Source organism: Bradyrhizobium sp. CCBAU 25360, assembly GCF_028128695.1.
Lineage (GTDB): Bacteria > Pseudomonadota > Alphaproteobacteria > Rhizobiales > Xanthobacteraceae > Bradyrhizobium > Bradyrhizobium ottawaense.
Genome location: NZ_LBJA01000030.1, coordinates 112229 through 169480, shown reverse-complemented (window position 1 = coordinate 169480; position 57252 = coordinate 112229). Strand labels below are relative to the sequence as shown.

Here is a 57252-nt window from a genome sequence, read left to right as displayed (position 1 = left end):
GCCGGCGCGCCCGCGGCGGCGGGCGGCGAGCCTGCAGGCTCACGGGTCGCAGACTTGGCGCGATCCGCAGGCCCGGCGCCGGGCGGCGTCTGTGCCACCGGCGGCTTGGGCGCCTGGCCGGGCACAGCAGTCGGGTTGGCCACAGTGGGCGCAGCGGTTGCCGGCGCGGCAGCCGTTGGCGCATTGGAATGGGCAGGCAGTGTTGTGCCAGGAGCAGCCGTTGTGCCGGGTGCAGCTGTGGTCGGCGCCCCCGGACGAGCCGGCGGTGTCGCACCGGGTGCGGTCGCCGTCGGCGGCACGGGCCTTCCGCCCGGCAAAGCCCCTGCCCCGGCCGGCGGTGGCGGCGGGCCACCATGGGCACCAGGAACCGGCAGCGTGTTGGCCTGGGGCAGCCTGGTCTGCGGAGCAAGTGTCGGCGCCGTCTGCGGCGCAGCGGATGGCGCTGCGGTCGGCGCGACTGCCGTCGTCGGCGTCACCGGAGGCGGGCCGGGCCTCGCCGTCGGCTGGATCGCCGCGCTCGGCGGCATCGGCGCCTTGCCCTGCTGGATCAGCGCGGCGCGCTGCACGACCGCCTGCGGCACGGCAGGCCCGGCCGGGTTGGCACGGCCGGCAATCGCTGGCGCCAGATTGCCCGGTCCGGCCCCTGCCCCCGTAGCCGGTGCTGGTGCCGGCAGGCGGTTGATCACGGTGTTGATCACCGTCGTATTATGGATGTTCTGGTAGATGATGTTGTTCGGCGGCGGCGCGACATAGACCGGCGGCCTGACGAACACCGGGATCGGCACGAACACCGGCTGCGGCAGCACGAACAGGCCGACCACGGGCAGCGGCGGCGGCAGCACGACGAAATCCGGCGGCGGCGGCGGCAGATAGTAGACCGGCGGCGGCGGTGGCGGCGCGAAGCCGAAATCGGGATCGCTGAAATACAGCACGGGACGGTCGACATAGACCACCTCCTCCGGCGGCGGGGGCGGCACGTCGTAGTCGATCATCGCAAAGCTCGGCGGCGGCTCGGCCGGCGCGGTGAGGATCGCGAGGCGCCGGCGCGCGTCCGCCGCATGCGGCCCGCGCGGATAGCGGCGCAGATACGACCAATAGGCTTCCGGGGTATCGTTCCGGTAGGTGCGCCTCCAGGTGATCGCTTCGCGGCGCGCCGCGACGATCGCCATCACGCGCTTCGCCAGGGGATCGCCGGGATAGGCGGCGAGAAACTCCTCATAGGCCGGCAGCGTGTCGCGCTCGAGCGCGGCGGCATAGGCATCCCGCACGCCGAGGTCGCGGATCGGCTTGCTCCGGATCGCGGCGACCTGGTCGGGCGCGGCCTCCGGGGGCGGCGCGTCGGGCCCGCGCTCGAAGAACGAGAATGGCGCCGAGATCTTCTGCTCGTTCCAGGGCACCTGCGCGCCCTTGGAGGCCTCATTGACACGCAGGCGAATGCGGTCGAACACCTCAGGCAGCGGCAGGCCGCCGGTCCGGATCATCTCGGCCAGCGACTGGGCGTAGATGCCGTAAGGCCCCGCCTCCTCCGGCGCGACCGTGCCGGGTGCCGCGTTGAACGCGATCAGCATGTTCGGCTCGGGCTCGACCAGCGCCAGACCGCTCGCGATCGGCTGGCCGCCCTCGATGAAGGGCTGCGCGCGGGCCGCGTCGAGCACGACGATGTTGGCCTTGAGCGGGATCGAGGCGAGCTGGCGCACATAATCACTGATCCGCAACGCCTCGGTCGGAACGTCGGTGTCGCGGGTGATGTTGGAATCGACCGGGATGAAATAGTTCTCGCCGGCCAGCTGCACGCCGTAGCCGGAAAGATAGATCATCGCGACGGTGCCCGGCCCCGAGGCCTGGGCCTTCTGGATGAAGTCGCGAAAGCTCTTGCGCAGCGTATCGCCGTCGAGATCGCGCGCGCCGACGACGTCGAAGCCGGCTGCCTGCAGCGTCTGCGCGATCAGGCCGGCGTCGTTCGCGGTCGTTGCCAGCGGCGACTTGGCATAGGCGCCGTTGCCGACCACGAGTGCGATGCGCTTCTCCTGCTGCTGTGCGTTTGCTGCTCCCGGCGCGCCGGCGGCAAGGGCCACGATCGGCAGGAGAAGGCAAATGACGACTCGAAACGTCCCACGCATGGCTTGCTTGCCCGCTACTGTAGTTGAGGTGCCACCACGCATGAGGCGCGCAGCCGGCTGAACGGCGGTTGAACGAAAAGCTCGGATTGAGGCGGTGGCGTGGCCACGCGGCTGCTGGCGTCAGCTTCAGGTCAGCTGCAAATCAGCTCACGCCAGCCTCAAGGCCGCGAGCCTAGAAACTTCGCAAGGCTCCTTCAAGTCCCTGCCCTGCGCGATCAGATCGACCCTTGCGCGGATCCCACAGACGGCTGTATGGCGGCCGGCCTCTTGCCCGACGGAGGCCGACCGCCTGGCTCCGGTGTTCCCGAAGCTGGGCTTTAGCCCTGCGCGATCAACTCGACGGCCCCTGTGCGCAACCGATAGATACCGCCGACCACCTTGAGCTTGCCCTGTTCGACCGCTGCGTTGAGAAGCGGGGCGGCGGATTTCAGCTTGGCAACATTGTCGATGACGTTCTGGCGAATGGCGTTGTCGAGCGCGTTACCGCTCTGCCCGGCCGCCGTCTTCACCGAAGGTGCGATCGCGGAGACCAGCGTGGGGATGTGTCCCGGCAGCGGCTTGTCGTCCTTCAGCGACTTGATGGTCGCATCGACCGCGCCGCAATTGTCATGGCCGAGCACCAGGATGAGGGGCGTGCCCAGCACGGCGACGGTATATTCCATGCTCGCGACGGTCTCGTCGCCGGCAAAGTTTCCGGCGACACGGCACACGAACAGATCGCCGCGTCCGCTGTCGAAGGCATATTCGGGCGCGATGCGCGAATCGGCGCAGCTCAAAACGGCCGCGTAGGGATTCTGACCGCCGACCAGCGCTTCGCGCTCATGCGTGAAGTCGTGGCGGCGCGACACACCCGACACGTAGCGCGCATTGCCCTCCATCAGCTTCTTGAGCGCCGCATCGGGCGACAGCACGTTCTGAGGTTTGGGCGGCGCCTTCGCCTCCTTGGCCAACGCGGTCCCGCCAAACGCTGCCACTCCGAGCGCCGAAGCGGCAAAGAGCATCATGGAGCGCCGCGAAGGAGCGGTCGATTGAAGCAGATTTTCGGAGCATTTGTCGCACATGGTTGTTGTTCTTCCTGGCTTCCCGCCCAACGCGATTCTCGTGACAACAACTGATAGCTGCGCGCGAGCGACTTCGAAACCGGGCGCGGGCCAAATAGTTAAGCTTTGGTTTGCGGCGGGGCCCGCAATGTCAGAGCTGTTGCACGTCTACCACGCCCGCGACCGCCTTGATCGCGCCGGCGATCTGCGGCGAGACCTTGAAGCGGCCGGGCAGCTTCATCTCCACCTCGGTCTCGAGGTCGAGCATCATTACCAGCGAGACCTCACCGTCGCCATTCGAGCGCGGTGCGATGCCCGGACTGCCGACTTTCGGCGCGGCGCCGTTCGAGGCGGCCATGTCGGGCCCGGCCAAACGCTTGGCGATCGATTCCAGCGGCTTGGTGTCGCGCAGGAAGATGCGCAGGCCCTTCTGCGTCTTGGCGGCGGCATCGTCCAGCGGCTCGGCATGCAACACGCGGGCGCGGACGTCCTCGCCCTGAAGCTCGGCGCCGAGTTGCAGCAGCACGGCAGCGCCCGGCTCCAGCACGTCGCGATATTGCGCGAGGCCTTCGGAGAACAGCACCGCCTCGAAGTGGCCCGTGGGATCGGAGAGCCCCATGATGCCCATCTTGTTGCCGGTCTTGGTGCGCCGCTCCATGCGCGAGACCACGGTGGCTGCGACCTTGCCGGCGGTGGCACCGGTCTTCACCGCGCGCGAAAACTCGGCCCAGCTCTGCACCCGCAACCGCTTCAGCACGGTGGCGTAATCGTCGAGCGGATGGCCCGACAGGAAGAAGCCGACGGCATCGTATTCGCGGCGGAGCTTTTCGGCCGGCAGCCACGGCTCGATCTGCGGCAGCATGATGGTCGGCGCATCCGCCGACATGCCGAACATGTCGTTCTGACCGATGGTCTCGGCCTGATGCGCGCGCTGGCAGGCGGCGAGGATCGAGTCCGCGCCGGCGAAGACGCGGGCGCGGTTCGTCTCCAGCGTGTCGAAGGCGCCGGCGGCGGCAAGACTTTCGATGATACGCTTGTTGATCGCGCGCGGATTGACCCGCGCGGCGAAGTCGGCGAGCGAGGTGAACAGTCCGCGCTTGGCCCGTTCCTCGATGATCTGCTCGATCGCCTGGATGCCGACGCCCTTCAACGCTGCGAGCGCGTAGTAAATGACCTTGTCGCCGACCTCGAAGGTCGCGCCGGAACGGTTGATGTTCGGCGGCTCGACCTTGATACCGAGGCGCTGCGCCTCGGCGCGGAATTCGGAGAGCTTGTCGGTGTTGTTGAGGTCGAGCGTCATCGACGCCGCGATGAACTCCACCGGATAATGCGCCTTCATGTAGGCGGTGTGATAGGACACCAGCGCATAGGCCGCCGCGTGGCTCTTGTTGAAGCCGTAGTCGGCGAACTTGGCGAGCAGCTCGAAGATGGTCTCGGCCTGCGCCTTCGGCACGCCGTTCTTTACCGCACCCGCGACGAAGATGTCGCGCTGCTTGTCCATCTCGGCGCGGATCTTCTTGCCCATGGCGCGGCGCAGCAGGTCGGCGTCGCCGAGCGAATAGCCCGACATCACCTGCGCGATCTGCATCACCTGTTCCTGGTAGATGATGACGCCGAACGTCTCCTTCAGGATCGGCTCCAGCACGGGATGCAGATATTCCGGCTCCTCGTCGCCGTGCTTGCGCGCGCAATAGGTCGGGATGTTCGCCATCGGGCCCGGGCGATACAGCGCCACCAGGGCGATGATGTCCTCGAAACGGTCGGGGCGCATGTCGACCAGCGCGCGCCGCATGCCCTGGCTTTCAACCTGGAACACGCCGACCACCTCACCGCGCGCCAGCATCTGGTAGCTCTCGGCATCGTCGATCGGCAACGTGGCGAGATCGACATGGATATCGCGCGGCTTGAGCAGCTTGCAGGCGACGTCGAGCACGGTCAGCGTCTTCAGGCCGAGGAAGTCGAACTTCACGAGGCCGGCGGGCTCGACCCATTTCATGTTGAACTGGGTCACCGGCATGTCGGATTTGGGATCGCGGTAGAGCGGCACGAGCTCGCTCAGGGGGCGATCACCGATCACGATGCCGGCGGCGTGGGTCGAGGCGTGGCGGGTCAGGCCTTCCAGGCGCTGGGCGATGTCAAAGGCGCGCGCCACCACCGGGTCTTCGTCGCGGAACGCCTGGAGCTTCGGCTCGCTCTCGATCGCGGCCGCGAGCGTGACGGGCGCGGCGGGATTCTGCGGCACCAGCTTGGTCAGCTTGTCGACCTGGCCATAGGGCATCTGCAGCACGCGGCCGACGTCGCGCAGCACGCCGCGCGCCTGCAGCGTTCCGAAGGTGATGATCTGCGCCACCTGATCGCGGCCGTAGCGCTGCTGCACGTAACTGATCACCTCGCCGCGGCGGTCCTGGCAGAAGTCGATGTCGAAGTCCGGCATCGAGACGCGTTCGGGATTGAGGAAGCGCTCGAACAGCAGGCCGAACTTGATCGGATCGAGGTCGGTGATGGTGAGCGCCCAGGCGACCAGCGAGCCTGCGCCGGAGCCGCGGCCCGGCCCGACCGGAATGCCCTGGCCCTTCGCCCATTTGATGAAGTCGGACACGATCAGGAAGTAGCCCGCGTATTTCATGCGCATGATGACGTCGAGCTCGAACGCCAGGCGCTTGCTGTAATCCTCGTCCGTCATGCCCTGCGACAGGCCATGGACCCGCAGGCGATTGACGAGCCCCTCCTCCGCCTGGCGCTTCAGTTCCGCCGCCTCGACCGCGGCGGCGTCCGAGCTCTGCGCGGCACCGACGGTGAAGAACGGCAGGATCGGCTTGCGCGTCATCGGGCGGAACGAGCAGCGCTCGGCGATCTCCACCGTCGAGGCCAGCGCCTCCGGAATGTCGGCGAACAGCACCGCCATCTCGGCGCGCGTCTTGAAGCGATGATCCGGCGTGAGCTGCTCGCGCTCGGTCTCGGCGATCAGCCGCCCGCCGGCGATGCACAGCAGCGCGTCATGCGCTTCGTAATCGTCGGTCGCGGCGAAATACGGCTCGTTGGTCGCAACCAGCGGCAGTCCCTTGGCGTAGGCGAGGTCGATCAGGCCGCTTTCGACGCGCCGCTCCTTCTCGGTGTTGTGGCGCTGCAATTCGATGTAGAGGCGGTCGCCGAACAGGCCGGCCAGACGCTCGCAGCGCAAGGCGGCGAGCTCGGCATGACCGCCGGCCAGCGCCAGCGAGATCGGCCCGTCAGGTCCGCCCGTCAGCGCGATCAGCCCCTCGGTCTCGCCCTCGAACCAGTCGAATTTGACGAACGGAGCATGGCTATCCGGCGATTCGAGGAAGGCGCGCGAGTTGAGCCGCATCAGGCTGCGATAGCCGCGCTCCTGCGCGGCCAGCAGCACCACGCGCGACGGCCCCATCGCGTTGCGCGCATTCGGATCCTGGTCGCCGAAATCGATCGCCAGCTCGCAGCCGACGATCGGCTGGATGCCGGAGCCCGCCATCTTGTCGGAAAACTCCAGCGCACCGAACAGATTGTCGGTGTCGGTCAGCGCCAGCGCCGGCTGATGGTCCTTCTTGGCAAGCTCGGCGAGCTTGGCGATCTTGATCGAGCCCTTGAGCAGCGAATAGGCCGAGTGAACGTGAAGGTGGACAAATCCGGCGCTCGGCATGGTCGCGTGACGGCCTCTTGCAGATGGAATGGAGCGGTCGCCGGCTCCTCAAGGCATCATGCACTCGCCGTTTGCCTTCGTTTGCCGACTCGCCTCGCAATGGTGAGGTGTCGCAGCTTCAGAGTCTACGCCGGAGCGGCCAATTGGCCGCGTCGTCCTGCTTTTCCCCAAGGGGGCACCGGTAAAGGGGAGCTGCGGTTTACAAAACCGCTGCCCCTAGAGCTGCGGTATGACCTGCGCCCAGATCGCGATCATCCCGACGAACAGCGTGATCGACGCCAGTGCGGCGGCCTCTTCCACGAAAACCCTGAACATGGCTTGCTCCCTTGTTGGAACGTATGAAGAACATTGTTCTCATTTCGTTCTCAAGAGTCAAGCGCGGCGGACGACCTCCAGGAGCAATGGTTAACTCGCTGAATTCACGCAATAAAAAAGCCCCGGCCAAGGCCGGGGCTTTCGAGGACCGCTCAACGAAGAACGATCAGTCTCAGTAACGGCCAATCATCGGGCCGCCGAACTTGTAGTTCAGGCGGACGAGACCCATGTCGACGTCCTGCTTGATGCGGTCGGTACCCGCGAGGCCGGCGAAGGTGACGTCCTTGTCCGACAGGAAGATGTGGTTGTACTCGACGCCAACCGACCAGTTCGGCGCAAAACCGTACTCGAGGCCGGCACCGACCGTACCACCCCACCGGGTCTGGTCGTTCGAGGACAGCAGCGCGCCCGAGACCGTGCTGGAAACGTCGTACTTGACGCCGACCACAGCCGCACCGCCCTTGACGTAGAGCAGGACGTTGTTCCAGGCGTAGCCGACCTGACCGGTGATCAGACCGAACGAGTCGATCTTCGAGCGGTTGCGAGTTGCGAACAGCGCGCTGACATTGTCGCCCGAGAAGTCGGCCCAGTTGCCCTGACCTTCCACGCCGAACACCCACTGGCCGGACTGAAAGCGATAGCCGATCTGACCACCGACCGTGCCGCCGGTCGCATCATGCGAACCTTCGCGGCCGCCGCCGACGAGATCCCAGGTCGAGTGCGACGAACCGCCGCCGCCGTTGATGCCGATGTAGAAGCCGCTCCAGTCATAGACCGCGGCGATCGCCGCCGGCGGCGCCTTGGTGTACGGCCGAGCTGCGAGGTCGGCAGCCAGCGCCGGCGCAGTCGCGCTCAGCGCGACAAGGCTCACAGCGGCAAGCAACAAATTCTTCTTCATTTGAGTCCCGTTCCAGTTTCGTCGTTAGGCCCCCTGGCCGCAGCGTGGTCATAACAGTGATCGACGGAATTGCTGTAACCTCGACGCAACAGTTCGCTCCAAAGGCCCGCGCTTCATTAATGAAGATTTATCAGCGCGTTCTGGAAACCCTTTGAAATAAGTGTTTTCTGTAGTTCCATTGTCGGCGACACGAGATAAATTGCATGCGCGCGTAACAACGTCGCGCGCACATTCGCGTGATGGAGAATTGAAGATGCGCAGACGAATTGTCCTCCCCATTGTCGCCACACTTTCGCTCGCTACCGCCACATTTGCACTCGTGTCGAGCACATCAACACCCGCACGCGCGTTCGGAACGCATCATCCATTCTGCCTCACCGGCGATGAATGGCCGGGCCTGAGCAATTGCAGGTTCGACACCTACGCGCAGTGTCAGGCAAGCGCATCGGGACGCGCGCTGACCTGCATCGCCAATCCGTATTTCGTCGGGCAGAGCGACGACCCCTACGCCTACCAGAATCGTCCGCGCGCGCAGACGCCGGGCTATTCACCAGGCTACTTCCTGCGCTGAGATGCGCCGGGCTCGCCTCGCACTGGTCGTGATCGGCCTGCTTCTCGCGGGCGGATCTGCACCCGCGCAGACCTACGATCCGAGCTATCCCGTGTGCATGCAGATCTACGGCCCTGTCGGCTATTTCGACTGCCGCTACGGCTCGCTCGAGCAGTGCCGATATCTCGCCGTCGGACGCTCGGCGAGTTGCGTGGTGAACCCGTATTTTCCGCTGAAGAAACCAACGCGCCCTCGCCGCTCGAGCGCGCCGCCTCGCCCCGGATCCTAACCGTTCAGTTTCCGCCGGAGATAGGGCGGCGTAGGCGTGCGGCGAATGCCGTCATCGGCTCAGCTCTGCCAGGGCGTGCTGCGGATGCGCGTGCACGCATTCGGCTTGCGGAAGCTGGGATCGTGATCCTCGATGTAGTCGAAATTGACCGTCCCGAACGTCGTCTGCGGCTTCTTCAGCGCCGAGCAGGTCTGCACCTTCAGGAACTCGTTCTTGAAGTCGCCGCGCGGAAACGCCGAGATCACCTGGTCGCGCTGCTCCGGCGTGTAGTCGTCATACCCAATGCCCACGACGTCCACCAGGACACCCGCGTTGGTGAGCGCGATTTCCGGCCGCATGAATTGCGGAATGCCGGGCGTGGTGTGCAGCGCGATTGCCTCCCACACCAGATCGGCTTGCGGCTCGGCGATGCCGCGCGCCCGCAGGAACTCACGCGCAGCGTCGGCTCCGTCAACCTCAAATCGCTTTGTCTGCGTGTGGTAATGGTCGACGAGGCCGAGATCGTGAAACAACGCCGCGACGTAAAGAAGTTCGGGATCGAATTTCAGCTGCTGACGCAGCCCCTTCATGGCACCGAAGACGTAGACTCGGACGGAATGGTTGAAAAGCATGTCGTCTTCGTGGCTGCGCACCAGTTCAGCCGCCTCGCGCGCCAGCTTGCTGTCGGGGATTTTGACGCTGGAAATCACGCTCATCATCTTCAAGCTCCTACTTTGCATTTCGACTGATGCCGCGCGATCCGTCAGGCCGCCTTCTCGAGCGCGGCCTGCGGAGTATTTCGGAAGCTGATCGACATGCGATTGTACGCATTCATCAGGCTGATTGCGATCGTGAGATCGACAAGCTCGCGCTCGCTGAAGACCTTGCGGGCGGCTTGATAGGCTTCATCGGGCACGTTGGTCTCGGCGACGCGGGTGACAGTCTCGGCCCAGGCGAGGGCCGCGCGCTCGCGGTCGTCGAAGAGATCGCCGGCCTCGGCCCAAGCCTGCAGCAGCGCGAGCTTTTCGACCTTCACACCGCTCTTCAGCAGATCCCGCGTGTGCATGTCGAGGCAGTAGGCGCAGTTGTTGATCTGTGAGACGCGCAGGTAAGCGAGGGTCACCAGCGTCGCGGGAAGCCCACTCTGCATGACGTAGCCATAGACGCCGCCCAGTGCCTTCGCGCCTGCCGGTGCAATGTGGTTGTAGTTGAGGCGTTCACTCATCCGCTTTCTCCTTGATGATCGAGGGAGCCCCTCTTTCCTCCCTCAGATGCCCCTGCCGTGGTCTATAAAAAAGGACCAAGAACGCGGGGAAATCGTGTACCAAGGATCATGACCAGATCGCTGCGGCTGAAGCTCGACCGGTCGGCGAAGACGCCGCTGGCGGAGCAAATCCACAGGGGGATCAGGGCCGCCATCGAGCGCGGCGTGCTCGCCCCGGGCGCGCGCCTGCCCTCATGGCAGGATTTGGCGGCCCAGCTTGGCGTCGCGCGCGGCACCGTGCGCTCAGCCTATGAAAAGCTCTCATCGGCCCAACTGATCATCGCGGCCCGCGCGACAGGCACCCATGTCGCCGACCGACCGTCCATTCCCGTGCGGCGGGACAAGGCGCCGGACCCCGGCTCGTTCATGGAGATGTACCAGGAACTCACGGCGGGGCCGGCGATCTTCCAGATGGGCGTTCCTTCGCAGGAGACCTTTCCTGCGACGCTGCTCGCGCGAATGCGCGCACGGGCGGTTCGCGTCGAGATGAGCGTACCTGCGATCTACCCCGACCCGCGCGGCGAACTGGACTTGCGACGCGAGATCGCGGCCTACCTTGCGCTGGCGCGCGGGATCGAATGCGCACCGTCCCAGATCATCATCACCAGCGGCTTCAGCGGCGGCCTCGGCCTGGCGCTCCGTGTCCTCGACCTTGGGCAAAGGAAGAAAGTCTGGATGGAGGATCCCGGCTTTCCCTTCACCCGGCACGGCCTCGAACTTGCGGGACTGTCGATCGTGCCAATCACGGTTGACGCAGATGGGATCGATGTCGATGACGGCCTGCAACAGGCGCCCGACGCCGCGCTGGTTGTCGTGACACCGGGGCAGCAGGCGCCGCTCGGATCCACGCTGTCACTGGCACGTCGATCGCGCCTGCTCGACTGGGCGAACCAAAACAACGCCTGGGTGATCGAGGATGACTATCTCAGCGAACTTCAGCTCAAGGGCCGGGCCACGCCGGCGCTCGCCTCGCTCGATCGCGCCGGCCGCGTCATTCACATTGGCTCCTTCAGCAAGACCGTAACCCCTGCCCTACGGCTCGGCTTTGTCGTTGCACCGGCCGCTCTGGCGTCGCGATTCGCCGAGACCGCAGCGTGCCTCGCGCCGGCACCCGGCCCCGCGGTGCAGCTCGCCACGGCAGACTTCATCCGCGAGGGCCATTATCTGCGGCATCTGCGGCGCACCAAGCGCGCCTACACCGCGCAAGGCGATGCACTGCTGAAGCAGCTTCGAACGCGCACCACGAACGTTGCGATTGCAGGACTGGCCGCGGTCCTGCGCTTGCCGGACGGAGCGCCTGATCTTGCCATCGCCAGGCAAGCTGCATCGTTCGGACTTGCGCCCACGCCGCTCTCGCTCTGGTATGCCTCGAAGGCTTCGGCGCGCCCGGGACTGTTGCTAGGCGTCGCGACGTCTCCACTCAAAAGGATCGAGGCGTCCTGCGACCGGCTCCTTCAGATCATCGACCGACTGACGTGATCCGACTCCGGCGTCGGCAGCTTAACCCTCCAGCGTCACGATCAAAGGCCCGTTGCGGGTGGCGATCACGGTGTGCTCGTACTGAACGGTCGGGGCCTCGGGGCTGCTGTAAAGCGTCCATGGGTCGTCGCCATTCTCCGCCCATTCGGCACCCATGGAGAGGAACGGCTCGACGGTGAACACGAGGCCATCGTTCATGATGCGGCGTTCGGAGCGGTCGGGCCAGGTTGCAATCTCCGTCGGCTCCTCATGGAGCGACAGGCCGACGCCGTGACTGGCCAGATTCCTGACCAGGCTGTAGCCTTTCTTCCGCGCAAAGGTCCCGATCGCCTGGCCGATCCCGGCAATCGGTTTGCCGGCGCCGACCTGCTGCAGGCCGGTCCACATCGCCCGCCGGCCGTCCCGGCAAAGACGTTCGATCGCGCGGTTTACGGGGGGAACGGCGAAGGAAGCACCCGTATCGGCAAAAAAGCCCTTCTTCTCGGCTGACACGTCAATGTTCACGAGGTCGCCGCGCGCGATCCGCCGTTCGCCCGGAATGCCGTGAGCGATCTCCTCGTTCACGCTGATGCAGGTCGCCCCGGGAAAATCATAGGCCAGCTCCGGGGCCGAACGCGCGCCGGCGGCCTCCAGGAGCTTTCGCCCGATCTGGTCGAGCTCGGAGGTGCTCATGCCCGGCTCAATCGCCTTGCCCATCGCCTCCAGCGTATTGGCGACGATGCGACCGATCTCTTTCAGGCGCGTCAGGTCGTTGTCATCGGAGATTGTCATGTCAGGGCTCTTGTCCGGGAGGCCCGGACATAGCCCCTGCGAGGTCGGCTTGCAAACGCAGCGTGTACGCCAGAATCGTTCGCGCGGCCTAGTCAGCGTTCCGCCAACGCGGGATCGCAAGATCTACATGAAACCCGGATTACGCGGGAGGTAACTAACCCAATCTCCGAACTGTCGATTGGACATCAGCAGCATCGGGAGCGTCAGATGCATGCCGTGGTCGGTCGCGACTTTGAGCGCCGGCTCGCTCGTACCCGGCACGAAGGCCGAGATGGTTGGAACACCGCCCCGTGCCGCGAGCGACAGCGCAGCCGCAAGGGCGGGGCCAACCAGATCCTGCCGGCGGACCGCGAGCGGACCAATGTGTCCATCCGAAACGTAGACGTACCCGACGCACTCGCGGCCGGCGTGAATGGTGAACCCGTTCGTCGTGCTGTCGCCCAGGAGATATCGGTGATGCTTCGCTCTGGAAACGCCGAGAGCGCTGATATCAATGGGCACCAGGTCCTCGAACCGGGCCGTCGCGGCGGCAAGAGGTTCAAGACAGAGCAGCGGCTCAGCCAACCGTGACGCCAGGCGGTCACGAGGCGCGCTGACCATGTAGATCGGACAGCGCGGGAATAGTCCGTGACGGATGTAGAGGCCTTGAGACACGTTGTTGAAGGTGAAGGTAATCAACGCCTTGACGGATGCTCCGCGCGTTGCCGCGTGAGCGAATGACTTCCCGAGCAATTGATTGCCAATGCCGTCGCTTTGGCGATCAGGCGCCACGAACAACTGCGCCAAGAACCAAAGCTCGCCACACACCCAACTCCACGCGAAGCCGACAATGTCTCCGTCGTCATCGGCAACCCATAGACCTTCGGGATCATCCGCAAGCGAGAAGGCCTGAAAATGGTGCGGGCGAGAGGATGCCATCTTGCCGAACCCCCGCCGTTCCGTGAGTTCGTTGATGCTGGCGACCACGATCTCGTCGGCTCTCGCCAAATCGTCGCTACAAGCGGGCCGGCACACGACAGCCATTCTCGAATCCTCCCGAAGAGATCAACACGGCCCATGGGAGCGACGAAATCCTCAGCCGGCAATCAGGCCAGGGGCCGGATGTTCTGGTTCATGCGGAAGAAGTTGGTCGGGTCGTATTTCGCCTTGATCCGCTGCAGTCGCCGGTAGTTCGGTCCATAGGCGGCCGCGACAGGATCGCCCGTCTCGTCATCATCGAGATAATTGACATAGCGGCCGGAGGCGAAGAAGGGCCGCATCCTTTCGTAGGTGTCGCGCGCCCAGGACATGCAGCGGCTGGTATCGCTGGCCTGCATCCACTGCGCGAGAATCAGGAAATTATAGCCCTCCTGCCGATGCGGAAATGCCGTATCCACGGCATCGACGCGGGCCGCCGCGCCGTGGACGTGTTCGACCAGAAACTGCCCCATGGGAGTCGGGCAGCGCGCGAAGCATTCGATCATGGTCGCAATCGCGCCATCACTGAGCTCCGCGAGGAAGTTCGATTTCCAATAGTTGAAGGCGCCTTTCGGATAGTTGGCGTCGAGCATGCGGTTGAGGTCGCAATAGGGAATCGGCCCGACTGCATCCAGGATCGGAGTCCCGAACTGTTTCAGCGGCCGCACCGCTCGTTCGGCATCCGCCAGCGGTCCGCAGTGACTGGTGACCAGGACCGCGACCTCCGTGCCGGAGCCGTCGGGCGCATGCGTCAGGGATGCGAACAGCATGTGCTCGTCCGCGAGCGACCGCGTGCTGGTCCGGAAGAATTCGAGCACCTCGCGGGAGCGTTCGATGGGATGGACGATCGGGCCGCCGGTGATGATCGGCCCGATTGTATGAAGATCGTATTCGAGACTGGTGGCGATCCCGAAGTTTCCGCCGCCGCCGCGGAGAGCCCAGAACAGATCGGGCTCCTCTTGCCTGCTGGCGCGCAAAACCCTGCCATCGGCGGTGACGAGTTCGACGGCCCGCAGATTGTCCAGTGCCAGACCGTACTTGCCCATCAGCCAGCCCAGTCCTCCGCCGAGGGTCAGGCCGGCAATCCCGGTGGTCGAGACCACGCCGCCGGTGACCGCAAGTCCGTGAAGTTGCGTTTCGCGATTGAGCTCGCCCCAGGTGGCCCCGCCCTGCGCCCAGACGGTCTTGCCGACCGGATCGACCCGGACGCCCTTCATGGGCGAGAGGTCGATCATGATCCCGCCGTCGATGGTTGCGCGTCCTGCTACATTGTGGCCACCGCCGCGAACGGCGACCTCGAGGCCGAGCCTGGTCGCAAGAGCGACGGCGTCGACGACGTCGGCCACGCTGCGGCACCTGGCGATCAATGCCGGCCGCTTGTCGACCAGCCCGTTATGGACCTTTCGCGCCTCCTCATAGCCCTCGTCCGCCGGTTTGAGCAGTTGTCCTCCGAAGGAGGCGCCAAGATCGGCGGCAGCGCTGGCGACAGATGCGATGGACGACATGACCTGATCTCCTCAGCTTGACCCGCCATATCCTTGGCCGCGCACGATCTCCGCGCAAATCCGAAGAATTCAGGTGACGATGAATTGATTTCACCTAGACTGGCCGGCATGCACAAGCTCCCGCCCCTGATCGAGCTTCGCGCTTTTGAAGCCGCCGCCCGCCATCTGAGCTTCAAGAAGGCGGCGGCAGAACTCGGCGTGACGCCAACGGCGATCAGCCACCAGATCGGGTTGCTCGAGCAATATTGCGGTCGCGCTCTGTTCCGCCGCAGACCACGGCCACTCTCGCTGACCGATGCCGGAGCGCGGCTTTTCCCCGTCATACGCGGCGGGCTCGAGGCGTTTGCCGCCGCCGTTGCGAGCGTCAAGCAGGAAGGCGCCCAACAGCCTCTCCGCGTGACGACGACCAACGCGTTCGCCAGCCGCTGGCTCGTGCCCCGCCTGCCCCTGTGGCGCAAGTTGCATCCCGACGTGCCGCTGGAGGTCATCGGCACTGACACGGTGCTCGATCTGCAGGCCGGAGACGGCGACGTCGCCATTCGCTACGCGACCAGCCGAGTACGGCCGACAGACGGCATCGTCGAAGATCTCTTCACCGATACATTCTGGGCCGTCTGCAGTCCGCGCCTGCTTGCAACGGGGCGCTTGATGCGACCGGTCGACCTCGCAAATCACGTCCTGATCCACTCTTATTGGTCGCCGGCCGATCGTGAGCCGCCCACCTGGCAGCGATGGCTCGCCGCGGCTCAGCGCAGATGGCGTGACGTCCCCCCGTTCAAGGACATGCAGCATCTGAGTTTCCGCGAGGAATTGCACGCCATCGAGGCGGTGATCGCAGGACAAGGAATAGGAGTGTTCAGTGATGTGCTCACGGCACACGACCTCGCCGCCGGTACGCTCGTGAAGGCGTTCAAGCTGAGCTTGCCTGGCTACGGCTTCCATGTGGTCAGTAAGGCAGGCCATCCGCGCGCAAGAACCATCCGAGCCTTTTCGGAGTGGCTGCGATCAGACCCTTGATCCGTTTCTTGGTGTCGCACATCCGTCAAGTCATGATGTTGAGACCGATGCGTGTTTCGGATCTCGTGCGGCCCTCGCCATTCGAGGAATCCGGGGCCACCGTGCCGCATGCAGGCCGACGGTTTCGCCAGTCGGCTGCAAACGAGAGCATCAGGGCTTGAATGGATACCCGTCGGCTGGACCGGCTGGATTTGCCGGACCGAATAGACGATCAAATTTCGTCCAGCAAGGCACGGACTTTCGCGGCCAGATCTTCGATCGCAAAGGGTTTGGACAGCAGATGCTTGCCGGCATCGAGCATGCCGTTGTGAACAATTGCGTTGCGCGTGTAGCCGGTGGTGAACAGCACCTTCAAAGCCGGGTATCGTTTCGACAGTTCGCCCGCAAGTTCAGCGCCGGTCATGTCGGGCATGACGACGTCGGTAAACAGCAGATCCGGGACGAGACCGTTTTCGATCATCCTGATCGCCTCCTTGGCGCTCGCGGCCTCGATGACCGTATAACCAAGCTCCCGCAGGCTTTCGGATGAGATGCTGCGGACCCGCTCGTCGTCCTCGACGACGAGAATGGTCTCACTTTGAAGGCTTGCGCCGGGATGCGTCACTCCTTGCGATGGGGTCGATACTCCCTCGTCGCCGGCGAAGCGTGGAAGATAGATCTTCACCGTCGTGCCAACGTCGACTTCCGAGTAGACTTTGACGTGGCCGCCCGACTGCCGCACGAAGCCGTAGACCTGACTGAGGCCGAGGCCGGTGCCCTTACCCACGACCTTGGTCGTGAAAAACGGGTCGAACACCTTTCCCAGCACGTCGGGCGGAATTCCGGTGCCGTTATCCGTCACGGCAACGAGAACATATTGTCCGGGCGACAGGGCATATTCCCGGGCAAATTTCCGATCGATCGAGGCGTTGCTGGTCTCTATCGTCAGCCGCCCGCCCTTCGGCATGGCATCGCGCGCATTGACCGCAAGATTGATCACGGCGCTTTCCAGTTGGGCCGGATCTGCCTTGACGCGCCAAAGACCGGCCGCCAGGACTGCCTCGAGGCGGATAAGCTCTCCGAGCGAGCGTTCGAGCAGTTCGCTCATCCCCCCGATCATCTTGTTGATGTCCACGACTTCAGGCGCCAGAGGCTGCTGGCGCGAGAACGCCAGCAGCCTCTGCGTCAAAGTGGCAGCGCGATTTGCGCCGTCGATTGCACCCTCGATGAAGCGGTCAATGTTGACCTCTCCCTTGCCGAGCCGTCGTTTGGCGAGATTCAAGCTGCCGAGGATCACGGCCAGCATGTTGTTGAAGTCGTGTGCGATGCCTCCGGTCAGTTGACCCACGGCCTCCATCTTCTGGGATTGGCGCAACTGCTCTTCGGCTTTCATGCGTTCGGCAATCTCGTCGGCGACACGTTGCTCCAGTTCGGCATTGAGCGCCTCGAGCCGGGTCAGGAGCCGAGCGTTGTCGATAGCCGTGGCGGCGTGGCCGGCAATCCCGAGCAAGGCGGCTTCGTGCTCTGCCTGGAATTTACCCGTCTCCACATGGCCGAAGAAGAGTCCGCCGAGGACTTCGCTCGTTCGCGAGATGACGGGGACCGCGAGGTAGGATCGGACTGGAAGATGTCCCTCCGGCATGCCTTTACGCGGCGCGTTCCTGCCATAGCGCGGGTCCTGCAGGATGTCGTCAGACCTCACCACGCCCGTCCCCCTGAACGTGGGCTCGAACACCGCGGTGTTGCGCGGCATAGGAAACTTCTCAAAGGCGGATCGCGGCGCTCCGGACAGCGAATACAGCATGTAGCTGCCGCCGTCCGGCGCCAGAACGTTGTAGAAGAAGGCTCCGAACTGGGCGCCCGTCAGCTCCACGCCGGCATCTGTGACGATCTGCACGATCTTCTTGAGGTCGCGTTCGCGGGCGACCGACGCCCCCGTATCATTCAGTATTCGAAGCTGGCGTTCGGTCTTCTTTTGCGCGGAAATATCCAGAACCGTCCCGATGAACCGGACGGCCTGCCTATTGGAAAAGATCGCCTGCCCCGTCGCCGCGATCCAGCGTTCGACACCATCCTCGATGCCGATGGTTCGGAATTCAATGTTGTAGCTTTTCGGGCAATCCGGCGTCAGGGCTGCGGAGACGGCCTCGTGGGCCCGCTGCCTGTCGTCTGGATGGAGACCCTTCAGGAACGCCCCTTCGTAGCTCACTTCGGCGTCCGGCGACAAACCGAACACCTCCTTGCAGCGGTTGTCCCATCTAAGAACGTCGGTCACCGGATTATAGTCCCAGATGCCTATACCTGCCGCCCTGTTCGCAAGACTCAGGCGTTCGGCAGCTTCTCGCGCCGCCTGTTCCGAACGAACCCGCTCGATGTGGGCCCACGATCTCTCGGTGACCTCCGTGAGCAACGCGAGCTCGCGCGCCGTCCACCGATGCGGGCCGCGGTGATGAATGGCCATCAAGGCCGTGAGCTGCCCTTCCTTGACCAAGGGCATGCAGATCGTCGAACCTATTCCGATGTTCTGAAAGGTGGCCGCCTCCTCCGGCGCGATCTCCTTCAAATTGTCATTGATGACGAGAGGCCTGCCAGCACTGAGCTCTCGCACCGCCTTCTCACCGAAGTCGGCCAGGCTGTAGTGGCCAAGGATATGCATCGCACCAGGAGCCGCCCAATCCCCGCGGATGGTGAAGCCGTCTTGATCGGGATCCATGTCGGCATAAGCGCAGTTCGAGACGCCGAGGTGCTCTCCGACCATTCTCGTCGTCACTGCCATCACGCCGTCGGCATCGCGGGTCCTGGCCGTCTCCTTGTTGAGAGCGTCAAGGAAGAGCAGACGGATCTCGTTCTCCCGCACCGCCGCCTCGGCGCGTCGACGTTCGACGGCGGTTCGCGTGCGCTCGGCAACATCGTGGATGAGCTCGAGCTCCTCGGAGCTCCAGACCCGCGGGGTTGCGTTGTTGAGGTAGAGCAGCGCGACGACTCCGTCGGGCTCGGAGATCGGCATGTTGACAAGCGCGCGAGCGGATATCGCTTCGAGCGCGCGGGCGCGGTCGCCAACGCGAGGATCCTTCTCCGCATCGGCACAGATGACCGTCTCGCCGCGCTTCAAATCTTCGATGTAGTTGCCATAGTCGCGGAAGTGCAGCACCCCCGCCAGGCTCAAAATGCCCGGCGCGTTCCAGTCACGGGCGATGGTAATGGTCTCGGCCGACGTGTCGACCGTGCCGTAGCCTGCCCGGCTGACCTTGAGGCTGCGGCCGAGCAGCTCTACCGCGGCATAAGCGAGATCGTCGGGGTTGGCGATCTCTCGGATGTAATCGCCAAGTGCAGCCAGGACGGCATTGCGATCGGTCGAGTTCTCCCCGGCCGTCGATGTCATCTGACCTCCCCTGACACTTGGCTCGTCACCGAATAGCGTTTCTTGCGGCATCCGCTTCAGGCCGACGACGATGCCAGCGGGAGAGTGGCACCCGCGCGTTCTGATAACTTCATGAAGGCATCAAGGTTCCGGCCCGGCCTGTGCCATGCGCGGGCTCGAGCAAATCACGACGTCAGTGCTTAGTTAGCGCATGCTGCCGCGACCTCGACCGCCTCGCCGCAACAGCGTGAGCGCCTGGGCCGATGGACACGCTGCCGGCGTCAAAGTTGCGTGTCCCCGCACGCAGCCATCTGCAGGTGTCGGCAGAAAATAAACGCGACTGCCCGCGCCACCGCAAGTTGTGGACGCACCCTTGGTCGTATAGCGTCAGCATCAGGATGCACCTCGTGGTCTCACAATTCATGCTCGTCCGTGCCCTGCTTCTGCTGGCCTTGCTGTCGCTTCCCGGCGCATTGCGTGCCGAAGGGACCCCGGCCGAGAAACCCGGCTTTGCCTCCAGGCTGACGATCTATCTTGCCAAAGGCGCGCCCGACGCGTGCGGGCCGGGCTGCGACCGCTGGATCGCGATCGAGGGCCAGATCGATCAAGACGCAGCGTCCCGCATTCGCCGCTTCCTCGCCGGCGTCAAGGACCTGCAGCGCCCGATCTACCTCCATTCGCCCGGCGGAAACGTTGAGCAGTCCTATGTGATCGCCCGGCTGCTGCGCAGCCGCAAGGCGATCGCCCGGGTTGGCCGGACGATCGCGACGGCGTGCGCCGCGGGCACGCAGATCGACGCCGCATGCCAGAAGATCAAGAACGGGAACGGCGAGGTCGAGGCCGAACTCAGCACCTATCATGCGATGTGCAACTCGGCCTGCGGTTACCTGTTTCTCGGAGCGACCTCTCGCGAGGTTGCGCCCGATGCCGCGCTGGCGGTCCATAACTCCAGGCTCATCCTCCGATTTCAAGGCAATCCGCCTCCGGAAGTGGTCGCCGAAGCGCGGCGGCGCCGGATCGCCGGTGCCGACCGCGACCGCGCCGCGTTCATTGCGGCGATGGGAATCAGCCGCGAGCTCGATGCACTGATCAGCACCGTGAAATTCGAAAACCTGCACGTGCTGACGCGGCCCGAACTCTACCGGTTCGGGATCGACACGCGACCGCTGGCCGAGACGATGTGGCGGCTGGAAAAGGGAGCGCGACCGTTCATCAGCAAGATCGCCGCGGTGAAGAAGGAGAACGATGCCTCGTTCCGGACCATGGAATGGCGCCTGTATTGCGAAAACAAGAAGCGCGTGCCGCTGATGTTCGCGGGTGAGATCGACGCATCGGCCGCCGGCAAGAAAACGATCCTGATCGCGGCCAGCGCCGACATGAGCAAGCAAGCGGGAGGGCCTCCGGTGCGGTTCGGGAAGTACGAGGTCTGGAACGGCGCCGTCGACCCGGACATGGTCAAGGCGGTGCTGGCCTCGCACTCCCTGCAGGTCCGGGAAACCACGCCGGAACCAGAGGGACGGGCTGACGTCACAAGCTTCAACATCGACACGACCGGCTTGGCGTCGGTGTGGACGCAACTCGGGACGTCGTGCACTTCAGTGGCGACGGGCCCGGCAAAACCCTGGCCGGCGAATTCTCTGCAGCCGACACCCTGGACGGACAGTCCATGGACAGCAGGTGGTGCGCTGCCGAACGTCAGCGCAACGCCTGCGGCCGCGCCCGCGCCGTAGCGCAAGGCGGGCAAACTCGACAATCAGTCTTCAGAAGTGAAAGCCTGCCGCTCGGTTAGCCCCCGACCGGCGTATAGATCACCAGCTTCAGCGCGGGATCGTCGTTGGCCTGAAAGCTGGTGTGCTCGAAATGAAGGACGCCCTTGGTGGGATGGGTCATGGCCTTGCGGCCCGACAATGTGCCGTGCACTTCGTGCGCGCCCCACCATTTGACGAATTCGGGACTGCCTTCGCGCAAGCGCGTCAGCAGCTCCGCAAAGGCGGGATCGCCGGCCCAGACGTCATGGGTGGCACGAAACATCGCGACCATGCGCTTGGCGACGTCAGCCCAGCCCGCCCCGTAGGATTTTCGCGTGCGCTTGTTGGTCATCATCAGCAGCAGCGTGTTGCGATCCTGCTCGGGCAACTGACCGAAGGCAAAGACCTCCTCGGCCGCCGCGTTCCAGGCCAGCACATCCCAGCGCCGCCCCGTGATATAGGCCGGCTGGTGCAGGCTCTCGACCAGCCGCAGGATCGCCGGCGGCACGGTCTCGCGCGTGAACGCCCCCCTGGCGCCGTCGCGCGCCAGCGCCTTCAAATGCGCATGCTCGGTCTTGCTGAGGCGGAGTGCGCGGGCCAGCGCATCGACGGTGGTCACCGACGGGCTGACGGTGCGGCCCTGTTCGAGGCGGATGTACCAGTCGACGCCGATGCCGGCGAGCTGCGCGACCTCCTCGCGGCGTAGCCCCGCGGTGCGCCGGCGCCGGCCGACCGGAAGACCAACCGTCTTCGGCGACAGCTTTTCGCGGCGAGACCTCAGGAAGTCGCCGAACTCAACGCGGCGCGGATCGGCCATGATGTCGCTCCCGCATGGAGGGTCTTTGGAATACTAGGATAATACCAGGCCTTCTTGGCCCCTCCAAGGCGGCGCATATGGGATTCACCGCGACTTTGAGGTGAACATCCATGAAAGCTGCCGTACTAAAATCCCTTGGATCGCCGCTGGTGATCGAGGACGTTCCGAAGCCGACCCTCGGTACCGGCGAAGTCGTTGTCGACATCGTCGCCACGCGCGTCCTGTCGTACATGAACGAGGTTTTTGACGGGACACGCAACTACGCGCTCGATCTGCCTGTTATCCCCGGTCCCGGCGGCATCGGCCGGGTGCGCGCGGTCGGCCCGGATGCCACCAAGCTCAGCGTGGGCGACTGGGTGTTCTGCGACCCGACGGTGCGCTCGCGCGACGACACCGTTGCGCCCGATATCGCTCTGCAAGGGCTCACCGCTGCCGGGCCCGGCGGCATGCGGCTGCAACAGCATTTTCGCCACGGCTCCTTTGCCGAACAAATGAGGGTGCCGACCGAGAACGTGAAGCGGCTCGGTGCGATCACGCCCGAGGACGCGACGCAATGGTGCGCGCTGGGCACGCTGCTAGTGCCTTACGGCGGCTTCCTCGCTGCGAACCTTAGAGCAGGCGAGACCGTGCTGGTGAGCGGGGCTACCGGCAATTTCGGCAGCGCCGCCGTCTCGGTTGCGTTGGCGATGGGCGCAGCCAGCGTGGTCGCGCCCGGCCGCAACGAGAAAATCCTCGCCGACCTCGTCCGACGCTTCGGCAGCCGCGTGCAACCGGTCAAGCTTACTGGCAATGAAGATCACGACCGCGAGGCGATGAAGCGCGCAGCGCCCGGCCCGATCGATTGCGCGTTCGACATCATGCCGCCCTCCGTGAGCACCGACGTCGTGCGTGCAGCGATCATGACTGTGCGCCCCTATGGACGCGTCGTGCTGATGGGCGGCGTCGGCATGACCGGCGGCGCGGGCCTCGAGCTGCCCTACCCCTGGATCATGCGCAACTGCATCAGCATCCACGGCGTCTGGATGTACCCGCCGGATGCCGCGAGCCGTCTGATCGCGCTGGTGCGTGCGGGTCTGCTCAGGCTGGAGGAATACGAGACGACGGCCTTTAACCTCGACCATGCCAACGAGGCGGTGGCGCACGCCGCCGCCAATGGCGGGCCGTTCAAAATGACGGTGATCCGGCCTTGAAAAATTCAGACGACGGCGTGCCCGTCGTCACCGATTTTTTCGTCAGTCGGCCTAAGCACTTGGCTACTGTGCATGGGGTTGTTTTCGCGATTTTCTACTCGAGCTCGACCACCTGGCCGTTCGACAGCGACACCCGCCGGTCCATGCGGCCGGCGAGCTCCATGTTGTGGGTCGCGATCAGCATCGAAACCTTGGTCGCCTTGACCAGCTGCATCAGGGCCTGGAACACGTGGTCCGCCGTGTGCGGATCGAGGTTGCCGGTCGGCTCGTCCGCGAACAGCACCCGCGGCGCGTTGGCCACCGCGCGCGCGATCGCGACGCGCTGCTGCTCGCCGCCGGACAGCTCGGCCGGGCGATGGGTGATGCGGTCGCCGAGACCGAGATAGCCGAGGATCTCCTTGGCGCGCTTGACGCTCTCGGACTTCTTCAGGCCGCGGATCATCTGCGGCATCATCACATTCTCCAGCGCCGAGAACTCCGGCAAGAGCCGGTGCGACTGGTAGACGAAGCCGATATCGGTGCGGCGCAGCTGGGTGCGCTCGATGTCGGGCAGCTGCGAGGTCGGCGCGCCCGAGACATAGACCTCGCCGGAATCGGGCGCTTCCAATAGCCCCGCGATATGCAGCAGCGTCGACTTGCCCGAGCCCGACGGCGCCACCAGCGCGACAGACTGCCCGGCCCACAGCGCGAGCTTGGCGCCGTCCAGGATCGTCAGCGGCACCTCGCCCTGCAAGTACTGCCGCTTTATCTCGTGGAGATAAATGACCGGTACGTCTTCCGCCCCCTGCTGCTGCTCCATCAACCCCTCACTCGTACCGCAGCGCTTCGACAGGATCGAGGCGCGCGGCGCGCCACGACGGATACAGCGTCGCCAGGAACGACAGCGTCAGCGCCATGATGACGACGGCCGTGGTCTCGCCGACGTCGATCTCGGCGGGCAGTTTCGAAAGGAAATAGAGTTCTGGCGAGAACAGCTCGGTGCTGGTCAGCCAGGACAGGAATTGCCGGATGGATTCGATGTTGAGGCAGATCACGAGGCCGACGGCGAAGCCGACCAGCGTGCCGACCACGCCGATCGAGGCGCCCGTGATCAGGAAGATACGCATGATCGAGCCCTGCGAGGCCCCCATCGTGCGCAGGATCGCGATGTCGCTGCCCTTGTCCTTCACCAGCATGATCAGGCCGGAGACGATGTTCAGCGCCGCGACCAGCACGATCATGGTCAGGATCAGGAACATCACGTTGCGCTCGACCTGGAGCGCGTTGAAGAAGGTCGAGTTGCGCTGCCGCCAATCCACCAGGAACACCGGCCTGCCCGCAGCCTCCGTCACGGCCTGGCGGAAGGCGACGATCTGATCGGGATTGGTGGTGAACACCTCGATCGAGGTGACGTCGTTGCTGCGATTGAAATAGGCCTGCGCTTCCGCGAGCGGCATGAACACGAAGCCGAGATCGTATTCGGACATGCCGATCTCGAACACGGCGACGATCTTGTACGGCTTGATGCGCGGTGTCGTGCCCATCGGCGTGACCGCGCCCTTCGGCGCCACCAGCGTGATGCTGTCGCCGGCATGCAGCGACAGCTGGTCGGCGAGGCGCCGGCCGATCGCGACACCCTGCCCGTCGTCAAAGCCCTCGAGCGAGCCCTGCTTGATGTTCTTGGCGATCGAGGTGAGGTTGTTGAGGTCGTCGGAGCGGATGCCGCGCACCAGCACGCCCGAGGCGTTCCAGGGTGAGGACGCCAGCGCCTGGCCGTCCACCACGGGCGCGGCGAGCCGGATGCCTTTGACCTGGCTGAGGCGGTCGGCGACGTCTTTCCAGTCGGTCAGCGGCGATTCCAGCGGCTGCACCAGGATGTGCCCGTTCAGCCCCAGGATCTTGTCGAGCAGCTCTTTGCGGAAGCCGTTCATCACGGCCATGACGATGATCAGCGTCGCCACACCCAGCATGATGCCGAGGAAGGAGAACCCGGCGATGACCGAGATGAATCCCTCCTTGCGGCGCGCCCGCAAATAGCGCGCCGACAGCATCCACTCGAATGGCGCAAAAGGCGCGGTTTGCACGGTCTCGGTCATGGTCTCATCCATCGCTCGATAATCCCATGATTCGGGGTCAATTGTGGCCGGATTGGCGGCCGCGATATCGCGATGAACAATATTCAGCCGACCAGGCTTATCAGCCCACAAGTCTTGCGACCGCGTCCGCTGGCGACATAGTCTCGCGGGAGCCGTCACTGCGCCGCTTGATCTCGACCTTGCCGTCGGCGAGCCCCTTCGGCCCGATCATGATCTGCCAGGGGATACCGATCAGGTCGGCGGCGGCGAATTTGGCTCCGGCGCGCTGGTCGGTGTCGTCATAGAGCACGTCGACGCCCTTGGCCGTGAGCTCGGCATAAAGCTTCTCGCAGGCCGCATCGACCGCCGCATCACCCTGCTTGAGATTGAGGATAGACACGCGGAACGGCGCGACGGCCTCCGGCCATTTGATGCCGGCATCGTCATGGCAGGCTTCGATGATCGCGCCGAGCAGGCGCGAGACGCCGACGCCATAGGAACCGCCATGGATCGGCACGTCGACGCCGTCGGGGCCCGCCACCAGGGCCTTCATCGCGTCGGAATATTTGGTGCCGAAATAGAAGATCTGCCCAACCTCGATGCCGCGGGTGTTCACCCGCTTGTCCGCCGGCACTTCCTGCTCGAACCGCGCGGCGTCGTGGACGTCCTCCGTGGCGGCGTAGACCGAGGTCCATTGCTTGATGATCGGCGTCAGGTCGCTGTCGTAGTCGACGTCCTCGCCCGGCACCGGCAGGTCGAGCACGTCGCGATTGATGAAAACGCCGGATTCACCGGTCTCGGCCAGCACGATGAACTCGTGGCTGAGATCGCCGCCGATCGGGCCGGTCTCCGCGCGCATCGGGATCGCCTTCAGCCCCATCCGCGCAAAGGTGCGCAAATACGCCACGAACATCTTGTTGTAGGCGACGCGCGCGGCGGCTTCGTTGAGGTCGAACGAATAGGCGTCCTTCATCAGGAACTCGCGGCCGCGCATCACGCCGAAACGCGGACGTTGCTCGTCGCGGAATTTCCATTGAATATGATAGAGATTCAGCGGCAGGTTCTTGTAGGACTTCACATAGGCGCGGAAGATCTCGGTGATCATTTCCTCGTTGGTCGGCCCGTACAGCAGCTCGCGCTTGTGGCGGTCGGCGATGCGGAGCATCTCCGGACCATAGGCGTCATAGCGGCCGCTCTCGCGCCAGAGGTCGGCAAGTTGGAGCGTCGGCATCAACAGCTCCAGCGCGCCCGACCGGTCCTGCTCCTCGCGCACGATCTGCTCGATCTTCTTCAACACGCGGAAGCCAAGCGGCAGCCAGGCATAGATACCGGCGGCCTCCTGCCGGATCATGCCGGCGCGCAGCATCAGCCGATGCGAGACGATCTCCGCCTCTTTCGGATTTTCCTTCAGGATGGGCAGAAAGAACCGCGACAACCGCATGGTAATACTCTGGGAATCAGTGATGGGTTGCAGTGAAACCGGATTGAGAGCGAAAACACAAGACCGGGAATGAGGAAAAGCCGCTAACGCAACGGAATTCCTGTCATTTTTCCGTCGGACTTCAGGTTCGGCCCAAGCTGCGTCTCACGGCGGCGTGACGTCGAGTTCATCTTCGAGCGTGATCTGCTCGAAGTCGGTCACCAGCGCGTCGATCCGCACGTGCCAGCGGCCGGCAAACGGCAGTTCGACCTTGCGCACATGCCAATAGCCGTCGGGCCCGAGCGAGGCCCTTCGCTCCATCGGCTCGATGCCGCGCTCGGGCAGGCTCAGGGTCAACGTCGCCTCCTTGGACGCCAGCGGCGTCCCCTCGCCGGTCATGAGCTGGAGCACGACATCATTGGCCCCCGCCTTGCCTGGCGAGACCAGGACCTGGAACATCGCCTTGTCGCTATGGATGTGGATCGCCAAGGGTGTCTCCGGCACGATCGTCCGCGGCGGCGGCGTGAAGCGCCAGCCGGCGACCACGGCCAGGATGGCAAGAGCAATCGTACCTTCCAGCACGATCGAGCGCTTAAGCGCGGGCGTCCCTGTCTCGTTCCGGGCCAGAGCCGGAGTCAGCCGGAACCGATTGAGCGCGGCCAGCGCCAGCAATCCCGTGACCAGAACTAGCTTGACCGAGAGGATTAGCCCGTAGCGGGTCCCGACCAGCGCTTCAGGCTTTTCGAGCTGCACGATCGCGAGTGCGAGGCCGGTCAAGGCCAACACGCCGACCGCGAGCGCAGCAATGCGGGAAAAGCGGTTCACAATCGCGAGCGTCGCAATCGTCGGCTTCGACACCAGCACCACGAGCGGCGCGAGAGCACCGATCCAAATGGTGACACCGAGGCCGTGGAGAAAGATTGCAGGCCGGGTCAACGCCTCCGGCGGTGCCGTTGCGGCGTGCCCGGTCATGGCGAGCGACAGACCGACGCCGACCAACGCCATGATCGCAAGAGCACGCGCGTACCACGCACTGCGCAGCGCCATCAACGCGAGTAGCATCGCAAGCAGAGCAACCAGCAGCGCAGGGCCGGCACTGGTCGCGAGCGCGACTTTCCAGGGAGCGGCGGTCGCAAGGGCTGCCAGTGGCAGCCCGAGGAGATCGAGGCCCAACGCGCCGACGGACGCCACCGCGCTTGGGATGCCGATGGCGAGCGCCATGCGCGGCACGGCCATGCCGGTCATCGACCACGCAACCCAGCGCGCGAAGAACACGCCGCCGACGCCAATGAACAGCCCAACGTACAGGCCGACGCGCGCCAGCCAGATCAGCGCGTTCAACCCGCTATCCTCAGCGGCGGCAGGCTTCGTCGCGGTCGGCATGCCAATCGAGAAGATCACCGATCCGGTGACAGGATGGCCGTCCTGCGAGATCACGCGATAGCTGACGACCGCGGTGCCCTCAGGCAGATCCACCGGCATCACGACCGAAATCGTCTCGCCCGATGCGCTGACGCGCGCATCATTCCGCGCCCTGCCCGCGCCATCGATCAGCCGGATCGCGCCCGGCGTCACCGCCTCGTTAAAGCGCAGTTCCACCGCCTTGGGCGCGGCCTTGAGCATGCTGCCGCTCGCCGGCTCAACCGAGACCAGCGCCGCATGCGCCGACGCACCGCTTGCGAAGCCGGCAACGAGGAGCAGCGTCGCAAGCGCGGCGAAGAGGCGCATCAGGATTTTGGCAACAGTTTCACGCCCGGCGCCGGCGACTTGCCCTCGGACTTGCCCTCGGACTTGCCCTCATGTGAATGCCCTGCCCCCGCCGCCGGAATTTCGATCCAGCGGCTGACGCCGGCCTCGCATTCCTGAACGACAGGGAAGTACAGAACCGTGTTCGGCTTCAGGCTGTCGGTCAGGAACGTGCTGAGGACGAACTCGTCATAGTTCTTGTCCGGCAGCTTGCCGCCGGACCACGCGACCTCCTTGACGCCGGAGGAGAGCTTGTTGCCGTGATAGTCGTATTCCCCGGCATATTTGCCGTCGACGACATCGACATTCCAGCCGGCCTTCGGCATCGGCTTCACCGCGATCACCCCTTCCGGAATCTGCACCCGGATCTTCACCGTCGGCGAGCCCGCGCAGCCATGCGGCACGGTGAAGACGGCCTTGTAGGACGTACCGACCGTGGCTTGCTTGGTCTCGATCGACACGTGCGCCGCCGCCGGCGAGGCGGCTAGCGCGGCAATCAGGATCAGGCAGGATTGCTTCGACATGTTCGGCCTCCCGAGAGTCCAGATCCGTTTCATTTCATCTTCATTCCCGAGTGATCCGGCATTTTCTTCATGTCCATATGACCTGAATGCCCGGCATCGCCAGGCGCCTGCGCGCCGACGCCCTGGACGTCTAGGGACACGGCGACCTTGCCGGCCTTCTCGAATTGCAGCGTCACCGGCACCTTGTCGCCCTGCTTGAACGCGCCCTTCAGCTCCTGGAGCATCAAGTGATTGCCGCCGGGCGCGAGCTTCACCGTCTTGCCGGCATCGATGGCGAGCCCCTTGTCGAGCGGGCGCATCTTCATCACGCCGTTGTCCATCGCCATCTCGTGGATCTCGGCCTTGCCCGCGATATCGGCGGACACGCTGACCAGTCTGTCGGCCGCAGTGCCCTTGTTCTCGATGGTCAGATAGCCGCCGGCGACCTTGGCGCCGCCCGGCGTCGCCCGGCTCCAGGCCTGCGAAACGACGAGATCGCCGGCCTTGACGTCGTCGGCGACCGCCGGTGCTGCGGAGATCGTGAGAGCGAACGCAGCGAGCAGCACGTTTTTCGAGCTTGTCTTCATATCGGTATTCCCTTTGCAGTCTTTAACTTCAGTGTTTGGAGAGTTGTTGCGCCGACCACTTTTCGAGATCGGCAATTTCGGCCGAGCCTTCGATCGTCGTGATGGTTCCTTCCGGGGAGATGAGCATGGTCCTGGGGATGTCGCCCTGCCAGGCCGGATCGATCTCGAACCGCAAGCGCTCGACAAAGCCGTCGTTGAAGATGAAATTTTCGGTCGACGCCAGACCCGCCTTGTCGAGCATCGATTGCGTGGCGGCCGGCAGGTTCGGCACGAGATCGGCGCTGACCGTGACGACGTCGATCTCCGGATGCTCCTTTGCAAACCGCCCGAGCAGCGGCAGCTCGACCTTACAAGGCCCGCAGGTCACACCCCAGAAATGCACGAGCACGGGGCGGCCGGCGTGCCCCCTCAGGACGCCTTGCCACGTGCCGCGTTCGAATGGCTTCAGAGCCGGAGATGCGCCGAGCGCCGCCGCCGATGCGATCAGAACAACAAGGCTGGCAATGCCTGCAAATCGAAATCTCATGGTTGGTCCTCGATTGCCGTGAGCCGATAGCCGTCCGCCTTCGTCATCCACGACAGGTAGGTCTGCTTGCCGTTGGAGACCAGCAAAGGGTGATCGGACGTGTCGGTCGTGCTCGATATCGCCTTCGGCGCCGACCACGTCTCGCCATCGTCGCGGGAGACCGTCATCTGGACCGAGGTCTTTTCACCGTCGAACTCCTTCCAGACCATCACCGTTCCCGCCGCGCCCGCGAGCACGAAGGGGTGCGTCGGATTACGATCCGGCCGCCCCAACGCCATCGGCGAAGAGAACGTGCGGCCTTCGTCGCGCGAGTGGGCGTAGAACAATCCCTTCCGCGCCTTCCCGTTGGTGTACCAGGCGACGTGATAGGTTCCGTTCGGGGCAACGGTGAGGCTCGGCCCATGATGTGGGCAGGCATTGATCTGCCAGTCGTCGTTGCTGACCCGACGGACTTCGCCTGGCGTCGCGACGTCCGTGAAGGTCATCACCGCGTGGTCGCGCACGCCGCCCTCAAATATGTTCCTGAAGATCACGACCGGCCGCCCGGACGCAGCGAATGCCAGCCCCAACCGGCAGCATTCGCAGGTGCCCTCGCGCGCCAGCTTCGCTTCTGCGTAGGTGGTGCCGCCGTCGCTGGACGAAGTGAAGAACAGCCCGGCTCCCTCGTACTTCTGTCCCGCTTCCTTCGCAAAAATGCGATTGCGCTTGTCCAGCCACGCCGCAAATACTGTTCCATCCTGATCGAGCGCCAGCGCCTCGAAACGTTGGCTCTCGTTGCTGGCGGTGATCGGCTTCAGCTCGGCAAAGCTCCTGCCGCCGTCGGCCGAGCGCGTGGTGAGCACCTGACCGTTGAAGGCCTCGTCCCTGAAGGTCGAGAACGCGAGCGCAATGCCCCCCTTGCGGTCGACCACGATCTTCGGCCGCGCATCCGGCCCCCAATCGAGGTTCAGCCGCGTCGTCGTGACCTGCGTGGGCGTCGAGAAACTTCGGCCCGCATCCTGCGAACTTGCGACCGAGACCTGCCCTCCCGCCATCCAGACCAGCCACAGCGCGCCGTCCGGACCGAAGGCGGGCGTCGCCTTGGTCGCACAGCGCAGCGTCGGCTCCTCGCACGCGGCTTCGGACGCGTGCTTGCCGTGCATCTGCCCCAGCGCCGCACCTTGCAGGCAGGCGAGAGCGGCTATCGCGAGCAAGCCAGTTCGGATCATGGCCCTATTCCCTTCGAGAGCCCGGATCATTTGAAGGCCACCTTCATACCTGCAACGAACAGGCGTGGCGAGCCCGCATAGATCGATCCGGGCGCCGTGCTTGCGAGCGTGCTCCCTGGAATTTGCAGGCCGGCCGCCGTCACAGTGTTTGCGATGTTGTTTGCCGACGCAACATAGGTGCGATCGAACACGTTCCTGACCTCAAGAAACAGATTGAGTGACTTGAAGGTGTCGGACACCAAGTCGGTCTTGTAATGGACGTTTACATTGACCAGCTCATAGCCCGGCGCCTTCAGCAGATTCGCGTTGTCCATGTAGAAAGAGTCCTTCCACTGGACCTCGACGAAGCCCCCGAGGCCTGCCAGCGGCCCGGCGAACTCGTCGTAGCCAATTCGAGCCGTCAGCTCGTTGGGCGAGATACCGGGAATTTTGTTGCCGGCACGGTTGAAGCTGAACACGGCGCCATTGGTGATGTTCTCGACATATTCGGTGTAGACCTCGTCGAGATAGGTGTACGCCGCCATGAACCGCCAGCCCGGATAGAATTTCCAATCGGCTGCAAGCTCGATGCCGCGATGTTCGGAGCGCGGCGCGTTGAACGAATAGTTTACACCCGCGACCGATGTCGCCTGGTTGACGATCTCGTTCCGGAAGAACTCGTAAAAGCCAGTCGCGCTGAGCTTGAGCGCGCTGTTCGGCGTCCAATCGAAACCGAGATCGTAGCCAAGATTCTTCTGGGCTTGGAGCTGCGTATTGTTGCCCGATAGTCCGGTCTGAGCGACGAAGAGATTCGAGACCTGCGGAGTGCCATACCCCGTGGCAACGCGTGCCCGGAACAGCCATTCGTTATTGAGATTGTAGAGTAGCGCCAACTCTGGTGCAGTGTTTTGAAACTGCCGGTCCGCTGTCGTCGGCGTTGTCGTGGTGATGCCGGTTGGACCAGCGTACGAATAGGCCGTATTGGTGCCCTTGAGCAAGGTCGTCTCCCAACCGATGCCTGCAACGGCCGTTAGCGACGATGTAAGCTTGAGCTCTTCCCTGGCACGAACACCGTAGTTGGTCGTCTCGCTGTAGAGATTGCTCGACAGCCTGCCGAGTGTTGCGTTGCCTCCCGGCATCACGTTTCGCGTGTCGCTCGACGCCGTCAGGGTATTGTAGAAGGCGCCGAAGAATGCGGTGGACTCCAGGCCGAGAATCTCTCCGCGCTTGGTGAAATCACTCATGTAGTTGTACGACGGGAAGTCGCCGATCGAGCTGGTTGAGCCAGTTGGCTGACTGATGTTCCGGTCGTCGAACACGAACTGGTTGCGCCACGTCGTGTTGTTGTCGAAATCGTGCTCCCACCGGCCCCCGACGATGGTGCGGCGGTCGTTGCGGCCGAGCCCGGCCTGCACGGCCGTCTCCGTATCGGTTCCGGCGGTCGCGTTGAAGCCATTGTTGAACAGCCTGACCGTACCGCATCCGGGCGCGGCCGTGGCACCGGTCGCACAACCCTGCTGGAAGGGATTTTGATAGTATTGGTTCAGCGTGGAGCGAAGCGGCAGCCGCGCGCTGAGATCGTTGTTGATGATCTTGACCGTGAAACGGTCGTCCGGCGTCGCCTTGAGCGTGCCGAGGAAGTTGACGGTCTGCGTGTTGAACCAGCTATTGCCGATATAGCCGTCGCCTCGCGTGTCGCTCGCGAACAGCGAGCCCTCGAAATTCCCGACCTTCTTGCCGGCCGCCAGGTAATTGTTGAGGTAGCCATAACTGCCGCCGTCGACGCCGTATTCGACACCGTCGATCGTGCCGCCCGGCCGCGTTCGAAAATTGAGCGCGCCACCGGTCGCGTAATTGCCGTAGAGCGCCGACGAGGGGCCGCGGATCACGTCGATCGCGCCATAGGCGTGGGGGTCGATCAGGTCGCTGCGCGACAGGCCGTCCGGCTGCGTGACGGGGAAACCGTCGTCGAAGATCACGAGATTGCGGATGCCGAAACCGTTCCGGGCGTTGGACCCGCGAATCGAGATGCCGAAATCGCGCGGGCCATTACCCTGCTTGATCGAAATGCCCGGACTGTCCCGCAAGACGTCGCTGACCGAAAACGAGGGCCGGTTGTCGAACTGGCTGCGATCGATGGTCGTCGCGGTCTGGCCGGCCGGCGCCTGATTGAGACCGGCTCGCACTGCGCCGGCGGACATCGTGTTGTTCTGCCCCTGGGCGCCATCGGTCCCGATCGGCGCGACCGGCCTCGCTGCGCGCGCCGCCGAAGCGGAACGCAGCCGCGCTGGCCGGGTGATTGGTTTGGGACGGGACGTCTTAGGCGCCTCGACCGTCACTGCGGGAATCGCTTCCGACGCAGCCTGGGCGAGCGCGTCTGAACCGATCGGGGACACCAGCCCGAAAAGCACGGGCAAGCCCGCACTTCCGATCGCACGAATGCGTAACATCTCTTGAATTCCTGACATCCGGCGCCTCGGCCGGTCCATTGAGCACGCCATCGGCGGCAACGGCGCGCGCCAACGGTTCGGTTTGTCGCTACGTCAGGAAAATTGAGGTGGGGCGCGGGCCTGAGCGCTCGAACCCCTGGGAGCGGCGATGGCGGACGCATCCGCCGGCTGCCACACCACGCGCGCGGCATGGCGGAAGGGAATCGAGAGTGCCGCGTGCGTCGGCGAATCGAGCGACGCGCCCGCCTGGGCGAGGCAGCACAGCGCGCACGCGCCGGCATGCGCGGTCGGGGTGCCCGTCCGATCGTCGAGGCCACCCTGATCGCTCGCACTGTGGCAGATGACGGCGGCAGACAGCGGATCGGCGATGGCTTGGCCCGTCGCCCAACAGGCGGCAATCGGCGCCAGCACCTGCATCGCCAGGGCGAGCAGGACCAGGGGTAGGAATTTCTGTAACCGCGCGCGCATCTGCCGAACCGTTCGTTCGTCCGCTAACTAAACACCGCGCCGGGCCCAAGTCGAGATCAGTTCCGCCGCCTTCTTGGCCCAGCGCAAATTGGCGAAAACTGTGACCGTGGTACCCCAGCACGGCACCGAGCGGGGGTATTTGAGCCAAATCAAACGGCCCGGCATCCACAGATTTCTTATATTTGTCATATACTTGCGGGGCCAAAAGCCCGATCATTTCGTCTATTGCTCGAATTTTGAACATTCGTTGCCGAAAATGATGACAAGTGAGAAAAGTTGATCTAGCATCACCCTTGCTCAGGCTGGCCGTGAGGTCGAAGTCTGGTGGTCCAAGTCTCGGGAGGAGCCCCTGGCGCGCAAAACGCAGCGTCGCCCCGTCAATCAAGAGCAAATCTTAGAATCGGGGATAATAGGGTCGACACAATTTTTGAGCGGGGCCAGGGCCCCGCTCTTTTTTTGTCTGCATGGCACTTTCGCCGATGAATATGCCCTCCAATCCAGTCGAACTCAGCTTTGAACTCGCCGCCTCGCGCTGCGCGGATCTCACGCCCCTCGTCTACAAGCGCCTGTTCGACGAGCATCCCGAAACGCAGGCGATGTTCCGCTCGAAGGGCGGCGACCTCGTGAAGGGATCGATGCTCGCGCTGACGATCGAGGCGATTCTCGATTTTGCCGGGATGCGTCATGGGCATTTCCGTCTGATTGCCTGCGAACTTGCCTCGCACGACGCCTATGGCACGTCGCGCCAGCTGTTCACCGCCTTCTTCACCATCATCAGGGATACGCTGCGCGATCTGCTCGGCGATGAATGGTCGATCGAGATTGCGCAAGCCTGGGACAAATTGCTCGTCGACATCGACGCACTCGCCGGATCGACCGCCTGACGCTTTGCGCTGCACCACGCGGCGTACTGCGATGGCGCGTGTGATTGCAGATTGAGTGGCATCAACTCTTGTGAGACACTTTCGACATCGGTTGCGCAATCAATGACGCGCCGACGATAAAATTTATGGGAGCGAGCGATGTCCGGGACGAAAGATTTCTCGACGACGAGGCGCGATCTTCTTCAGGCGGCTGCGACCGCCGGCGCCGGAGCTGCCCTCCTCGGCAGCATGGGCATAAACCCCGCATTGGCCGCCGAGGTCGGGCGAAGCGAGAAGCCGCTGAAGGCGGCGTTCTCCAATGCGGGCCTGCAGGCCACATGGTGCGCGCAAGGAAAGCAAGCCGCCGAATTCTGGGGCAAGCTGTTCAACGTCGAAGTCACCTGGTTCGACGGCCAGCTCGACGCCGTGAAGCAGCGCGCGGCGATCGACAACATGGCCTCGCAGAAATGGGACTTCGTCGCGATCCAGGCCTTCGGCATCGGCACCCTCACCCAGCCCGTGCAGAAGATGATCGACGCCGGCACGCCCGTGATCGACATGGACACGCTGATCGCGCCGCTCGACCAGATCAACGTCCACTCCTTCCTCGCCCCCGACAACGAGTTCATGGGCGCCTCGGTGACCCAGGCGCTGTGCAATGCCATGGGCGGCAAGGGCAAGATCATCATGACGCAGGGCGCGCTCGGCCATACAGGCGCGCAAGGAAGAGCCAAGGGCTTCACCTCGGTGGTCAAGCAATTCCCCGGCATCGAGGTGCTCGACACCCAGCCGGCCGACTGGGACGTCTCCAAGACCGCGCGCCTCTGGGAAACATATCTGACCAAGTATCCGCAGATCGATGCGGCGTTCTTCCACAATGACGACATGGCACTCGCGGCTGCCAACATCATGAAGGCGCGGGGCCGCACCAACATCCTGATCGGCGGCGTCGATGCCATGCCGCCGGCGATCCAGGCGGTGAGCGAAGGCCGCATGTTCGCGACCGTCCGCAATCCGTCCTGCCGCATCCATGGCGGCGCGATCATCGCGGGCGTATCGGCCGTAGTTGGCGGCGAGAAGAGCGGCCAGGGCATCCCCAAGAACGTCGTCACCGACGGCCCGGTCGTGACCAAGGCCAACGCCGCCGGGATGCAGTGGATGCAGGATCACTTCCTGATCTGAACTTTCATGCTCGAGGTGCGTTCGCCCATCCTTGAACTACAGGGCATCACGAAGAGCTTCGGCGGCGTCGAAGCGCTTCGTGGTGTCGACTTCGCGCTCCATCCCGGCGAGATCCATGGTCTCGTCGGCGAGAACGGGGCTGGAAAAAGCACGCTGATGAAGATCATCGCCGGCGTGCACACCGAATTCTCCGGCCGCTTCCTGATCGACGGGAAGGAGACACATTTCCGCTCGGCGCGCGATGCGCATGCGGCCGGCATTGCCATGGTGCATCAGGAGCTCAGTGTCGCGCCTGATCTCACGGTCGCCGAGAACGTCTTCCTGGGCAACCAGCCAACCAACGCCCTTGGCCTCGTGCAGTGGCGGCGCATGGCGCGCGAGGCCGGCGAGCAGCTCGCCCGCTTCGGCATCGACGTCGATCCGATGAGCCGGCTGGGTGACTTGCCCATCGGGCTGCAGCAGCTGATCGAGATTGCGCGCGTGCTGTTCTCCGGCGCCCGCATCGTCATCCTGGACGAGCCGACCTCCGCCCTCTCTCCGCCCGAGGTCGAGCGGCTGTTCGCGACGCTGCGGCGGCTACGTGAAGAAGGCACCAGCATCGTCTTCATCTCGCATTTCATCGAGGACATCCTGCGCGTGTCCGACACGGTGACCGTGTTCCGCAACGGGCGGAAGGTCGCCGAGACGGCAAGCGCCGCAACCAGCAAGGGCGCGCTGATCGAGGCCATGATCGGGCGCGGCGGCGAGGCGCTCGAGCACAGCTACACCGACGACCTTATGCTGCCGCAGCCGAGCGACAGCTCGGTCGTTCTGAAAGTCGACCAGCTGTCACTGGCCCGTAGCCTGAACGACATCTCCTTCGAGGCGCGCGCCGGCGAGGTGCTCGGCATCTACGGCTTCATGGGTTGCGGCCAGCAGGAGCTATCGAGAATCCTGTTCGGCAAGCTGAAGCCTGATAGCGGCGGGCTTCTCGTCGAGGGTAAGCCAAAAACCTTTGCCAGCACGGCGGCGGCGCGGCGCGCCGGCGTGGCGCTGGTGCCCGAGAGCCGCCGCGACATGCTGTTTCACCAGGAGCCGGTCTACAAGAACATCTCGATCAGCATTCTCGACCGCATCTCGGCGCTGCTGCTCAAGCCGGCGCAGGAGCGCGACATCGCGCAGCGCCAGGTCGAGCAGTTGCAGATCCGGCCGCCGGTGGTCGGCCTCGACCTCGGCATGCTCTCCGGCGGCAACCAGCAGAAGGTGGCGCTGGCAAAATGGCTGACCTACCCGCCCAAGCTGCTGGTGCTGTGCGAGCCGACCCGCGGCATGGATGTCGGCGCCAAGAACGACGTCATCAACATCGTCCGCGACCTCCGCGCCAAGGGGCTTGCGATCATCGTGCTGTCGACCGAGCCTGAAACGGTGCTGTCGCTGGCCGACCGCATTCTCGTGCTCAAGCGCGGCGCACTGGTGCGGGAATTCAAGAACGAGCCGGTCAGCAAGGACCGCCTGCTGGAAGCGGCGTGACGGAGAAGCACATGAGCAGCGAAACGGCTTTGGCGGCGGGGCAGCGGGCGCGAGGCGTTGCGCCCTTCCTGCGCTCGCAGATGCGCAACATCGCCCCGTTCCTGACACTAATCTTCCTGTCCGGCTTCTTCGCCTTCGCAAGCCCCTCCTTCGCGACGCTCGACAATCTCGGCAACATCCTCACGCAAGTGTCGGTCACGGGCATCATCGCGGTCGGCCTCACCTTCGTGATCCTCTGCGCCGAGATCGACCTCTCGATCGCCAGCATCGCCAACGTCACCGGCATCGCGGTCGCCTACTTCACGCTGCAGGAATCCTACGTCAACATCGCCAACATTCCGCTGCCAGGCGCGGTCGCGATCATCCTGTCGATCCTGCTCTGCGCCCTGCTCGGCCTCGTCAACGCGCTGGGGCTGACCGTGATCGGCATCCCCTCCTTCATCATGACGCTGGCGATGATGCAGATCGCCGCCGGCATCTCCGCGCTGCTGGTGCGCGGCCAGATCGCCTACAAGGTGCCCAGCCTGATCACCACGCTCGGCTCGGGCTCGATCGGCGGCATCCCCTGGCTCGTCATCATCGCCGCGCTGATGCTGCTCGGCGGCCATCTGGTGCTGACCTACACGCGCTTCGGCCGTTACGTCTACATGGTCGGCGGCAACCGCGAAGCGGCCGAATATTCCGGCCTCAACGTCAAGCTCATCCTCGGCGCCGTCATGGTGATCTCGGCGGTGTGTTCCGGCATCGGCGGCATGCTGGGCGTCGCCCATTTCGGCAGCGCGCAGCAGAACGAGTTCGACACCTATCTGCTCGACTCCATCGCCGCCGTCGTGGTCGGCGGCACCAGCCTGTTCGGCGGCCGCGGCGGCATTGGCAACACCATCGTCGGGCTTTTCGTTCTCGGTGTTCTCAATAACGGCCTCGACCACGTCAACATCGACAGCTTCCTGAAGATCCTGATCCGCGGCCTGATCCTCTTGGCAGCGCTTGTCATCAACGTCTATGCGCAGCGGCTGAGGGAAAAGGCGGCGGACTAGACGAGCCCAAAACAAAAAACGCGAAAACAACCCCATGCACAGTAGAAACTGTAAGGAAGTTCAGCTGCTTATCAAACTACAATTGCGTGAATGCCACCGCGCTGACGTTTGACACGTCGGGCAATGCAGGAGCACAACTTCATCATGGCACCGATCGCGTGCCCCGTGGAGCGAGCGCCCGAATGGCTGTCATCGATCGTCGCGCTGCCCTTGCGGGTGCAGGAGCGCTTCTCTTGACGACAGGCCCGCTTGCCTCCGCTCAGTTCGAATGGCGATCGATCAACCCAGCCGACGCCGGCTTCGCGCCCGACCTCGATGAGCGGCTCGACAAGGCGATTGCGGACAAACGCGCCTGGGGCCTGCATGGTGTCGTCGTCACGCGCATGGGCAAGCTCGTGCTCGAACGCTATTTCGCCGGCGAGGACGAAGTCTGGGGTGCTCCGCGCGGCAGCGTCGCCTTCGGCCCCGACACGCTGCACGACCTGCGCTCGGTCACGAAAAGCATTCTCGGCCTGCTCTATGGCATCGCGCTCGACCTCCGCAAGGTGCCCGCGCCCGACCAGAATCTGATCGCGCAATTCCCCGAATGCGCCGCCGCCGCGACCGATCCCCGCCTCCAGCGTCTGACCATCGCGCACGCGCTCACCATGACGCTGGGGTTCGATTGGAACGAGGACATTCCCTACCAGGACCCGACCAACAGCGAAATTCAGATGGAGCAGGCGCCCGATCGCCTGCGCTACATCTTCAGCCGGCCTTTCATTTCCGATCCCGGCACCCGCTGGATCTACGGCGCGGCCGGCACCGAGCTGATCGGACAACTGCTGGTGAAAGGCGTCGGTCACTCGCTGCCGGATTTCGCGCGCGCAAACCTGTTCGATCCCCTCGGGATCGGACCAACCGAATGGACCAAGGGCTTTAACGGGCAGCCCGCGCCCGCATCAGGACTGCGTATGACGCCGCGCGATCTCGCGCGCGTCGGGCAATTGATCCTCAACCGCGGGCAATGGGATGGGCGTCAGGTCGTTTCGTCGGACTGGCTCGCGAAATCGTTCCAGCCGTACGTCCCATGTGACGAGCAGCGCCGATACGGCTATTTCTGGTACAGCGGCGACCTGCAATACGGCCAGCCGCCGCACCGCCCGATCACGCACTGGATCGGCGGCTTCGGCTATGGCGGCCAGCGGCTGTTCGCGATGCCCGACCTCGGCATCGTGGTCGCCATCACCTGCGGAAACTACGCCGACGAGCAGCAATGGATGCCGCCTGTCCGGGTGGTGCGTGATGTCGTGTTGGCCGGGCTGAAGTGAAACGTCGTGCGAGGACCCGTCATCCTGAGGTGCGGAGCAGGCGATGCGAAAGCATCGCATGCGGAGCCTCGAAGGATGACCGGCCACGCTGCCAGCCGGGCCGTCGTCCTTCGAGGGCCGCTGAAGAAGCGGCCACCTCAGGGTGACGGTGATAGGGCAAGGCCCGCTGCACCGATCTCGTCTGCCCGCCAGCACCTCACGGCATGTCCATCGGCTCGCGTCTCCAGCGACGGCCCGGGCTCGCTCCGGCACACAGCCTCGGCGTACCGGCATCTTGGGCTGAAGGCGCAGCCGTTCGGCGGATTGAGCGGGTTGGGAAGGTCGCCGCCTGTGGTCGCCAGCGGGGCATGGTGTAGCGGATCAGGAATCGCGGCGATCAGGGCCTGCGTATAGGGGTGCGCCGGACGTTCGAAGATCTCGCGCCAGTGGCCGTTCTCGACGATGCGGCCGAGATACATCACCGCGACGCGGTCGCTCATGTGCTCGACGACGCCGAGGTCGTGGCTGATCATGATGTAGGACAGGCCGAGAGTGTCCTTCAGTTCCAGCAGCAGGTTGATGATCTGGGCGCGGATCGAGACGTCGAGTGCCGAGACCGGCTCGTCGCAGATGACGATTTTCGGGTTGAGGATCAGCGCACGGGCAATGCCGATGCGCTGGCGCTGGCCGCCGGAGAATTCATGCGGGTAGCGGCCCGACTGCTCGGGCCGCAAGCCGACATGCCGCAGCATGGTCGCGACGCGATCCTCGATCTCGCTCCTCGCGGTGACGCCGTGCACACGCAGGGGATCCTCCAGCGTGCGGCGAACGGTCTGGCGCGGATTGAGCGAGGCGTAGGGGTCCTGAAACACCATCTGCACGGTGCGCGCCAACGCCTTCCGATCGCCGGATTGCCTGCTCCTCACGACCTGCCCGTCCAGCACGATGCGGCCGCGCGTCGGCGTCAGCAGGCCAAGGATCGACAATGCGACCGTCGACTTGCCGGAGCCGGACTCACCGACGAGGCCGAGGCATTCGCCGCGCTTCAGCTTGAGATCGACGCCATCGACAGCCCGGAGCATCCGCTTGCCGCGGCCCAGCAGGCCGCCACCGAGCGGAAAGTGAACCGCGAGATCCCTAACGCTGAGGATGAGGTCATCGTCCGGCCTCCGCTCACCCAGCATGTTTTGCGGCTCATGCATGGTGATGACACCTGACCAGGCCGCCGGCGTCCAGCCAATCCGTCTCCGGCACGACTGTCCGGCATATCTCGGTCGCCTGCGCGCAGCGCGGATTGAACCGGCAGCCATCGGGGAAATTCGTGATCGCCGGGACGACGCCCGCGATCTCCTTGAGCCTGGTGCGCCCGAGCGCAGCGCGGCTGCCGAGCCTCGGCAGCGAGGCGACCAGGCCTTGCGTATAGGGGTGCGAGGGCGAGCGGAAGATATCGGCCGAACCCCGCTCCTCGACGATGCGGCCGGCATACATCACGGCGACGCGGCGGCAGACGTTCGCGACCAGGCCGAGATCATGGCTGATCATCAGGATGGCCGTTCCACGCTCGGCGCACAAATTCCGCATCAGCTCGATGATCTCGGCCTGCACGGTGACGTCGAGCGCTGTGGTCGGCTCATCGGCGATGAGGAGATCCGGACCGCAGGCGAGCGCAATCGCGATCATCACGCGCTGGCGCATGCCGCCGGAGAGCTGGTGCGGGTAATCGTGGACGCGGCGCTCGGGCGCGGGGACGCGGACGCTCGCCAGCGCCTCCACCGCCAACCGGCTCGCTTCCCGCCAGCTCTTGCCCTTGTGCAGCACGAACATCTCGGCGATCTGCCGGCCCACGGGCGAGACGGGGTTCAGTGCCGTCATCGGCTCCTGGAAGATCATGGCAATGCGGTTGCCGCGCAACTCCCGCTGTTTGGCCGCCGAAAGGTGCTGGATCTCCTGTCCCTCGAACCGGATGAGGCCGCCGCCGATCGAGAGCGGCGGCCGCAACAGCCCGATCAAGGCGAGCGCCGTGATGCTCTTGCCGCAACCGGATTCGCCGACGAGGCCGAACGTCTCGCCGCGTGAGATGCGGAACGAAACGCCCTCGGCCGCCGCGACGCGCCTCGATCCGTCGTCGAGATCGATGCGCAAATCCTCGACTTCGATCAGCGGCGCGCCGGTCATGTCCGCCGGCTCCGCGATTGGGGATCGAGCATGTCGCGCAGGCCATCGCCGAGCAGGTTGAGGCCAAGCACCGTCAGGAAGATGGCCAGGCCCGGAAACACCGAGAGCCACGGCGCCGTCGTGATCTGCTCGCGGGCCTCCGACAGCATGCTGCCCCAGCTGGGAAACGGCGGACGGACGCCGAGGCCGAGAAACGACAATGCGGCTTCGGACAACACCGCGCTGCCCATACCCAGCGTGCCGATAACGATGATGGGGCCCAGCATGTTCGGCAACAGCTGCGTGATCATGATGCGCAGATCGCCGTAGCCCAGCACGGTCGCAGCCTGCACATAGCCCTGGCTCCTCAGCGACAGCGCCGAGGCCCGCGCGATCCGGCACGTGAAGGACCAGTTGGTCAGCCCGAGCGCGATGAGCAGGCTGGTCAGGCCGGGTCCGAGCACCGCCATGATCGCGAGCGCGAAGATCAACGAGGGGATCGCGAGCATGAGATTGGTCAGGGCGTTGACGACATCGTCCCACCAGCCGCCAAAATAGCCGGCACTCAGCCCCAGGGCCACGCCGATGACGCTGTTGATGAGCTGAGAGATGATACCGACCGTCAGCGAGACCCGCGCGCCGTACACGACGCGGGAATAGATGTCACGGCCCTGGTCGTCGGTCCCGAACCACCAGGTCCAGCTCGGGGGCTCCTCCGCGTTCATCAAATTCGCGTCCATGACGGGATCGGTGTGCGCCAGCCAGGGCGCGAGCAAACCGACCAGGATCGCCAGCGCGAACAACACCCCACCGATGACGAGATTGGCGCGGAGCTTCATGCGTATCTGATCCTGGGATCGATCACGCCGTAGAGCAAATCGATCAGCAGATTGATCGCGAGAAAGGCCAGCACCACCACGAGAATGGAGCCCTGGACCGCCGGAATGTCGCGCTGCAAGACACTGTCGACCAGCAATGAGCCGATGCCTGGCCACGAGAACAGTTTCTCGACCACGACCGCCTGCCCCATCAGCGCGCCGAATTGCAGGCCGACGGTGGTGAGAATGATGACGAGCGCGTTGCGCATCACGTGCCACTTCACCACCCGCGTCTCGCTCATGCCCTTGGAGCGCGCGGTGCGGACGAAATCGGCGGTCATGATCTCGAGGACCGCGGCGCGCGTCGTCCGGGCAAACAGCGCCATGGGCGAGACGCCGAGGGTCACGGCCGGCAGCAGCAGATATTTCAGTCCGCCGTCGCCATAGCCGAAACTCGGCAGCCAGCCGAGCTTCAACGCGAACAGGTACATCAGAACAAGTCCGAGCCAGAATTTGGCGATGGAAAGGCCCGATACCGCGACGACCATGGCAAGCGTATCAACGATTCCGCCCGGTCGCAGTGCCGCGATGAAGCCAAGCGGCACGCCGATCACGACGGAAAACGCCATGGCCGCGAAGATCAGTTGCAGCGTCGGCCAAGCCCGCTTGGCGATCATGGTCGTGACAGGCTCGCGGGTCCGGAACGAGGTGCCGAAATCACCGGTCGCGAGCTTGGCAATGTAGACGCCGAAACGCACGTAAACGGGATCGTCGAGGCCGAGCTGCTTCTTCATGCGCAGCTCGACCTGCGGATCGCTGTCGTCGCTCATGGAGGAGACGATGCTGCCGGGAACCACGCTGAACAACACGAAGACCAGCAGCACGACGGCAAGCACGGTCGGAACGGTTTGCAGCAGGCGACGGAACAGGAAGGAGAGCATCGGCACTTTTCCTCTCTCCCTCCATCGTCTGTGGCGACGGAGGGAGCGCGAGAGCGCATGTCACTTCGCGGGCGAGGTCTCGTCGACCCAGAGGTCTTCGACGTTCTGATGGGTCAGCTCCGTCGCGTTCAGCTGAATCCCCTTGAGCCATGGCTGCACCGCCATGACCGCCTTGTTGTAGTTGAAGAACCAGACCGGTGCCTCCTCATAGAGCAGCGCATTGGCCTTTTGCAGCAGCTGGGCCCGCTTTGCCGGGTCGTCGGCCTGCCCGGCCTCGTCGACGATCTTGTCGAAATCGGCGTTCTTGAAGATCATGTAGTTGCAGGCTGGCTGCGGCGTCGACGAGTGGAAGCATTTGAGGGCCGCCTGGGGATCGGGCCCGCTCGCCTGGGAATAGATGAAGGCCTGGTAGTCGCCGGTGCGAACCACCTCCGCCAGCACCGCGGTCTCAACCTGCTTGACCTTCGCCTTGATGCCGACCTTGTCCAGCATGGGGATCACGGCCGCGACGATCGGCAAGCCCCAGCTTTCGTTCTGGCTGGTGGTCCATTCGAACTCGAAGCCGTTGGGATAGCCGGCCTCGTTAAGCAGCTGCTTCGCCTTGGCGGGATCGTAAGCGTACGGCTTCATCGCCTTGTCGTAAGCGGGCGAGGTCAGCGGCAGCCAGCTGGTGGCGCGATAGGCCTTGCCCTTGACCAGCTTGTTGATGATCAGGTCGGTATCGATCGCGTAGTTGATCGCCTGTCTCACGCGCTTGTCGGCGAACGGCTTGAATGACGGATTCATGCCCATGTAGCGGGTGAAGACCTCGGCGACCTCGACGATGGTGCCCTTGAGATTGGCGTCGGACTGGTAGGCCACATATTGCGCGGGCCCGAGCACCGAGGTGTCGACCTCCTTGTTGCGGAAAGCGACATCGCGCGCCGCGGCCTCGCCCATGATCGACACGACGATCTTGTCGGCGTAGGGCTTGCCGGGCTTGTAGAACCGGTCCCACCGCTCCAGGACAATGCGCGATCCCGGTACGTGCTCGACGAATTTGAAGGGCCCGAGACCGATCGGCTTCTGGATAAAACTCTCCTTGGCACCCTCGTCGGCGGGATAGATCGAGGTCAGCGCGGTGAAGAAGTAGAAGCCGGGATCGACCTTCTCGGTCAGCTTCATCTCAACGGTGAGGTCGTCGATCTTCTTCAGCCCGGAGATCTCCTTGGCCTGGCCCTTTTCGACCGCGGCCGCGCCCTCGATCACGCGGACAAACCGCGCGCCGGGATAGGCCTTGGTGCCGTCCATGATGCGGGTGTACGACCAGATGATATCGTCGGCCGTCATCTTGCGGCCATGGTGGAAATAGGCGTCATCGCGCAGCTTGAAGGTGTGAACGAGGCCTCCGCCCGAGACCACATCCTCCTTGGCAAGCTCCAGGACCGGCTTTCCTTCCGCAGAATTCCAGATGTAGAGCGAACGATGCAGCGCCTTGGCGTAGATCTCGTCCTGGGCGCGCTGTGTGGTGTGAATGTCCAGGCTGGTGAAACTCGAGCCATAGGGCGCTGTCATGCGGATGGTTCCGCCCTTGCGCGGCGTCTGGGCCTCCGCAGATCCAGCGAGCGCCAGTCCCAAGCCCGCGACGATCGCCATCATCCTGAACATCATGTGTGTGTGTCCCCACCAGCGCAGGTATTCCGATCAGGGATTTGATCATTCGTTGCCCGTCGAGCGCAAGCTTCGTTTTTGATGGAGACCAATGTCAGTTCCGGAAGGCGGCTCTTCGATGGAGGACCCGGAAGTCAGGTTGCATCCGTCCGGCGATGCAAGCCGTCGATTGACGCGGTGCGTCATCCGGCGACCAGGGATAGTGAACATTTTCCGTGATCGACGCGACCAAGCTCAGGATCGTTATCTGAGCCCAAGGGATCGCGCAAAAAATGACCCGCCGAACGCTAGGTATTCTGCTCGCCGGCAGTCTGGTCGCCGCGACAGCGGCGATGGCGATCCCCGTCACGCTGGACCCTGCCCGCGACGGCGCGACGAAAAACATTCAAATCAATTGGTCCCACACCAAGCGGTCAAGCGGATTTGTCGACGATACATGGTGGGCGACAAGGGACCGTTGCGCCCCGGACTATCTTGGCGAGCGCCTGCTCTGCGGCACTATCGGGCTTCTGACACAAGCCACGGGCCGGACATTCGAGGCCAAAATGTCCGACGACATGGGCCTGCCGCTGGTCGACCGTTGGGCCCTGATGACCGCGAAGAATTCGCCCTTCATGAGGTCGGCTCACGTCGAGACGCCGCTCGGTCTCGAGGCCGTGCTCGGCTTCTATCGCGCTGCACTCGAAAAACGCGGCTGGACCGAGAACGACGGTGCCGTCGTCGAGCCAGACAGGGCCGTTGTCGCCTTCACGACGTCGGACGGGCCGGCGCTGCTCCGGCTCGTCCGTCAGGACAACACAACGATCGCCGACCTTGCGCTGCGCAAGCCGTTGGCCGCCACGGCCAAAATCCGGCCGGCGCCGGGACAAGTGATGTTGTTGCTCGGCAACAAGACCGATGAAGCGGCCGACATCACGGTCAATGAGCGAACCATCAGACTGGCGGCTCACGCCGGAGAGAACCTGATGGACTCCGACGCCGCCGCGGACAAATTGCCTGATGGCCAGAAGATCGATCTGCCGCCGGGCAAGTACAAGATCACCCTCAAGCTCAAAGGCAGCGCGGCCCAGACGCGTGCGTTCGAGGTCGCCGTCAACGAGACCTGGGGGCTGCTGGTCGGACCCGAGGGCGTCCCGCTGCCGATGCGGCTGTATTGAGGGCCAGCCTGCGCTCCCTCCCCGTCATTGCGAGCGAAGCGAAGCAATCCAGAATCTCGGTGGCAGTCTGGATTGCTTCGTCGCATTAGCGCAAAATTGCTACGCAATTTTGTCGCGACTCCTCGCAATGACGGAGTATGCGGGTCCATCCTTCGCGACGTCTTCAACCCGCTAGCTCCGGCTGCCAATCCCGCAGTTTTCGCGCAGCACTCGTAACGTCGGCGATCGTCCGAAACGTCCCCGTCTCCACCATCATCGCCCGTGCGAGCCGCACCGCGCGGGCTTCGCTGACGGCGCGCTTCTTCGGGTCCTCGATCAGCTCGAAATCGATGTTGTGGGCAAGGCCGAAGATGCGGCGGATGGTCTTTGCGGCCGCGAAGCCGGCGGTGTCGGCGAACAGACGCTGCATGTAGACCTGCCGCTCGGCCTCCAGGCGCGCAGCGCCCTGCGCGCCGGCAAAGAGTGAGACCGGATAGGCATCACCGGTGCCATTCGCCCGCCAGAGGTCGAGGAACTTTCGTGCAAACTCGTTCCAGACCTGTTCGACCGTCTCCAGCACCCAGGCCTCGAACGCAGCCCGCTCGCCCGGTGAGCGCTCGTGGCCGGCGGAGGCAAAATAAGCCATCACGAGGTTGGCGATCACGGCGCCGACGTCGAACCCCATCGGACCATAGAACGCAAATTCGGGATCGATTACCCGCGTCTGGTTGTCCGTCACCATGATCGAGCCGGTGTGGAGGTCGCCGTGGAGCAGCGCCTCGGGGCCTGCCATGAACTTCAGCTTCAGCCGGGAGATCGCGACATGCAGCTCCATGTCATCACGCAGGCTTGTAGCGAGGGCATCGAGATACGGCGCAGTCCAGCGGTTCTGTTCGGCGATGCGGTAGGGATCGGTGAAGATCAGATCCTCGGTGATCTTGCAGAGCGCATGGTTGCCGGCGAACGCGGCGATGCCCTGCTTCTTCTCGGCCGCGGACAGCGTGAGGTCGGAGGTGAAGAACAGCGTTCGCGCCATGAAGGTGGTGATGTCACCGACGAAGCCTGGATATTGCGTTCCCGCAACCAGCCCCTTGCGCATGATGATGTGGGGTTCGAGCAGCTCCATCACCGTCAGCGCCAGGGCCTCGTTGTGATGCAGCAAAGCCGGCACGAGGCCGGGCGCGAGCTGGGCTTGCCGGGACAGAGCCAGATATTCGTAATGGGCCCGCGACAGCGGCAGCGGCCAGCTCTCGCCGACGAGGCGGACATAAGGCAGCGCCTGCTTGACGGCGACGCCGCCGCGCGCGCCCTTCATGATGAAGACGAGATTGAGATTGCCGTCGCCGACCTCGGTGATCTCCCATGAGGCCGGCTCGCCGCCCAGGAGTGCGGCGATATCAGGGAGGCCTGCCAGATAATCCCGCAGCGCCGCTTCATGCAGAATTCGATAGTCCCCTGCCCGGTCCCCGGTCATGACGATCCCACCCCATGCTTGGCATGGCCTGATCGCAATTCCCGCTCCTGGGAAGCTTGGGCGATCCCGGCCATTCTTTTGATCGGATCGTAATCGCAATCAAGGCGGTCCGCCACATGAGTGTCGCCGGCGCACGCCAGGAGCAGTTGCAGGCAAAGTTCTCCGTGTCGGGCGACCAGGCCGGGCCGCGCGGTCGCGAGCCCACGATTTGCCGATTTTTGGAACACAAGCGGGCTGAGACAGTTTTGCGTTTCTGAGATTTTAAAGGAGTTGCCAATGAACCGCGGGATGCCCTCCATGACTGCCCTTCTGGCGATGCTGGCTATGGCTGGCTATCAGAACCGCGACAAGTTGGCTGAGCTGCTGAAAGGTGCGACCGGCGGCTCGTCCGCGGGCAGTCAGCAGCCGCCCGGGGGAGTGCTCGGCAATCTGGGCGGCATGCTCGGCGCGGGCGGGATCGGGGGCCTGCTCAATGGCGGTATTGGCGAGCTCCTGGAGCGGTTCAACCAGAACGGCCAGGGTGAAGTCGCCGATTCATGGGTGAAGCCCGGACCCAACAAGGAGATTTCGTCGCCTGAGCTGAGGAATGCGATCGGCTCCGACGTTCTGGAGAAGCTCGAACAGCAGACGGGGCTCTCGCAAGACGAGATCCTCACAAGGCTATCCCGGGAATTGCCCTCGGCGGTCGACAAATACACGCCGGATGGACGTCTGCCTGAGGCATAGCTGTTGCCGCTTAACCTGGAAGAGGTGTGGAAATGGGTGTTCTCTGGACAATCATCATCGGCTTCGTCGCCGGCGTGATCGCCAAGTTCATCATGCCTGGCGACAACGAGCCGTCCGGCTTCATCCTGACGACCATCCTCGGGATCGTCGGCGCCTTCGTTGCGACTTATCTCGGGCAGGCGCTCGGCTGGTATCGTGCCGAAGAAGGTGCGGGACTGATCGGTGCAGTCGTCGGCGCGATCATCGTGCTGTTCGTCTACGGGCTCATCGCCGGCCGACAACGCCGAGCGATCTAGCCCGACTGCGTAAGCGGCCGATCGGGCGTGCGCGAACTCGCGCCGCATCGAGCAGGCGGCGGCGCGCTCATGCCTGCCAGCGCCGGATCGTTACTCCCGCTCCAAAAAGCTGGAGCCGATCTCGGCTTTTCTTTTGATCGGATCGTAATCACAGTAGACGCTGTCCGCCACCAGCGTGTAGCTGGCGCTGACCGTGTATTTGTCCAGCTTGGCCGAGTTCAGGCCGATCACCGAGGTGCTCTTGCCCCCGTTCCATTTGAACGGCGTCGAGCTCTTGGCCTGCTCGCAGGCCATCACGGCTTCGTTGAAGACATAGCCCTCGACGAACGCCTTCAGGGTGCGCACCTGCGCGGCCATCCGCCATTCGAAATAGCCGATGGCGCCGATGCCGGCGACGATCAGCACCAGAAGTGCAATGACGATCCTCTGAAAAGTCATTCGTTCCCCCCAAACAATGTCGTCGGCAAAAACGTCTAGCAAGAACGTCTAGAAAGGCATTCCCATCAATTTCGACAGGCGCTCGATCGAGAGATAGCCGGCGTGATAGGCCGCGAGGCCGAGGCCGTAGATGATCGCCGAGATGATGGTGGTCCAGATCAGCTTGCGGCCCATCCGCGTCAGGATCGGCGCACCGGGGTCGGTGCCGGGCGCACCGACGCCATCCTCGTGCTGGCTGCGCACGCCGAACGGCAGCGTCAGGAACAGCGCGACCCACCAGATGACGAAGTAGATTGCGATCGCGGTTGAGATCTGGATGGCCATGGTTCGGCCCTATGCCTGCTCGATCTCGACCAGCGCGCCGGAAAAATCCTTCGGGTGCAGGAACAGCACCGGCTTGCCATGGGCGCCGATCTTCGGCACGCCGTCGCCGAGCACCCGCGCGCCCTCCTTCACCAGCGTGTCGCGCGAGGCGACGATGTCGACGACCTCGTAGCAGACATGGTGGATGCCGCCGTCGGCATTGCGCTCGAGGAATTTTGCGATCGGCGAGGTCTCGCCGAGCGGCTCGATGAATTCGATCTTGGTGTTGGGGAGCGTCGCGAACACGGTGGTCACGCCGTGCTCTGGCAGCGCGACAGCCTCCGAAATCTCGGCGCCGAACGCGGCGCCATAGATCCTGGCGGCCTTGACGGCGTCCTTGGTCGCGATCGCGACATGGTTGAGCCGGCCCAGCATGTGTCTTCTCCCCTAAGGCAAGATCCGGAAAAATGTGAAGCGGTTTTCCGAGAAGATCATGCCCAAATTATACTGTCAGTACGTGTACCAGACAGGGGGGCTTTTTGCCCCAATGTTCGTTGATCACGGCCCGGACAGCACGTCGCACAGACTCGCCCAATGCGTCGGGGTCGCGGCGGCGCGCCTTCGGCAGGCCCTCGATGGTGGAGACCACGGCATCGAAGACGAGGTCGTCGAAGGGCTCGCCTGCCCTGTTCTTATCGGGGATGCCGACCAGATCGACCTCGGGATCGTCGGCCAGCTCGCCCTGCTCGGTCATGGCGATGGCGACGAAGGCACAGCCGGAAAACGCCATGCGCCGCCGCTCGACCACGGCGCGGGACCTGGAATCCTCCAGGATCGTGCCGTCCTTGTAGAGGCGGCCGGAAGGCACTTCGCCAATGATGCCGGGATCGCCCGGGCCGAGCTTGATCAGGTCGCCGTTGCGGACCACCAGCACGCGCGGCACGCCGGCGGCGCGCGCCAGCTTGGCGTGCTCGTTCAGATGCAGCGCCTCGCCGTGGACGGGGATCAGGAGCTGCGGCTTCACCCAGCCAATCATGTCGCGCAATTCGTCGCGGCGGGGATGGCCGGAGACGTGGACGAGATGGTCGCGATCGGTGATGATCTCGACGCCCTGCAGCACCAGATTGTTGATGATCGAGCCGACCGCCTTCTCGTTGCCCGGGATCGTGCGCGAGGAGAAGATGACGCTATCGCCGCGGTTCAGCGTGATCTCGGGATGGTCGTCATTGGCGATGCGCGCCAGCGCCGCGCGCGGCTCGCCCTGGCTGCCGGTGCACAGCGCCAGCACCTTGTCCTGCGGCAGATGGCCGTAGACTTCGGGTGAGCGGAAATTCTGCACGCCGTCGAGATAGCCGCATTCGCGCGCGACCTGCACCACGCGCTCCATGGCGCGGCCGACCACGACGACCTCGCGGTCGGCAGCTTTCGCCGCCGCCGCGACGGCCTTGATGCGCGCGACGTTGGAGGCGAAGGTCGTCACCGCGACGCGGCCCTTGGCGGCCTTCACCAGATCGATGATGGTCCGGGCGACCTCGGCCTCGGACGGCGAGCGGCCGTCGCGCACCGCATTGGTGGAATCGCCGATCAGGGCGAGCACGCCCTCCTCGCCGAGTTCGCGCAGGCGCTTCTCGTCGGTCGGAGCTCCCAGGGTCGGGGTCGGGTCGATCTTCCAATCGCCGGTGTGCAGCACCGTGCCGGCCGAGGTGTGGATCGCCAGCGCATGCGCTTCAGGAATGGAGTGCGCGACGGGAATGAACTCGACGTTGAACGGGCCGACGTCGACGCGGCCGCCGGACGGCACCACCGTCACGGGGATCTTCGGCGCGTTGCGCTCGGCAGCGCATTTGGCCTCGAACAGGGCCGCACTGAACTGCGTCGCGTAGATCGGGCATTTCAGCTTCGGCCAGAGGTCGATGATCGCGCCGAAATGGTCCTCATGAGCGTGGGTCAGCACCAGGCCCATCAGGTTCTTTCGCTCCTTCTCCAGGAAGCTGATGTCGGGCATGATCAGGTCGATGCCCGGCAGGTGCTCTTCGTCGCCGAAGGAGACGCCGAGATCGACCGCCATCCAGGCGCGCTGCTGGCGGCTGCCGAGCCCATAGATCGACAGGTTCATGCCGATCTCGCCGACGCCGCCCAGCGGCGCAAACACCAGTTCTTCGGGCTTCGCCATCACGCAGCTCCTACGGACGCGGCCGAACCGAAGAACACCTCGCCCGCGGCCACCGGCACGCGGCGGCCCTCCGCAGTGCGGACGATCAGGCAGCCGGTGTCGTCGATCGTGTCAAAAATGCCTTCCAGCGTCATCGCTCCCGTGTGGATTGCGACCCGCTCGCCGAGCCCCGCGGCGCGCTCCAGCCACAGCTTGCGGATCGCGGCAAAGCCGCTTCCATTGTCCCAGATGCCGCGGAACTCGACCCAGGCGTCGGAGAGCGCCGAGAACAGTTCCTCCGCACTGATCTGCACCCCGAGCGCGGCCAGCGACACCGCAGGCGTCGGCATGCCCTCGGGCGCTGCGACGACATTGGTGCCGATGCCGACGACGACGGCAAGGCGGTCGTCGATGGCTTCGGCTTCGAGGCCAATGCCGACCAGCTTCTTGCCACCGGCCAAAACGTCGTTCGGCCATTTCAGGGCGTAGCGCGGACGATCAGAGCCGAGGCGGATTGCGGCCTCGAGGCTGACCTTCTCCAGCGCGGCCTCCTCGGCGAGGCCCGCGGCGAAGCCGAGGGTGGCGGCGACGGCGGGAGCCACGTCCATGACTTCGAGGATGCTGGCGGCGAGATTGCCGCGCGGCGCGATCCAGGCGCGCTGACGGCGGCCGCGGCCGGCGGTCTGCTCCGACGTGACGAACCACATCGGGCCGCGCTCGCCGCGCCTGGCTTGCTCGATCGCCTCGGTATTAGTCGAGCCGGTCCGTTCGAAGGCCGCGAGCCTGTAGCCCGCGGATGATGCGCGAGGACCGAGCGCGAACCCCATCCTAGAACAGCGACTTTGCCGCGGCGGAGGCGACGCTCACCACGGGACCTGCGAACAGCGCGAACAGGATGTTGAACAGGCCAAAGACCGCCAGCACCGTCTTCACCTCGACGCGCACCGGATCGACCTGGCCGGCCGGCTCGTCGAAATACATCGTCTTGACGATGGCGAGATAGTAGTAGGCGCCGACCACGCTGGTCAGCACGCCGACGACGGCGAGCGTGAACAGGTTTGCCTTGATGGCGGCGACGAACACGTACCATTTGGCGAAGAAGCCCGCGAGCGGCGGAATGCCCGCGAGCGAGAACAGCAGCATCGCGAACATGAAGGCGAGCAGCGGATTGGTGCGCGACAGGCCGGCGAAATCGCTGATCTGCTCGACCGCCTGGCCGTTGCGGCGCATGGCAAGGATGATCGAGAACGAACCCAGCGTCATCGCGACATAGATCACGATGTACATCAGGACGCCCTGCGCGCCCTCGACCGTGCCGGAGGCAAGGCCGACCAGTGCGAAGCCCATGTGACCGATCGAGGAATAGGCCATCAGGCGCTTGATGTTGCTCTGGCCGATCGCGGCGAAGGAGCCGAGCGCCATCGAGGCGATCGCCACGAACACCAGGATCTGCTGCCACTGCGAGACGATGCCCGGGAAAGCGGTGAGCGTGACGCGGGTGAACACGGCGAGCGCGGCGACCTTCGGCGCCGACGCGAAGAAGGCGGTGACCGGGGTCGGCGCGCCCTCGTAGACATCAGGGGTCCACATGTGGAACGGCACGGCCGAAACCTTGAAGCAGAGGCCGACGAGCAGGAAGACCAGACCGAAGACGAGGCCGACATTCGAGACCGTCGCGGCCGCCGCGATACCAGTGAAGCTGACCGTGCCGGTGAAGCCGTAGATCAGCGAGGCGCCGTACAGCAGCATGCCCGAGGACAGTGCGCCGAGCACGAAATACTTCAGGCCGGCTTCGGTCGACTTGGCGTTGTCCCGGTTCGAGGCCGCCACGACATAGAGCGCCAGCGACATCAATTCGAGGCCGAGATAGAGCGAGATCAGGTCGCCGGCCGAGATCAGCACCATCATGCCGAGCGTCGAGAGCAGCACCAGGATGGCGTATTCGAAGATCCGGCGCGACGGGTCGGACAGGAATTCGGTCGACAGCACCAGCGTCACCGCCGAGCCGATCAGGGCCAGGATCTTCATGAAGCGGGCGAAGTCGTCGACGATGAAGCTGCCGCCGAAGGTCACCTGCTTGCCCGCCGGCAGCATGTACTCGAGCACGCCGACCACGACCAGAAGCACGACCGCCAGCGAGGTGACCGCACCGGTCGTCCCCTGCCCGCGATAGGCTCCCAGCATCAGCAGAGCCATGGCGCCGATCGCGAGCACGATCTCGGGCAGCACCGGCGCCAGTTGATAACCTGCAGTCTCAAAGCTCATGGCGATATCCTGACCTGCCCGATCACTGGAGCAGTGCGGCGGCCTTCACGGCCGTCACAGCGGTGTTGTAGTTGTTGACGAGTTGCTGGACCGAGGCGGCCGACATGTCGAGCACCGGCTTCGGATAGACGCCGAACAGGATCGTCAGCGCGATCATCGGGAACAGGATCACGCATTCACGCAGGGTCAGATCCTTCATGCTCGCCAGCGACGGCTTGACCAGCGCCCCGAACACGACCTTGCGGTAGAGCCACAGCGCGTAGGCCGCCGACAGGATCACGCCGAAACTGGCGAAGAACGCGGTCGGGATCGAGACCTTGAAGGTGCCGAGCAGCGTCATGAACTCGCCGACGAAGCCGCTGGTGCCGGGCAGACCGACATTGGCCATGGTGAAGACCATGAAGGTCAGCGCGTAGAGCGGCATCCGGTTGACGAGGCCGCCATAGGCCGCGATCTCGCGGGTGTGCAGGCGGTCGTAGACGACGCCGACGCAGAGGAACAGCGCGCCGGAGACGATGCCGTGCGAAATCATCTGGAACACGCCGCCGGCGACGCCCTGCATGGTGCCGGCGAAGATGCCCATGGTGACGAAGCCCATATGCGCGACCGAGGAGTACGCGATCAGCTTCTTCATGTCCTCCTGCATCAAGGCCACCAGCGAGGTGTAGAGGATGGCGATGGCCGACAGCGTGAAGATCAGCGGCGCGAAGTCGTGCGAGGCCAGCGGGAACATCGGCAGCGAGAAGCGCAGGAAGCCGTAGCCGCCCATCTTCAGCAGGATCGCGGCCAGGACCACGGAGCCGGCCGTCGGCGCCTCGACGTGCGCGTCGGGAAGCCAGGTATGCACGGGCCACATCGGCATCTTCACCGCGAACGAGGCGAAAAAAGCGAGCCAGGCCCAGGTCTGCAGCGAGCGCGGCACGGCGGTGTGCATCAGGGTCGGAATGTCGGTGGTGCCGCCATTCCAGTACAGCGCCATGATGGCGAGCAGCATCAGGACGGAGCCGAGCAGCGTGTAGAGGAAGAACTTGAACGACGCGTAGACCCGGCGCGGACCGCCCCAGACGCCGATGATCAGGAACATCGGGATCAGGCCGCCTTCGAAGAACAGGTAGAACAGCACGAGATCGAGCGCCGAGAAGGTGCCGATCATCAGCGTTTCCAGGATCAGGAACGCCATCATGTATTCGCGGACGCGGTTGGTGATCGCCTTCCAGCTCGCGATGATGCAGAACGGCATCACGGCGGTGGTCAGGATCACCAGCGGCAGCGAGATGCCGTCGACGCCCATGTGGTAGGTGATGCCGGTCGCGAGCCAGTTCGCCTTCTCGACGAACTGGAAGTCGGGATTGGTCGGGTCGAACCGCATGACCAGGATCACCGACACCGCGAAGGTGATCAGCGTGGTCCAGAGCGCGATCCAGCGCGAGTTGCGCTTGGCCGCCTCGTCATCGCCGCGGCTGAGATAGACGATCAGCGCGCCGACCAGCGGCAGGAACGTCGTGACCGATAGGATGGGCCAGGTTGTCATTTACTGGCCTCCAAAGCCGAACATGAACCAGGTGATCAGGCCGGCGGCGCCGATCAGCATGGCGAATGCGTAGTGATAGAGATAGCCGGTCTGGATCTTCACGACGTTGCGGGTGACGTCCAGGACGCGGGCCGAAACGCCGTCGGGACCGAGGCCGTCGATGATGAAGCCGTCGCCCTTCTTCCAGAGCTGATAGCCGATCCACTTCGCTGGACGGACGAAGATGATGTCGTAGAGCTCGTCGAAGTACCATTTGTTGAGCAGGAACTGGTACAGCATCGGCTGCTCTTTAGCGAGCTGCACAGGGATGTACGGCCGGCGGATGTAGAACAGGTACGAGACGAGGAAGCCCAGCACCATCATCACCGTCGGCAGGACGGCGATGGTCTCGGGGATGTGGTGCATCTCCTCGATGATGTGCGGGTTCATCTTCACGGACTCGCGGAAGAACTCCTCGATGCCGTGACCTGCGAACAGCTCCTTGAACGGGAAGCCGGCGATGATCGAGCCGACCGCGAGCACGCCGATCGGGATCAGGATCCAGAGCGGGGCCTCATGTGCGGCCTCGTAGTGATGCTCGTCATGCGGCTCGCCGTGGAAGGTCTTGAAGATCAGGCGCCAGGAGTAGAACGAGGTCAGGCCGGCGGCGACGACCGTCATCAGGAAACCGTACATCGCAAACGGATTGTGCGAGGCGTAGGCGGACTCGATGATTGCGTCCTTGGAGAAGTAGCCGGCGGTGAGCGGGAATCCGGTGAGCGCCAGCGTGCCGACCACCATCACCGCATAGGTGTAGGGGATCTTGCGCCAGAGGCCGCCCATGTTGCGGATGTCCTGCTCGTGGTGCATCGCGTAGATCACCGAGCCGGAGCCCAGGAACAGCAACGCCTTGAAGAAGGCGTGCGTGAACAGATGGAACATGCCGACCGAATAGGCCCCTGCTCCCATCGCCACGAACATGTAGCCGAGCTGCGAACAGGTCGAATAGGCGACGATGCGCTTGATGTCGTTCTGGACGAGGCCGATGGTCGCGGCAAAGAACGCGGTGGTCGCGCCGAAGAACATCACGACGGCCTGCGCGTTCGGGGCGAGCTCGAACAGCGGCGACAGGCGCGCTACCATGAAGACGCCCGCGGTGACCATGGTCGCGGCGTGAATCAGCGCCGACACAGGCGTCGGGCCTTCCATCGCGTCCGGCAACCAGGTGTGCAGCAGGAACTGCGCCGACTTGCCCATCGCGCCCATGAACAGCAACAGGCAGGTCAGGGTCAGCGCATCGGCGTGCCAGCCGAGGAAGTTGATGGTCTTGCCGGTCAGGCCGGGCGCGGCATGGAAGATGGTCTCGAAATCGGTCGAGCTGGTCAGCATGAAGATCGCGAAGATGCCGAGCGCAAAACCGAAGTCGCCGACGCGGTTGACCACGAAGGCCTTGATGGCGGCCGCATTCGCCGACGGCTTCTGGTACCAGAAGCCGATCAGCAGATAGCTCGCCAGACCCACGCCTTCCCAGCCGAAGAACAGCTGCACGAGGTTGTCCGCCGTCACCAGCATCAGCATGGCGAAGGTGAACAGGCTGAGATAGCCGAAGAAGCGCGGCCGGTTCGGGTCCTCGT

General features: G+C 64.4%; 49 protein-coding genes (1 of these 49 running past the window's edge). 14 read left to right on the top strand and 35 right to left on the bottom strand.

Annotation, left to right across the window (positions count from 1 at the left end; translation table 11 throughout):
* The 4 genes from XH81_RS08050 to XH81_RS08035 form a co-directional block, all read right to left on the bottom strand.
* Nucleotides 1-2120, bottom strand: a 2120-nt coding sequence (locus XH81_RS08050; protein ID WP_271596095.1) for a caspase family protein, incomplete at its 3' end; no start/stop codon positions are given.
* 317 nt (nucleotides 2121-2437) lie between these two features.
* Nucleotides 2438-3181 carry a carbonic anhydrase gene (locus XH81_RS08045; RefSeq protein WP_028141510.1) on the bottom strand — a complete coding sequence of 248 codons (744 nt, stop codon included), beginning with the start codon at nucleotides 3179-3181 and terminating at the stop codon, nucleotides 2438-2440.
* A gap of 130 nt (nucleotides 3182-3311) precedes the next feature.
* Complete coding sequence (gene dnaE, locus XH81_RS08040; RefSeq protein ID WP_028141509.1) at nucleotides 3312-6815, bottom strand: DNA polymerase III subunit alpha; 3504 nt, start codon at nucleotides 6813-6815, stop codon at nucleotides 3312-3314.
* 487 nt (nucleotides 6816-7302) lie between these two features.
* Nucleotides 7303-8028 carry an outer membrane protein gene (locus XH81_RS08035; protein ID WP_028141508.1) on the bottom strand — a complete coding sequence of 242 codons (726 nt, stop codon included), beginning with the start codon at nucleotides 8026-8028 and terminating at the stop codon, nucleotides 7303-7305.
* 253 nt (nucleotides 8029-8281) lie between these two features.
* On the opposite strand from XH81_RS08035, the gene XH81_RS08030 reads away from it, so the two are divergent.
* Together XH81_RS08030 and XH81_RS08025 are read left to right on the top strand one after the other, a co-directional pair.
* Nucleotides 8282-8599: a DUF3551 domain-containing protein gene (locus XH81_RS08030; RefSeq protein WP_028141507.1), complete on the top strand. Its 318-nt coding sequence runs from the start codon at nucleotides 8282-8284 to the stop codon at nucleotides 8597-8599.
* Between the two features lies 1 nt (nucleotide 8600).
* Entirely contained in the window at nucleotides 8601-8867 is a 267-nt protein-coding gene (locus XH81_RS08025; protein ID WP_028141506.1) for a DUF3551 domain-containing protein, read from the top strand.
* Nucleotides 8868-8926: 59 nt separating this feature from the next.
* Here the strand turns inward: XH81_RS08025 and XH81_RS08020 are convergent, their stop codons facing one another.
* Both XH81_RS08020 and XH81_RS08015 read right to left on the bottom strand, forming a co-directional pair.
* A complete protein-coding gene (locus tag XH81_RS08020; protein WP_028141505.1) occupies nucleotides 8927-9565 on the bottom strand; it encodes an HD domain-containing protein in 639 nt (212 codons plus the stop codon).
* Nucleotides 9566-9609: 44 nt separating this feature from the next.
* Entirely contained in the window at nucleotides 9610-10071 is a 462-nt protein-coding gene (locus XH81_RS08015) for a carboxymuconolactone decarboxylase family protein (protein WP_028141504.1), read from the bottom strand.
* A gap of 108 nt (nucleotides 10072-10179) precedes the next feature.
* Here XH81_RS08015 and pdxR point away from each other — a divergent pair, with 108 nt between their 5' ends.
* Nucleotides 10180-11589: a MocR-like pyridoxine biosynthesis transcription factor PdxR gene (pdxR, locus tag XH81_RS08010; RefSeq protein ID WP_028141503.1), complete on the top strand. Its 1410-nt coding sequence runs from the start codon at nucleotides 10180-10182 to the stop codon at nucleotides 11587-11589.
* 21 nt (nucleotides 11590-11610) lie between these two features.
* Here pdxR and map read toward each other — a convergent pair whose 3' ends face one another.
* The 3 genes from map to XH81_RS07995 form a co-directional block, all read right to left on the bottom strand.
* Nucleotides 11611-12360: a type I methionyl aminopeptidase gene (gene map / locus XH81_RS08005; protein ID WP_028141502.1), complete on the bottom strand. Its 750-nt coding sequence runs from the start codon at nucleotides 12358-12360 to the stop codon at nucleotides 11611-11613.
* Between the two features lie 123 nt (nucleotides 12361-12483).
* Complete coding sequence (locus XH81_RS08000) at nucleotides 12484-13383, bottom strand: GNAT family N-acetyltransferase (RefSeq protein ID WP_028141501.1); 900 nt, start codon at nucleotides 13381-13383, stop codon at nucleotides 12484-12486.
* A 62-nt stretch (nucleotides 13384-13445) separates the two neighbouring features.
* The gene (locus tag XH81_RS07995; protein WP_028141500.1) at nucleotides 13446-14822 is read right to left on the bottom strand and encodes an FAD-binding oxidoreductase; all 1377 of its coding nucleotides are present in this window, start codon (nucleotides 14820-14822) and stop codon (nucleotides 13446-13448) included.
* Between the two features lie 108 nt (nucleotides 14823-14930).
* Here XH81_RS07995 and XH81_RS07990 point away from each other — a divergent pair, with 108 nt between their 5' ends.
* The gene (locus tag XH81_RS07990; RefSeq protein ID WP_028141499.1) at nucleotides 14931-15839 is read left to right on the top strand and encodes a LysR substrate-binding domain-containing protein; all 909 of its coding nucleotides are present in this window, start codon (nucleotides 14931-14933) and stop codon (nucleotides 15837-15839) included.
* Nucleotides 15840-16050: 211 nt separating this feature from the next.
* On the opposite strand, the gene XH81_RS07985 is transcribed toward XH81_RS07990, so the two are convergent.
* On the bottom strand, nucleotides 16051-19200 hold the full coding sequence (locus XH81_RS07985; protein WP_028141498.1) for a GAF domain-containing protein: 3150 nt from the start codon (nucleotides 19198-19200) through the stop codon (nucleotides 16051-16053).
* A 401-nt stretch (nucleotides 19201-19601) separates the two neighbouring features.
* Here XH81_RS07985 and XH81_RS07980 point away from each other — a divergent pair, with 401 nt between their 5' ends.
* On the top strand, nucleotides 19602-20909 hold the full coding sequence (locus XH81_RS07980) for a hypothetical protein (protein WP_028141497.1): 1308 nt from the start codon (nucleotides 19602-19604) through the stop codon (nucleotides 20907-20909).
* 55 nt (nucleotides 20910-20964) lie between these two features.
* Here XH81_RS07980 and XH81_RS07975 read toward each other — a convergent pair whose 3' ends face one another.
* The gene (locus XH81_RS07975; protein ID WP_028141496.1) at nucleotides 20965-21744 is read right to left on the bottom strand and encodes a helix-turn-helix transcriptional regulator; all 780 of its coding nucleotides are present in this window, start codon (nucleotides 21742-21744) and stop codon (nucleotides 20965-20967) included.
* 110 nt (nucleotides 21745-21854) lie between these two features.
* On the opposite strand from XH81_RS07975, the gene XH81_RS07970 reads away from it, so the two are divergent.
* A complete protein-coding gene (locus tag XH81_RS07970; RefSeq protein ID WP_028141495.1) occupies nucleotides 21855-22934 on the top strand; it encodes a zinc-binding dehydrogenase in 1080 nt (359 codons plus the stop codon).
* A gap of 94 nt (nucleotides 22935-23028) precedes the next feature.
* Here the strand turns inward: XH81_RS07970 and XH81_RS07965 are convergent, their stop codons facing one another.
* The 10 genes from XH81_RS07965 to XH81_RS07920 all read right to left on the bottom strand — a co-directional run bounded on the left by XH81_RS07965 (nucleotide 23029) and on the right by XH81_RS07920 (nucleotide 33875).
* On the bottom strand, nucleotides 23029-23733 hold the full coding sequence (locus XH81_RS07965; RefSeq protein ID WP_018320184.1) for an ABC transporter ATP-binding protein: 705 nt from the start codon (nucleotides 23731-23733) through the stop codon (nucleotides 23029-23031).
* A 7-nt stretch (nucleotides 23734-23740) separates the two neighbouring features.
* Nucleotides 23741-25021, bottom strand: coding sequence for a lipoprotein-releasing ABC transporter permease subunit (locus tag XH81_RS07960; RefSeq protein WP_028141494.1), 1281 nt, complete (start codon nucleotides 25019-25021; stop codon nucleotides 23741-23743).
* 88 nt (nucleotides 25022-25109) lie between these two features.
* Nucleotides 25110-26429, bottom strand: a complete 1320-nt coding sequence (proS, locus tag XH81_RS07955) for a proline--tRNA ligase (protein ID WP_028141493.1) — start codon at nucleotides 26427-26429, stop codon at nucleotides 25110-25112.
* Nucleotides 26430-26573: 144 nt separating this feature from the next.
* Entirely contained in the window at nucleotides 26574-28136 is a 1563-nt protein-coding gene (locus tag XH81_RS07950; RefSeq protein ID WP_028141492.1) for a copper resistance CopC/CopD family protein, read from the bottom strand.
* Nucleotides 28136-28678 (bottom strand): YcnI family copper-binding membrane protein, encoded by a 543-nt coding sequence (locus XH81_RS07945; RefSeq protein WP_271596094.1) that lies wholly within the window; start codon nucleotides 28676-28678, stop codon nucleotides 28136-28138. The genes XH81_RS07950 and XH81_RS07945 overlap by 1 nt, the downstream gene beginning before the upstream one ends.
* Before the next feature lie 29 nt (nucleotides 28679-28707).
* Nucleotides 28708-29244, bottom strand: coding sequence for a copper chaperone PCu(A)C (locus tag XH81_RS07940; RefSeq protein WP_028141490.1), 537 nt, complete (start codon nucleotides 29242-29244; stop codon nucleotides 28708-28710).
* 28 nt (nucleotides 29245-29272) lie between these two features.
* Nucleotides 29273-29770 (bottom strand): TlpA family protein disulfide reductase, encoded by a 498-nt coding sequence (locus XH81_RS07935; RefSeq protein WP_028141489.1) that lies wholly within the window; start codon nucleotides 29768-29770, stop codon nucleotides 29273-29275.
* A complete protein-coding gene (locus XH81_RS07930) occupies nucleotides 29767-30978 on the bottom strand; it encodes a sialidase family protein (RefSeq protein ID WP_028141488.1) in 1212 nt (403 codons plus the stop codon). Before XH81_RS07930 ends, XH81_RS07935 begins: the two co-directional genes overlap by 4 nt.
* Nucleotides 30979-31004: 26 nt before the next feature.
* Nucleotides 31005-33158, bottom strand: a complete 2154-nt coding sequence (locus tag XH81_RS07925) for a TonB-dependent receptor family protein (protein ID WP_097668908.1) — start codon at nucleotides 33156-33158, stop codon at nucleotides 31005-31007.
* Between the two features lie 342 nt (nucleotides 33159-33500).
* Nucleotides 33501-33875 (bottom strand): DUF2946 domain-containing protein, encoded by a 375-nt coding sequence (locus XH81_RS07920; protein WP_028141486.1) that lies wholly within the window; start codon nucleotides 33873-33875, stop codon nucleotides 33501-33503.
* Nucleotides 33876-34354: 479 nt separating this feature from the next.
* On the opposite strand from XH81_RS07920, the gene XH81_RS07915 reads away from it, so the two are divergent.
* The 5 genes from XH81_RS07915 to XH81_RS07895 all read left to right on the top strand — a co-directional run bounded on the left by XH81_RS07915 (nucleotide 34355) and on the right by XH81_RS07895 (nucleotide 39776).
* Nucleotides 34355-34759: a globin gene (locus XH81_RS07915; RefSeq protein ID WP_028141485.1), complete on the top strand. Its 405-nt coding sequence runs from the start codon at nucleotides 34355-34357 to the stop codon at nucleotides 34757-34759.
* A gap of 138 nt (nucleotides 34760-34897) precedes the next feature.
* Entirely contained in the window at nucleotides 34898-35920 is a 1023-nt protein-coding gene (locus XH81_RS07910) for a sugar ABC transporter substrate-binding protein (protein WP_028141484.1), read from the top strand.
* A gap of 6 nt (nucleotides 35921-35926) precedes the next feature.
* A complete protein-coding gene (locus XH81_RS07905; protein WP_028141483.1) occupies nucleotides 35927-37429 on the top strand; it encodes a sugar ABC transporter ATP-binding protein in 1503 nt (500 codons plus the stop codon).
* A gap of 11 nt (nucleotides 37430-37440) precedes the next feature.
* On the top strand, nucleotides 37441-38466 hold the full coding sequence (locus XH81_RS07900; protein WP_028141482.1) for an ABC transporter permease: 1026 nt from the start codon (nucleotides 37441-37443) through the stop codon (nucleotides 38464-38466).
* Nucleotides 38467-38699: 233 nt separating this feature from the next.
* Nucleotides 38700-39776, top strand: coding sequence for a serine hydrolase domain-containing protein (locus tag XH81_RS07895; protein ID WP_028141481.1), 1077 nt, complete (start codon nucleotides 38700-38702; stop codon nucleotides 39774-39776).
* A gap of 137 nt (nucleotides 39777-39913) precedes the next feature.
* Here XH81_RS07895 and XH81_RS07890 read toward each other — a convergent pair whose 3' ends face one another.
* From XH81_RS07890 to XH81_RS07870, 5 genes are read right to left on the bottom strand one after another with little or no spacing between them, the layout of a single operon-like run.
* Nucleotides 39914-40957: an ABC transporter ATP-binding protein gene (locus XH81_RS07890; RefSeq protein WP_028141480.1), complete on the bottom strand. Its 1044-nt coding sequence runs from the start codon at nucleotides 40955-40957 to the stop codon at nucleotides 39914-39916.
* Nucleotides 40950-41930, bottom strand: a complete 981-nt coding sequence (locus tag XH81_RS07885; RefSeq protein ID WP_028141479.1) for an ABC transporter ATP-binding protein — start codon at nucleotides 41928-41930, stop codon at nucleotides 40950-40952. The genes XH81_RS07890 and XH81_RS07885 overlap by 8 nt, the downstream gene beginning before the upstream one ends.
* Nucleotides 41927-42748, bottom strand: a complete 822-nt coding sequence (locus tag XH81_RS07880; protein WP_028141478.1) for an ABC transporter permease — start codon at nucleotides 42746-42748, stop codon at nucleotides 41927-41929. Before XH81_RS07880 ends, XH81_RS07885 begins: the two co-directional genes overlap by 4 nt.
* On the bottom strand, nucleotides 42745-43668 hold the full coding sequence (locus XH81_RS07875) for an ABC transporter permease (protein ID WP_028141477.1): 924 nt from the start codon (nucleotides 43666-43668) through the stop codon (nucleotides 42745-42747). Before XH81_RS07875 ends, XH81_RS07880 begins: the two co-directional genes overlap by 4 nt.
* 60 nt (nucleotides 43669-43728) lie before the next feature.
* Nucleotides 43729-45318, bottom strand: a complete 1590-nt coding sequence (locus XH81_RS07870; RefSeq protein WP_028141476.1) for an ABC transporter substrate-binding protein — start codon at nucleotides 45316-45318, stop codon at nucleotides 43729-43731.
* 272 nt (nucleotides 45319-45590) lie between these two features.
* Between XH81_RS07870 and XH81_RS07865 the strand changes: the two genes are divergently transcribed.
* Complete coding sequence (locus tag XH81_RS07865) at nucleotides 45591-46475, top strand: hypothetical protein (protein WP_028141475.1); 885 nt, start codon at nucleotides 45591-45593, stop codon at nucleotides 46473-46475.
* Nucleotides 46476-46638: 163 nt separating this feature from the next.
* Here the strand turns inward: XH81_RS07865 and mtnK are convergent, their stop codons facing one another.
* Nucleotides 46639-47928, bottom strand: coding sequence for an S-methyl-5-thioribose kinase (gene mtnK, locus XH81_RS07860; RefSeq protein WP_028141474.1), 1290 nt, complete (start codon nucleotides 47926-47928; stop codon nucleotides 46639-46641).
* A 276-nt stretch (nucleotides 47929-48204) separates the two neighbouring features.
* Here mtnK and XH81_RS07855 point away from each other — a divergent pair, with 276 nt between their 5' ends.
* Both XH81_RS07855 and XH81_RS07850 read left to right on the top strand, forming a co-directional pair.
* Complete coding sequence (locus XH81_RS07855) at nucleotides 48205-48654, top strand: YidB family protein (protein WP_028141472.1); 450 nt, start codon at nucleotides 48205-48207, stop codon at nucleotides 48652-48654.
* A gap of 32 nt (nucleotides 48655-48686) precedes the next feature.
* Nucleotides 48687-48950, top strand: a complete 264-nt coding sequence (locus tag XH81_RS07850) for a GlsB/YeaQ/YmgE family stress response membrane protein (RefSeq protein ID WP_028141471.1) — start codon at nucleotides 48687-48689, stop codon at nucleotides 48948-48950.
* A 90-nt stretch (nucleotides 48951-49040) separates the two neighbouring features.
* On the opposite strand, the gene XH81_RS07845 is transcribed toward XH81_RS07850, so the two are convergent.
* From XH81_RS07845 to nuoL, 8 genes are all read right to left on the bottom strand, one after another.
* A complete protein-coding gene (locus XH81_RS07845) occupies nucleotides 49041-49388 on the bottom strand; it encodes a hypothetical protein (protein WP_028141470.1) in 348 nt (115 codons plus the stop codon).
* Nucleotides 49389-49436: 48 nt separating this feature from the next.
* On the bottom strand, nucleotides 49437-49712 hold the full coding sequence (locus XH81_RS07840; protein ID WP_028141469.1) for a DUF1467 family protein: 276 nt from the start codon (nucleotides 49710-49712) through the stop codon (nucleotides 49437-49439).
* A 9-nt stretch (nucleotides 49713-49721) separates the two neighbouring features.
* On the bottom strand, nucleotides 49722-50126 hold the full coding sequence (mce, locus tag XH81_RS07835) for a methylmalonyl-CoA epimerase (protein ID WP_028141468.1): 405 nt from the start codon (nucleotides 50124-50126) through the stop codon (nucleotides 49722-49724).
* A gap of 67 nt (nucleotides 50127-50193) precedes the next feature.
* Nucleotides 50194-51864, bottom strand: coding sequence for a ribonuclease J (locus XH81_RS07830; RefSeq protein ID WP_028141467.1), 1671 nt, complete (start codon nucleotides 51862-51864; stop codon nucleotides 50194-50196).
* The gene (locus XH81_RS07825) at nucleotides 51864-52670 is read right to left on the bottom strand and encodes a biotin--[acetyl-CoA-carboxylase] ligase (RefSeq protein ID WP_038948730.1); all 807 of its coding nucleotides are present in this window, start codon (nucleotides 52668-52670) and stop codon (nucleotides 51864-51866) included. Before XH81_RS07825 ends, XH81_RS07830 begins: the two co-directional genes overlap by 1 nt.
* A 1-nt stretch (nucleotide 52671) precedes the next feature.
* The gene (gene nuoN, locus XH81_RS07820; protein WP_028141465.1) at nucleotides 52672-54108 is read right to left on the bottom strand and encodes an NADH-quinone oxidoreductase subunit NuoN; all 1437 of its coding nucleotides are present in this window, start codon (nucleotides 54106-54108) and stop codon (nucleotides 52672-52674) included.
* Between the two features lie 22 nt (nucleotides 54109-54130).
* Nucleotides 54131-55639, bottom strand: coding sequence for an NADH-quinone oxidoreductase subunit M (locus XH81_RS07815; protein ID WP_028141464.1), 1509 nt, complete (start codon nucleotides 55637-55639; stop codon nucleotides 54131-54133).
* Nucleotides 55640-57252, bottom strand: the 3' portion of a protein-coding gene (gene nuoL, locus XH81_RS07810; protein ID WP_028141463.1) for an NADH-quinone oxidoreductase subunit L. 466 nt of this gene lie beyond the right edge of the window; the window shows 1613 of its 2079 coding nt (coding positions 467-2079); its start codon lies beyond the right edge, outside the window; it ends in the stop codon at nucleotides 55640-55642. It abuts the gene before it with no gap.

What these genes read in the sequence shown, in the direction of transcription:
- XH81_RS07915 (WP_028141485.1), top strand. Translation starts at nt 34,355, where the DNA reads ATGAATATGCCCTCCAATCCAGTCGAACTCAGCTTTGAACTCGCCGCC.
- XH81_RS07900 (WP_028141482.1), top strand. Translation starts at nt 37,441, where the DNA reads ATGAGCAGCGAAACGGCTTTGGCGGCGGGGCAGCGGGCGCGAGGCGTT.
- XH81_RS07905 (WP_028141483.1), top strand. Translation starts at nt 35,927, where the DNA reads ATGCTCGAGGTGCGTTCGCCCATCCTTGAACTACAGGGCATCACGAAG.
- XH81_RS08000 (WP_028141501.1), bottom strand. Translation starts at nt 13,383, where the DNA reads ATGGCTGTCGTGTGCCGGCCCGCTTGTAGCGACGATTTGGCGAGAGCC.
- XH81_RS07875 (WP_028141477.1), bottom strand. Translation starts at nt 43,668, where the DNA reads ATGCTCTCCTTCCTGTTCCGTCGCCTGCTGCAAACCGTTCCGACCGTG.
- nuoN (WP_028141465.1), bottom strand. Translation starts at nt 54,108, where the DNA reads ATGAGCTTTGAGACTGCAGGTTATCAACTGGCGCCGGTGCTGCCCGAG.
- XH81_RS07980 (WP_028141497.1), top strand. Translation starts at nt 19,602, where the DNA reads ATGCTCGTCCGTGCCCTGCTTCTGCTGGCCTTGCTGTCGCTTCCCGGC.
- XH81_RS07975 (WP_028141496.1), bottom strand. Translation starts at nt 21,744, where the DNA reads ATGGCCGATCCGCGCCGCGTTGAGTTCGGCGACTTCCTGAGGTCTCGC.
- XH81_RS07945 (WP_271596094.1), bottom strand. Translation starts at nt 28,678, where the DNA reads ATGTCGAAGCAATCCTGCCTGATCCTGATTGCCGCGCTAGCCGCCTCG.
- XH81_RS07940 (WP_028141490.1), bottom strand. Translation starts at nt 29,244, where the DNA reads ATGAAGACAAGCTCGAAAAACGTGCTGCTCGCTGCGTTCGCTCTCACG.
- XH81_RS08025 (WP_028141506.1), top strand. Translation starts at nt 8,601, where the DNA reads ATGCGCCGGGCTCGCCTCGCACTGGTCGTGATCGGCCTGCTTCTCGCG.
- dnaE (WP_028141509.1), bottom strand. Translation starts at nt 6,815, where the DNA reads ATGCCGAGCGCCGGATTTGTCCACCTTCACGTTCACTCGGCCTATTCG.
- proS (WP_028141493.1), bottom strand. Translation starts at nt 26,429, where the DNA reads ATGCGGTTGTCGCGGTTCTTTCTGCCCATCCTGAAGGAAAATCCGAAA.
- XH81_RS07995 (WP_028141500.1), bottom strand. Translation starts at nt 14,822, where the DNA reads ATGTCGTCCATCGCATCTGTCGCCAGCGCTGCCGCCGATCTTGGCGCC.
- XH81_RS07830 (WP_028141467.1), bottom strand. Translation starts at nt 51,864, where the DNA reads ATGGCGAAGCCCGAAGAACTGGTGTTTGCGCCGCTGGGCGGCGTCGGC.
- XH81_RS07815 (WP_028141464.1), bottom strand. Translation starts at nt 55,639, where the DNA reads ATGACAACCTGGCCCATCCTATCGGTCACGACGTTCCTGCCGCTGGTC.
- XH81_RS07910 (WP_028141484.1), top strand. Translation starts at nt 34,898, where the DNA reads ATGTCCGGGACGAAAGATTTCTCGACGACGAGGCGCGATCTTCTTCAG.
- XH81_RS08030 (WP_028141507.1), top strand. Translation starts at nt 8,282, where the DNA reads ATGCGCAGACGAATTGTCCTCCCCATTGTCGCCACACTTTCGCTCGCT.
- XH81_RS07935 (WP_028141489.1), bottom strand. Translation starts at nt 29,770, where the DNA reads ATGAGATTTCGATTTGCAGGCATTGCCAGCCTTGTTGTTCTGATCGCA.
- XH81_RS07970 (WP_028141495.1), top strand. Translation starts at nt 21,855, where the DNA reads ATGAAAGCTGCCGTACTAAAATCCCTTGGATCGCCGCTGGTGATCGAG.
- mce (WP_028141468.1), bottom strand. Translation starts at nt 50,126, where the DNA reads ATGCTGGGCCGGCTCAACCATGTCGCGATCGCGACCAAGGACGCCGTC.
- XH81_RS07930 (WP_028141488.1), bottom strand. Translation starts at nt 30,978, where the DNA reads ATGATCCGAACTGGCTTGCTCGCGATAGCCGCTCTCGCCTGCCTGCAA.
- XH81_RS08045 (WP_028141510.1), bottom strand. Translation starts at nt 3,181, where the DNA reads ATGTGCGACAAATGCTCCGAAAATCTGCTTCAATCGACCGCTCCTTCG.
- XH81_RS08015 (WP_028141504.1), bottom strand. Translation starts at nt 10,071, where the DNA reads ATGAGTGAACGCCTCAACTACAACCACATTGCACCGGCAGGCGCGAAG.
- XH81_RS07890 (WP_028141480.1), bottom strand. Translation starts at nt 40,957, where the DNA reads ATGCATGAGCCGCAAAACATGCTGGGTGAGCGGAGGCCGGACGATGAC.
- XH81_RS07960 (WP_028141494.1), bottom strand. Translation starts at nt 25,021, where the DNA reads ATGGATGAGACCATGACCGAGACCGTGCAAACCGCGCCTTTTGCGCCA.
- XH81_RS07925 (WP_097668908.1), bottom strand. Translation starts at nt 33,158, where the DNA reads ATGTCCGCCGGCGCAGTGCGAGCCGGTCTCAATCAGGCGCCGGCCGGC.
- XH81_RS07845 (WP_028141470.1), bottom strand. Translation starts at nt 49,388, where the DNA reads ATGACTTTTCAGAGGATCGTCATTGCACTTCTGGTGCTGATCGTCGCC.
- pdxR (WP_028141503.1), top strand. Translation starts at nt 10,180, where the DNA reads ATGACCAGATCGCTGCGGCTGAAGCTCGACCGGTCGGCGAAGACGCCG.
- XH81_RS07865 (WP_028141475.1), top strand. Translation starts at nt 45,591, where the DNA reads ATGACCCGCCGAACGCTAGGTATTCTGCTCGCCGGCAGTCTGGTCGCC.
- XH81_RS07920 (WP_028141486.1), bottom strand. Translation starts at nt 33,875, where the DNA reads ATGCGCGCGCGGTTACAGAAATTCCTACCCCTGGTCCTGCTCGCCCTG.
- XH81_RS07965 (WP_018320184.1), bottom strand. Translation starts at nt 23,733, where the DNA reads ATGGAGCAGCAGCAGGGGGCGGAAGACGTACCGGTCATTTATCTCCAC.
- XH81_RS07950 (WP_028141492.1), bottom strand. Translation starts at nt 28,136, where the DNA reads ATGCGCCTCTTCGCCGCGCTTGCGACGCTGCTCCTCGTTGCCGGCTTC.
- XH81_RS07880 (WP_028141478.1), bottom strand. Translation starts at nt 42,748, where the DNA reads ATGAAGCTCCGCGCCAATCTCGTCATCGGTGGGGTGTTGTTCGCGCTG.
- XH81_RS07990 (WP_028141499.1), top strand. Translation starts at nt 14,931, where the DNA reads ATGCACAAGCTCCCGCCCCTGATCGAGCTTCGCGCTTTTGAAGCCGCC.
- XH81_RS07855 (WP_028141472.1), top strand. Translation starts at nt 48,205, where the DNA reads ATGAACCGCGGGATGCCCTCCATGACTGCCCTTCTGGCGATGCTGGCT.
- XH81_RS08035 (WP_028141508.1), bottom strand. Translation starts at nt 8,028, where the DNA reads ATGAAGAAGAATTTGTTGCTTGCCGCTGTGAGCCTTGTCGCGCTGAGC.
- XH81_RS07840 (WP_028141469.1), bottom strand. Translation starts at nt 49,712, where the DNA reads ATGGCCATCCAGATCTCAACCGCGATCGCAATCTACTTCGTCATCTGG.
- XH81_RS07870 (WP_028141476.1), bottom strand. Translation starts at nt 45,318, where the DNA reads ATGATGTTCAGGATGATGGCGATCGTCGCGGGCTTGGGACTGGCGCTC.
- XH81_RS07885 (WP_028141479.1), bottom strand. Translation starts at nt 41,930, where the DNA reads ATGACCGGCGCGCCGCTGATCGAAGTCGAGGATTTGCGCATCGATCTC.
- XH81_RS08020 (WP_028141505.1), bottom strand. Translation starts at nt 9,565, where the DNA reads ATGATGAGCGTGATTTCCAGCGTCAAAATCCCCGACAGCAAGCTGGCG.
- XH81_RS07850 (WP_028141471.1), top strand. Translation starts at nt 48,687, where the DNA reads ATGGGTGTTCTCTGGACAATCATCATCGGCTTCGTCGCCGGCGTGATC.
- XH81_RS07985 (WP_028141498.1), bottom strand. Translation starts at nt 19,200, where the DNA reads ATGACATCGACGGCCGGGGAGAACTCGACCGATCGCAATGCCGTCCTG.
- XH81_RS07825 (WP_038948730.1), bottom strand. Translation starts at nt 52,670, where the DNA reads ATGGGGTTCGCGCTCGGTCCTCGCGCATCATCCGCGGGCTACAGGCTC.
- map (WP_028141502.1), bottom strand. Translation starts at nt 12,360, where the DNA reads ATGACAATCTCCGATGACAACGACCTGACGCGCCTGAAAGAGATCGGT.
- mtnK (WP_028141474.1), bottom strand. Translation starts at nt 47,928, where the DNA reads ATGACCGGGGACCGGGCAGGGGACTATCGAATTCTGCATGAAGCGGCG.